This window comes from Rhodoplanes sp. (genome assembly GCF_013377085.1).
Taxonomy (GTDB): domain Bacteria; phylum Pseudomonadota; class Alphaproteobacteria; order Rhizobiales; family Xanthobacteraceae; genus Rhodoplanes.
This window is the reverse complement of sequence record NZ_JACAAX010000002.1, coordinates 228,209-279,246: the sequence shown is the minus strand read 5'-3', so window position 1 is coordinate 279,246 and position 51,038 is coordinate 228,209. Positions and strand designations below refer to the sequence as shown.

Annotated in this window: 46 protein-coding genes and 1 CRISPR repeat array; of the genes, 22 read left to right on the top strand and 24 right to left on the bottom strand. The window is 68.3% G+C overall.

What is annotated here, in order from left to right; all coding sequences use genetic code 11:
- Nucleotides 1–360 precede the first annotated feature (360 nt).
- From lptB to HXX10_RS03175, 3 genes are all read left to right on the top strand, one after another.
- Nucleotides 361–1,170 (top strand): LPS export ABC transporter ATP-binding protein, encoded by an 810-nt coding sequence (lptB, locus tag HXX10_RS03185; RefSeq protein WP_296520053.1) that lies wholly within the window; start codon nt 361–363, stop codon nt 1,168–1,170.
- A 333-nt stretch (nt 1,171–1,503) separates the two neighbouring features.
- On the top strand, nt 1,504–3,051 hold the full coding sequence (rpoN, locus tag HXX10_RS03180) for an RNA polymerase factor sigma-54 (protein ID WP_296520052.1): 1,548 nt from the start codon (nt 1,504–1,506) through the stop codon (nt 3,049–3,051).
- Between the two features lie 56 nt (nt 3,052–3,107).
- On the top strand, nt 3,108–3,836 hold the full coding sequence (locus tag HXX10_RS03175) for a bifunctional 2-polyprenyl-6-hydroxyphenol methylase/3-demethylubiquinol 3-O-methyltransferase UbiG (RefSeq protein WP_296520051.1): 729 nt from the start codon (nt 3,108–3,110) through the stop codon (nt 3,834–3,836).
- A gap of 35 nt (nt 3,837–3,871) precedes the next feature.
- Here the strand turns inward: HXX10_RS03175 and HXX10_RS03170 are convergent, their stop codons facing one another.
- The gene (locus HXX10_RS03170) at nt 3,872–4,171 is read right to left on the bottom strand and encodes a DUF1330 domain-containing protein (protein ID WP_296520049.1); all 300 of its coding nucleotides are present in this window, start codon (nt 4,169–4,171) and stop codon (nt 3,872–3,874) included.
- Nucleotides 4,172–4,265: 94 nt separating this feature from the next.
- On the opposite strand from HXX10_RS03170, the gene HXX10_RS03165 reads away from it, so the two are divergent.
- Complete coding sequence (locus HXX10_RS03165) at nt 4,266–4,658, top strand: VOC family protein (RefSeq protein WP_296520048.1); 393 nt, start codon at nt 4,266–4,268, stop codon at nt 4,656–4,658.
- 153 nt (nt 4,659–4,811) lie between these two features.
- Nucleotides 4,812–5,672 (top strand): hypothetical protein, encoded by an 861-nt coding sequence (locus HXX10_RS03160; protein WP_296520047.1) that lies wholly within the window; start codon nt 4,812–4,814, stop codon nt 5,670–5,672.
- Between the two features lie 156 nt (nt 5,673–5,828).
- On the opposite strand, the gene HXX10_RS03155 is transcribed toward HXX10_RS03160, so the two are convergent.
- Nucleotides 5,829–6,926, bottom strand: coding sequence for a glycosyltransferase family 4 protein (locus HXX10_RS03155; RefSeq protein WP_296520046.1), 1,098 nt, complete (start codon nt 6,924–6,926; stop codon nt 5,829–5,831).
- A 123-nt stretch (nt 6,927–7,049) separates the two neighbouring features.
- On the opposite strand from HXX10_RS03155, the gene HXX10_RS03150 reads away from it, so the two are divergent.
- Complete coding sequence (locus tag HXX10_RS03150; RefSeq protein ID WP_296520045.1) at nt 7,050–8,006, top strand: NAD(P)-dependent oxidoreductase; 957 nt, start codon at nt 7,050–7,052, stop codon at nt 8,004–8,006.
- Between the two features lie 213 nt (nt 8,007–8,219).
- Nucleotides 8,220–9,314, top strand: a complete 1,095-nt coding sequence (gene dmeF / locus HXX10_RS03145) for a CDF family Co(II)/Ni(II) efflux transporter DmeF (protein ID WP_296520044.1) — start codon at nt 8,220–8,222, stop codon at nt 9,312–9,314.
- On the opposite strand, the gene HXX10_RS03140 is transcribed toward dmeF, so the two are convergent.
- The 3 genes from HXX10_RS03140 to HXX10_RS03130 all read right to left on the bottom strand — a co-directional run bounded on the left by HXX10_RS03140 (nt 9,298) and on the right by HXX10_RS03130 (nt 12,092).
- Nucleotides 9,298–9,831, bottom strand: a complete 534-nt coding sequence (locus HXX10_RS03140) for a Smr/MutS family protein (RefSeq protein ID WP_296520042.1) — start codon at nt 9,829–9,831, stop codon at nt 9,298–9,300. The genes dmeF and HXX10_RS03140 overlap by 17 nt on opposite strands.
- A gap of 119 nt (nt 9,832–9,950) precedes the next feature.
- Entirely contained in the window at nt 9,951–11,321 is a 1,371-nt protein-coding gene (locus HXX10_RS03135) for an MltA domain-containing protein (protein WP_296520040.1), read from the bottom strand.
- Between the two features lie 18 nt (nt 11,322–11,339).
- Entirely contained in the window at nt 11,340–12,092 is a 753-nt protein-coding gene (locus tag HXX10_RS03130) for a Tim44/TimA family putative adaptor protein (protein ID WP_296520039.1), read from the bottom strand.
- Nucleotides 12,093–12,346: 254 nt separating this feature from the next.
- Between HXX10_RS03130 and HXX10_RS03125 the strand changes: the two genes are divergently transcribed.
- On the top strand, nt 12,347–12,844 hold the full coding sequence (locus tag HXX10_RS03125; RefSeq protein ID WP_296520038.1) for an FxsA family protein: 498 nt from the start codon (nt 12,347–12,349) through the stop codon (nt 12,842–12,844).
- A gap of 138 nt (nt 12,845–12,982) precedes the next feature.
- Nucleotides 12,983–13,480, top strand: coding sequence for a protein-export chaperone SecB (gene secB / locus HXX10_RS03120; RefSeq protein ID WP_296520037.1), 498 nt, complete (start codon nt 12,983–12,985; stop codon nt 13,478–13,480).
- Nucleotides 13,481–13,676: 196 nt separating this feature from the next.
- On the opposite strand, the gene dnaQ is transcribed toward secB, so the two are convergent.
- The 4 genes from dnaQ to HXX10_RS03100 are packed head-to-tail and all read right to left on the bottom strand — an operon-like array spanning nt 13,677 to nt 16,535.
- The gene (dnaQ, locus tag HXX10_RS03115; RefSeq protein WP_296520035.1) at nt 13,677–14,411 is read right to left on the bottom strand and encodes a DNA polymerase III subunit epsilon; all 735 of its coding nucleotides are present in this window, start codon (nt 14,409–14,411) and stop codon (nt 13,677–13,679) included.
- Nucleotides 14,408–15,040 carry a dephospho-CoA kinase gene (gene coaE, locus HXX10_RS03110; protein WP_296520032.1) on the bottom strand — a complete coding sequence of 211 codons (633 nt, stop codon included), beginning with the start codon at nt 15,038–15,040 and terminating at the stop codon, nt 14,408–14,410. Before coaE ends, dnaQ begins: the two co-directional genes overlap by 4 nt.
- Before the next feature lie 36 nt (nt 15,041–15,076).
- Complete coding sequence (locus tag HXX10_RS03105) at nt 15,077–15,685, bottom strand: Maf family protein (protein ID WP_296520066.1); 609 nt, start codon at nt 15,683–15,685, stop codon at nt 15,077–15,079.
- A gap of 10 nt (nt 15,686–15,695) precedes the next feature.
- Entirely contained in the window at nt 15,696–16,535 is an 840-nt protein-coding gene (locus HXX10_RS03100; RefSeq protein WP_296520031.1) for a pyruvate, water dikinase regulatory protein, read from the bottom strand.
- 363 nt (nt 16,536–16,898) lie between these two features.
- Between HXX10_RS03100 and hemE the strand changes: the two genes are divergently transcribed.
- From hemE to HXX10_RS03080, 4 genes are all read left to right on the top strand, one after another.
- Nucleotides 16,899–17,951, top strand: coding sequence for a uroporphyrinogen decarboxylase (gene hemE / locus HXX10_RS03095; RefSeq protein WP_296520029.1), 1,053 nt, complete (start codon nt 16,899–16,901; stop codon nt 17,949–17,951).
- The gene (locus HXX10_RS03090; protein WP_296520028.1) at nt 17,951–18,508 is read left to right on the top strand and encodes a CopD family protein; all 558 of its coding nucleotides are present in this window, start codon (nt 17,951–17,953) and stop codon (nt 18,506–18,508) included. The genes hemE and HXX10_RS03090 overlap by 1 nt, the downstream gene beginning before the upstream one ends.
- A 228-nt stretch (nt 18,509–18,736) precedes the next feature.
- Nucleotides 18,737–20,002: a transcription termination factor Rho gene (gene rho / locus HXX10_RS03085; RefSeq protein WP_296520026.1), complete on the top strand. Its 1,266-nt coding sequence runs from the start codon at nt 18,737–18,739 to the stop codon at nt 20,000–20,002.
- A gap of 13 nt (nt 20,003–20,015) precedes the next feature.
- A complete protein-coding gene (locus HXX10_RS03080) occupies nt 20,016–20,549 on the top strand; it encodes a GNAT family N-acetyltransferase (RefSeq protein ID WP_296520024.1) in 534 nt (177 codons plus the stop codon).
- Nucleotides 20,550–20,728: 179 nt separating this feature from the next.
- Here HXX10_RS03080 and HXX10_RS03075 read toward each other — a convergent pair whose 3' ends face one another.
- The 3 genes from HXX10_RS03075 to HXX10_RS03065 form a co-directional block, all read right to left on the bottom strand.
- Nucleotides 20,729–22,837: a thioredoxin domain-containing protein gene (locus tag HXX10_RS03075; protein WP_296520023.1), complete on the bottom strand. Its 2,109-nt coding sequence runs from the start codon at nt 22,835–22,837 to the stop codon at nt 20,729–20,731.
- 89 nt (nt 22,838–22,926) lie between these two features.
- Nucleotides 22,927–23,256 carry a type II toxin-antitoxin system PemK/MazF family toxin gene (locus HXX10_RS03070; RefSeq protein WP_296520022.1) on the bottom strand — a complete coding sequence of 110 codons (330 nt, stop codon included), beginning with the start codon at nt 23,254–23,256 and terminating at the stop codon, nt 22,927–22,929.
- The gene (locus tag HXX10_RS03065; protein ID WP_296520021.1) at nt 23,253–23,621 is read right to left on the bottom strand and encodes an antitoxin MazE family protein; all 369 of its coding nucleotides are present in this window, start codon (nt 23,619–23,621) and stop codon (nt 23,253–23,255) included. Before HXX10_RS03065 ends, HXX10_RS03070 begins: the two co-directional genes overlap by 4 nt.
- A 73-nt stretch (nt 23,622–23,694) precedes the next feature.
- Here HXX10_RS03065 and mnmE point away from each other — a divergent pair, with 73 nt between their 5' ends.
- The 5 genes from mnmE to HXX10_RS03040 all read left to right on the top strand — a co-directional run bounded on the left by mnmE (nt 23,695) and on the right by HXX10_RS03040 (nt 29,980).
- Nucleotides 23,695–25,044, top strand: a complete 1,350-nt coding sequence (gene mnmE / locus HXX10_RS03060; RefSeq protein ID WP_296520020.1) for a tRNA uridine-5-carboxymethylaminomethyl(34) synthesis GTPase MnmE — start codon at nt 23,695–23,697, stop codon at nt 25,042–25,044.
- 223 nt (nt 25,045–25,267) lie between these two features.
- Entirely contained in the window at nt 25,268–27,145 is a 1,878-nt protein-coding gene (mnmG, locus tag HXX10_RS03055; protein ID WP_296520019.1) for a tRNA uridine-5-carboxymethylaminomethyl(34) synthesis enzyme MnmG, read from the top strand.
- Nucleotides 27,146–27,149: 4 nt separating this feature from the next.
- The gene (gene rsmG, locus HXX10_RS03050; RefSeq protein ID WP_296520018.1) at nt 27,150–27,833 is read left to right on the top strand and encodes a 16S rRNA (guanine(527)-N(7))-methyltransferase RsmG; all 684 of its coding nucleotides are present in this window, start codon (nt 27,150–27,152) and stop codon (nt 27,831–27,833) included.
- A gap of 78 nt (nt 27,834–27,911) precedes the next feature.
- Entirely contained in the window at nt 27,912–28,772 is an 861-nt protein-coding gene (locus tag HXX10_RS03045; protein ID WP_296520017.1) for a ParA family protein, read from the top strand.
- 281 nt (nt 28,773–29,053) lie between these two features.
- Complete coding sequence (locus HXX10_RS03040; protein WP_296520016.1) at nt 29,054–29,980, top strand: ParB/RepB/Spo0J family partition protein; 927 nt, start codon at nt 29,054–29,056, stop codon at nt 29,978–29,980.
- A gap of 150 nt (nt 29,981–30,130) precedes the next feature.
- Here HXX10_RS03040 and HXX10_RS03035 read toward each other — a convergent pair whose 3' ends face one another.
- Nucleotides 30,131–31,822 carry a methyl-accepting chemotaxis protein gene (locus HXX10_RS03035; RefSeq protein WP_296520015.1) on the bottom strand — a complete coding sequence of 564 codons (1,692 nt, stop codon included), beginning with the start codon at nt 31,820–31,822 and terminating at the stop codon, nt 30,131–30,133.
- A 345-nt stretch (nt 31,823–32,167) separates the two neighbouring features.
- Complete coding sequence (locus HXX10_RS03030) at nt 32,168–33,541, bottom strand: methyl-accepting chemotaxis protein (protein WP_296520014.1); 1,374 nt, start codon at nt 33,539–33,541, stop codon at nt 32,168–32,170.
- Nucleotides 33,542–33,843: 302 nt separating this feature from the next.
- Here HXX10_RS03030 and HXX10_RS03025 point away from each other — a divergent pair, with 302 nt between their 5' ends.
- A complete protein-coding gene (locus HXX10_RS03025; RefSeq protein WP_296520013.1) occupies nt 33,844–34,302 on the top strand; it encodes a chemotaxis protein in 459 nt (152 codons plus the stop codon).
- 162 nt (nt 34,303–34,464) lie between these two features.
- Here HXX10_RS03025 and holA read toward each other — a convergent pair whose 3' ends face one another.
- The 7 genes from holA to HXX10_RS02985 all read right to left on the bottom strand — a co-directional run bounded on the left by holA (nt 34,465) and on the right by HXX10_RS02985 (nt 46,273).
- Nucleotides 34,465–35,487, bottom strand: coding sequence for a DNA polymerase III subunit delta (gene holA / locus HXX10_RS03020; RefSeq protein WP_296520012.1), 1,023 nt, complete (start codon nt 35,485–35,487; stop codon nt 34,465–34,467).
- 176 nt (nt 35,488–35,663) lie between these two features.
- Complete coding sequence (gene lptE, locus HXX10_RS03015; protein ID WP_296520011.1) at nt 35,664–36,272, bottom strand: LPS assembly lipoprotein LptE; 609 nt, start codon at nt 36,270–36,272, stop codon at nt 35,664–35,666.
- Entirely contained in the window at nt 36,259–38,886 is a 2,628-nt protein-coding gene (gene leuS / locus HXX10_RS03010) for a leucine--tRNA ligase (protein WP_296520010.1), read from the bottom strand. Before leuS ends, lptE begins: the two co-directional genes overlap by 14 nt.
- 170 nt (nt 38,887–39,056) lie before the next feature.
- Nucleotides 39,057–41,005: direct repeats of the CRISPR family, unit length 36 nt; unit sequence GTTGCCGCTGGACCACGATCTCTGAGCGGCTATCCT.
- Nucleotides 41,006–41,076: 71 nt separating this feature from the next.
- On the bottom strand, nt 41,077–41,382 hold the full coding sequence (gene cas2, locus HXX10_RS03005; protein WP_296520009.1) for a CRISPR-associated endonuclease Cas2: 306 nt from the start codon (nt 41,380–41,382) through the stop codon (nt 41,077–41,079).
- A gap of 29 nt (nt 41,383–41,411) precedes the next feature.
- Nucleotides 41,412–42,335, bottom strand: a complete 924-nt coding sequence (gene cas1 / locus HXX10_RS03000; protein WP_296520008.1) for a type II CRISPR-associated endonuclease Cas1 — start codon at nt 42,333–42,335, stop codon at nt 41,412–41,414.
- A gap of 12 nt (nt 42,336–42,347) precedes the next feature.
- Nucleotides 42,348–45,617, bottom strand: a complete 3,270-nt coding sequence (gene cas9, locus HXX10_RS02995; RefSeq protein WP_367141921.1) for a type II CRISPR RNA-guided endonuclease Cas9 — start codon at nt 45,615–45,617, stop codon at nt 42,348–42,350.
- Between the two features lie 227 nt (nt 45,618–45,844).
- Nucleotides 45,845–46,273 carry a diguanylate cyclase gene (locus HXX10_RS02985; protein WP_296520004.1) on the bottom strand — a complete coding sequence of 143 codons (429 nt, stop codon included), beginning with the start codon at nt 46,271–46,273 and terminating at the stop codon, nt 45,845–45,847.
- Between the two features lie 174 nt (nt 46,274–46,447).
- Here HXX10_RS02985 and HXX10_RS02980 point away from each other — a divergent pair, with 174 nt between their 5' ends.
- Together HXX10_RS02980 and HXX10_RS02975 are read left to right on the top strand one after the other, a co-directional pair.
- On the top strand, nt 46,448–47,002 hold the full coding sequence (locus HXX10_RS02980) for a peroxiredoxin (RefSeq protein WP_296520003.1): 555 nt from the start codon (nt 46,448–46,450) through the stop codon (nt 47,000–47,002).
- A 140-nt stretch (nt 47,003–47,142) separates the two neighbouring features.
- Nucleotides 47,143–47,670, top strand: a complete 528-nt coding sequence (locus tag HXX10_RS02975; RefSeq protein WP_296520002.1) for a hypothetical protein — start codon at nt 47,143–47,145, stop codon at nt 47,668–47,670.
- Here HXX10_RS02975 and HXX10_RS02970 read toward each other — a convergent pair whose 3' ends face one another.
- Complete coding sequence (locus HXX10_RS02970; RefSeq protein ID WP_296520000.1) at nt 47,671–49,335, bottom strand: diguanylate cyclase; 1,665 nt, start codon at nt 49,333–49,335, stop codon at nt 47,671–47,673.
- Nucleotides 49,336–49,422: 87 nt separating this feature from the next.
- Between HXX10_RS02970 and HXX10_RS02965 the strand changes: the two genes are divergently transcribed.
- Nucleotides 49,423–50,181: a YggS family pyridoxal phosphate-dependent enzyme gene (locus HXX10_RS02965; protein WP_296519999.1), complete on the top strand. Its 759-nt coding sequence runs from the start codon at nt 49,423–49,425 to the stop codon at nt 50,179–50,181.
- Between the two features lie 12 nt (nt 50,182–50,193).
- Here HXX10_RS02965 and HXX10_RS02960 read toward each other — a convergent pair whose 3' ends face one another.
- Nucleotides 50,194–50,607, bottom strand: a complete 414-nt coding sequence (locus HXX10_RS02960) for a type II toxin-antitoxin system VapC family toxin (RefSeq protein ID WP_296519998.1) — start codon at nt 50,605–50,607, stop codon at nt 50,194–50,196.
- A gap of 27 nt (nt 50,608–50,634) precedes the next feature.
- A complete protein-coding gene (locus tag HXX10_RS02955) occupies nt 50,635–50,913 on the bottom strand; it encodes an AbrB/MazE/SpoVT family DNA-binding domain-containing protein (protein WP_296519997.1) in 279 nt (92 codons plus the stop codon).
- Nucleotides 50,914–51,038: the final 125 nt, after the last annotated feature.

The following is a 51,038-nucleotide window of genomic DNA, read 5'->3' as shown; positions in this document are numbered from 1 at the left end:
CGCCGGCGCCGGCGGCCGGCGGTGGCCGCGAGGCGCCGAAGCCGCGGCCGGCCGGGCCGAGCGGCGTCTACTGAGCAGGCGGCGAAAGCGGAATCTGGTGTTGCGTTCGAAACCATCGCCCTGGGGCAGCGACCGTGGCCAGCGGCCGCGTTTGCGCCGCGATCGCAAGGCGCTATGGTCCGGCCCGGAGCCGGCCCGGCATCGCGCCCCGGTGTTCGATCCGCCGGCTGGCTGGGAGGCGTCGAGGCACGCGTGGCCGGTTTTTTCGCCAGGTTCAAACCCCGCGCGCCGAAGCCGCGCCGGCGCGACATCGCGAGCGCCGGCTGGGCCGACGAGCCGATGCCCTCGGGGTCGGCGCCGATGAACCTCGAAGCCCGTCTGGCGGCCAAGTCCGCCGCCAAGGCCGCGCCGCGACAGACCGACGCCGAGGCCCGGCGCGCCGCCGCACACGGCTATCTCGCCATCCACGGGGTCGAGAAGACCTTCGTGGGCCGCAAGGTCGTCAAGGGCGTCAGCCTCTATGTCCGCCGCGGCGAGGCGGTCGGCCTCTTGGGGCCGAACGGCGCCGGCAAGACCACGGTGTTCTACATGATCACCGGGCTGATCAAGGCCGACCGCGGCCGCATCGAGCTCGACGGCTACGACGTCACGGCGCTGCCCATGTACCAACGTGCCCGCCTCGGCATCGGCTATCTGGCGCAGGAGCCGTCGATCTTTCGCGGCCTCAATGTCGAGGACAACATCCGGGCCGTGCTGGAGATCGTCGAGCCCAACAAGAAGCGCCGCGAGCAGGATCTCGACGCGCTTCTGGACGAGTTCAACATCGGGCGGCTGCGCAAGTCGCCGTCGATCGCGCTGTCGGGCGGCGAGCGCCGCCGCGTCGAGATCGCCCGCGCGCTGGCCAGCCGGCCGAGCTACATGCTGCTCGACGAGCCCTTCGCCGGCATCGACCCGATCGCGGTCGGCGACATCCAGGCGCTGGTGCGCCACCTCACCCAGCGCGGCATCGGCGTGCTGATCACCGACCACAATGTCCGCGAGACGCTCGGCCTCACCGACCGCGCCTACATCATCTACTCGGGCGAGGTGCTGACCGAAGGCCGCACCGACGACATCATCAACAATCCCGACGTACGCCGGCTGTATCTGGGCGAAAGCTTCAGGATGTAGGCGGGACGGGCAGGCCCGGGCGCTCGCTGCACGGGGTGCGCTTTGTCCGCCCTCGTCACGGCCATCCACGCCTTCCATCCACGCCTTGCTTGCCGCACCACCGTGAGAACGTAGATGGCCGGTACAACAAGGCCGGCCATGACAGTCGATTGCTCGGCGATTGATCACGAAAACGTGATCGCAGGCACGCTCCGCGCGCCGCGTCCGGCTCTCACCGGACTGCTCTGCGCCGGACGCAGGTTAGACCAAAGGATTCCAAAACCTCGCAAAGATTCGGATATACAGCCGAACTCAAAAAATATAAGCAAGAACCGGACCAAGTTCGGGGGTTCCATGGCGCTTTCGCAACGGCTGCAGCTCCGACAGACCCAGTCGCTGGTGATGACTCCCCAGCTTCTGCAGGCCATCAAGCTGCTGCAGCTCTCGCATCTCGACCTCGGCGCCTATGTCGAAGGCGAGCTCGAGCGCAATCCGCTGCTGGAGCGCGACGGCGGCGAGGAGGCGGGCGGACCCGAAGCCGCCGCCGGCGAGGCACCGCCCGAGCCGGAGCCGGTCGCGGCCCCGCGCGACGCCGGCGAGGAGTGGATCGCCGACGGCATGGACACCAGCCGGTCCTCCATCGAGAACCGGCTCGGCACCGATCTCGAGAACGTCTTTCCCGACGAGTCCGGCCCCGGCGCCTCACGGCTCGCCGAGGAGCGGCCGGGCGGCTACTCGGAATGGTCCGCGGTCGGGTCCGGCGGGCGCGACGACGCCGACTACAATCTCGAAGCCTTCGTGGCGGCCGAGCCGACGCTCGCCGACCACCTCGCCGAGCAGCTCGTGCTCGCCGTGACGGATCCGGCCGAGCGGCTGATCGGCCAGTACCTGCTCGATATGGTCAACGAGTCCGGCTACCTGGTCGGCGATCCGGCCGAGGTCTCCGACAAGCTCGGCTGTCCGCCCGACAAGGTCGAGGCCGTGCTGGCAAAGCTGCAGGCCTTCAATCCGTCCGGCGTGTGCGCCCGCAATCTCGCCGAGTGCCTGGCCATCCAGCTCCGCGAAAAGGATCGCTTCGATCCCGCCATGCAGGCGCTGGTCGCCCATCTCGACCTCCTGGCCAAGCGCGACATCGCCGGGCTGAAGCGCAAATGCGGCGTGTCGGACGAGGACATCGCCGACATGATCGGCGAGATCCGCCGGCTCGATCCGAAGCCGGGCCTGCGCTTCGGCACCACCACGGTGCAGCCGGTGGTGCCCGACGTGTTCGTGCGGCAAGCGCCGGACGGCACCTGGATCGTCGAGCTGAACTCCGACACGCTGCCCAAGGTGCTGGTCAACCAGACCTACTATGCGCGCGTCGCCGGCCGCACCAAGAAGGACACGGACAGGTCCTATCTCTCGGACTGCCTGCAGAGCGCCGCCTGGCTGGTGCGCGCCCTCGACCAGCGCGCCAAGACCATTCTCAAGGTGGCGAGCGAGATCGTGCGCCAGCAGGACGCCTTCCTGACCCACGGGGTCGAGCACCTGCGGCCGCTCAATCTGAAGACCGTCGCCGACGCCATCAGCATGCACGAGTCGACGGTGTCGCGTGTCACCGCCAACAAGTACATGGCGACGCCGCGCGGCACCTTCGAGCTGAAATACTTCTTCACCTCGTCGATCGCCGCCTCGGACGGCGGCGAGGCGCATTCGGCCGAGGCCGTGCGCCACCGCATCAAGCAGCTCATCGACGCCGAGACGCCGAGCGACGTGCTGTCCGACGACACCATCGTCGACAAGCTGCGCGAGGCCGGCATCGACATCGCGCGCCGCACCGTCGCCAAATACCGCGAGGCGATGCGCATCCCCTCCTCGGTCCAGCGCCGCCGCGACAAGCAGATGAAGGCCGCGACCGTTTAAGGGGCGACACCGGGGGCACCGGCTTCCCGATCCATCCTTCGAGCAGACACACGGCTGTGCCGAACCCGCAGAACATCTACGACGATCCGGTCTTCTTCGAGAGCTACGAGCGCCTGCGCCGCAACGGCACCGGCCTCAACGACGCTCTGGAGCAGCCGGCCCTGTGGTCGCTGCTGCCGCCCCTCGGCGGTCTGCGGGTGCTGGATCTCGGATGCGGATTCGGCGACTTCGCCCGCAAGGCCCGCGCGGCAGGCGCCCGGGCCGTCCTCGGCCTCGACGTCTCGGAAAAGATGCTGGCGCGGGCCCGCGCCCTCACCGACGATCCTTCTATCACGTATCGGCAGGGCAGCATCGAACGGCTCGATCTCGACGGCCGCTTCGACCTCGTGGTGTCGTCGCTCACCCTGCACTACGTCGCCGACTACGCCGCGGCCGTCGTCCGCATCACGCGCCTGCTCGATCCGGGCGGCGCCTTCGTGTTCTCGGTCGAGCACCCGATCTGCACGGCGCGAGCCGAGCAGAAATGGGTGCGCGACCAGGACGGCACGCCGCTGTACTGGCCCCTCGACGATTATGCGGCCGAAGGCCCGCGGTCGACCCGCTGGTTCGTCGACGGCGTGATCAAGCATCACCGCACCGTCGAAACCTACGTGACCGACCTTCTGAAGGCCGGCCTTGCGCTGCGGGCCTTGCGCGAGCCCGTGCCGGTCGCCGACGCCGTTCTCCCCGACGCGGACCTGCACGCGCGACGACCGCCCGTGCTCGTCCTGGCCGCCACGCGCTGACCAATGGCGATCCGCGACTGACGTGGTCGCTCCTCTCACGGATGCGCGCTGACCCCCTCGACGAGAATCAGATTGCGGTCGAGCGCGATGTCACGAACGGCAAGCGCATCGGCGTATTCGGGCGAGGCGTACCAGATGCGCGCACGGGCGGCGTCGGGGAACTCGACGACCACGATCATGTGCGGCGTCCAGGCGCCCTCCAACGCCTCGACGGCGCCGCCGCGCACCAGATAGCGGCCGCCATACTGGGCGATCGCGGCCGCCGCGCGGCTCTTGTAGGTCTCGAGAGCATCGGCATCGCGCGCCGTGACGTCGGAAATGACATAGGCGGACATTTTTGATGATCCTCGAAATACGGCTTCGGGCGGCCTAGGATAAGCATGCTGGTCGGCTCAATCATGGCGGACCGTGCAGCCGCGGGAGGATCTATTGCTCAGTCACGTCACGGTCGGCAGCGCCGACATCGAGCGCGCCGCACGCTTCTACGACCCCGTGCTGGCGACCCTGGGCATCGTCCGGGCGAAGACCTTTAAAATCGGCATCGGCTACGCGCCCGCGGGGTTTTCGGGGATCGAACCGCCATTCTGGGTTCTGCGGCCGCAGAACCGCCAGGCGCCGAGCCCGGGCAACGGCGCCATGGTGGCCTTCGAGGCGCAAAGCCGCGCGGCCGTCGATGCGTTTCACGCCGCCCTGCTGGCGAACAGCGGCACTGACGAGGGGGCGCCGGGCCTGCGCGCCCACTACCACCCGCACTTTTACGGCGCCTATGGCCGCGATCCCGAGGGCAACAAGCTCTGCTGCGTCTGCCATAAGCCGGAATAGGGGCCTGGACAGCGGCCGGCCGGCTGACATTTCGGCCACACCGACCAGAAAAACGCCGCGCCGCCCTGTCCGCGACACGCGCCTGGTCCAAAGATGCCGCATGTGGGGGCGTTCGGCCCGAACGCATCCGGCTCGGGGGGTTGAAGACGCATCGTGCGCATCGCGCTCGCCATCTCGGTCGTCGTCCATGCGCTGCTGTGGGGCCTCGCCGCCCTGCTGGCGCATGCGCCGACCGCGGGCCCGGCCATGACCTCGATGGAGATCGAGCTGGTGCGTCCCGAGGACGCACCGGAGACGCCCACGCCGGAGACGAAAGCGGCCGAGGCGCCGACACCCGAGACGCCGAAGGAGGCCGAGAAGGCCAAGGACGCCGATAAGCCGCCGGCGCAAACGGCGGACGCCCAGCCGCCGGCCCCGGCCGCCAAAGCTTCGCCGCCCGAGACCGCGCCACAGCCTTCGCCGCAGCCGGCGCAGAAGCCGTCGCAAGCCCAGGCCCGGGCACAGGATCAGCCTCCGCCCGCCGCTCAGGCGCAGGCGGAAGCACCGCCCGCCGATCCGCAGCCGACGCAGCAGGCTGCGCCGGCCGAGATCAAGACCGCCGACGCCCAGCCGCCCGACTCCGAGCCGTGGTCGAGCTGGATGGACTCGCCACTGATGAACGTGCCGGTGGGCTACGCGTCGACCGACCAAAAGGCCAAGCTCACCGATGCCGAGATCGCCGCCTTCAAGGCGCATCTGCACGCCTGCTGGCAGCCGCCCGCCGGGCTCTCCGACGGGGCCCGCCTCACCGTGGTGCTGCGCGTCGCGCTGCGGCCGAACGGTGCGCTCGCCGGCGAGCCGACCCTGATGGCGGCGAGCGCCTCGCCCAAGGGGGCGGCGCTGATGCAGACCGCCATGCAGGCGTTGCGTCAGTGCCAGCCGGTCGGCGTGCTGCCGGCGGCGAAATACAAGGAGTGGAGGCTCCTCGACCTCGCCTTCTCGCCCGCCGGCCTCACCGGCCTGCCGAAGCTGTAAGGGCGATTCAGCTCCGTCGTTCCGGGGCGGCGCGACAGCGCCGAGCCCGGAACCCATAACCCCTGTGTCTCGATGACAATCAGCACCGGGCGTATGGATTCCGGTAGCGCGGCCTGCGGCCGCGCCCCGGAATGACTCGGTCTGTCGGCCGGACCCTCACTCGGCCGCCGGCGGCGGCGGGACCTCGAGCACCGAGCGATAAATCGGAAAGCGGTCGGCGAGCAGCGCCGCCTCGAAGCGGCCGGCGTATTCGGACCACGAGATGCCCTGCTGGTGGCGCAGCGCCGCCTCGTGCTGGCGCCGCCACAGCGCATCGTCGGTGAGCAGCGCCACGGTGCGCTCGGCGAACAGCGCGGGGTCGGCCTCGTGGAAGCCGGTGATGCGGTCGAGCACCCGCTCCGGCACGGCGGCGACCGGCGCCACCACGGACGGCACGCCGAGCGCCTGCGCCTCGGCGACGGCGAGGCAGAACGCCTCGACCTTGTGGCCGAGATAGACGAGCACGCGCGAGCCCCGCATCGCCTCGATCAAGCCCTCGCGGGTCGTGGTCGGATGAATCCGCACCGAGGCGCGGACATGGTCCGGCTGGTTCGCCGGCAGCAGGGTGCCGGCCCAGGCGGCCCAGGCATCCTCATCGGGGCCCATCTGGTGGACGCCGTAGACGTCGAGCACTGCGTCGGGCACGCGCGGCAGCACGCGCTCGGCCCAGATCTCGACGAGCTGACGCAGATTGCGCTGCGGGTTGGAGGCGAAGATGGCGCGGCGCGGCGGCGGTGCGTCGAGCGGCGCGTGGCCGCGCACGTCGTCGGGCAGGCCGAGCGGGATCAGGATCTGCGGATCGCGCCGCGGCAGGACCGGCGACCAGATGTGGACCTGGTGCAGGCTCTGCAGCACCGGCACGGGCCGGTACCACCACACCCGGCCGATCTGCTTGTAGTGCTTGAGATGGTTCGGCTGCCACAGCACCCAGATGGCACGTCGCTTCGGCTTTTGGACGAAGCGCAGCAGCCGCGGATGCTGGCAGGCGACATAGAGGTCACAGCTCTCCGGCCGCGCGCCTTTGATCGGCCGCCAGGCGACGCCATGGTCGACCACCGGCCGCTCGCAATTGGTGTAGACCGTGACGGCGTGATTGCGCCTCGCCAGCTCGCGGGCGAGACGGATCACCGACGACTCGGTGCCGCCGAGCGGCTGCGTTTCCAGATGGGTGCCGTCGTATTGGCGCGTGGTGTCGGCGATGATGATCTCGGCCATGATGATCTTTGACGATGGGTCGTGACGTTGCCGCCTCGGGACGGCTGTGATACCGCAAGCGCCTCGTTTCCCCAAAATCCGCGTCGCCAAAGCACTCGCTGTCACATCGAGGAGAGCACAAGAATGGCCAAGAACGCGCTGAAGGTGGGCTGGATCGGCATGGGCCGCATGGGCTACGCGATGGCCGAGCGGCTGGTGAAGTCCGGCCACGACGTGTCGATCTGGAACCGGACGCGGTCCAAGGCCGAGCCGCTGGCCAAGCTCGGCGGCAAGGTGGTCGACAAGCCCTCCGATCTCGCCGGCGTCGACGTGCTGTTTTCCATTGTCTCGACCGGCAAGGATCTCAAGGAGGTCTATTTCGGCCCGAATGGTGCCGCCACCGGCAAAAAAGTGCCGGCCGTGCTGGTCGACTGCTCGACCATCTCGGTCGACGCCTCGGTCGAGATCCGCGCAAAACTGAAGCAGCACGGCAGCGATTTCGTCGCCTGTCCGGTGAGCGGCAACGCCAAGGTGATCAAGGCCGGCAAGCTGTCGGCGGTGGCATCGGGCCCGGAGGCGGCGTTCCGCAAGGTCGAGGACGTGATCAAGGTGATCGCGCCGCACGGCGTCTCTTACGTGGGCGACGGCGAGCTCGCCCGCGTCTGCAAGATCGCCCACAACGTGATGCTCGGCGTCGTCATCGAGAACCTGATCGAGATCACGCTGCTGGTGAACAAGCTCGGCGTGCCGCGCCACGCCTTCCTGGCCTTCCTCAACAACAGCGTGATGGGCTCGACCTTCACGACCTACAAGTCGCCGGCGCTGGTGAACCTCGACTGGACCACCACGTTCACGCCGGAGCTGATGCGCAAGGATCTCGACCTCGGGCTGGAGCTCGGCCGCGACAACGACGTACCGATGCCGGTGACGGCGGCCGCGCGAGAAATGCTGCAGACGCATTTCGGCGCCGCGATGCTGCAAAAGGATCCCGACGCGTATCTGCAGAAGGACTTTGCCGCGCTGATGGAGACCATGGCGCTCCTGTCGGGCATGAAACTCGAGCCCGAGAACGTCGCGGTCCCGACCGGGTTGGAGCACTGAGGGGCTCCCGGCCAGGGCAGTCATTCCGGGGCGCCGCGCAGCGGCGAGCCCGGAATCCATAACCCCTGTCTTCCGAAACCAATCAAATCCGTGAGTATGGATTCCGGGCTCGCGGGCCTTCGGCCCGCGCCCCGGAATGACAGGGGCCGCCTTGCGCTCCCGTCGCACAGCCCGCACATTGGGTCGATCGACCAAAACCCGGATCGACCCCCGATGCACACGCGAACGCTGAAGCCCTGGCAGCACGCCCACGTCTTCCTCGGCGACCGGCACGACGCCAACGAGCGTCGCACCTGGGCCGTGGTGGCGCTCACCACCACGATGATGCTGGTCGAGATCGTCGGCGGCGCTCTCTACGGCTCGATGGCCGTGGTGGCCGACGGCTGGCACATGGCGACCCATGCGGGCGCGCTCGCCATCGCGGCCATGGCCTACCGGCTCGCGCGCCGGCACGCACAAGACCCCGCCTTCTCGTTCGGCACCGGAAAGGTCGGCGAGCTCGCGGCCTTCGCCAGCGCCGTCGTGATGGCGATGGTGGCGCTGCTGGTCGCCTGGGAATCGGTGCAGCGGCTGGTATCGCCGGTCGACATCGCCTTCGGCCAGGCGATCGGCATCGCTGCAGTCGGCCTCGTCGTCAATATGGTCAGCGCGTGGCTGCTGTTCGATCACGATCACCACCATCACGGCCACGGCCTCACGGTGCACGATCATGATGATCACGATCATGATGATCACGACCATCATCACGACCATGAGCACCATGCCGATCATCATCACGACCATCACCACGGGCACGACCATCACCACGGCGAACAGCAAAAGCACGGACACGACAACAATCTGCGCGCCGCCTATTTCCATGTGCTGGCGGATGCGCTGACCTCGGTGCTGGCCGTGGTGGCGCTGCTCGCCGCCCGCACTCTCGGCTGGTCGTTCATGGATCCTCTGATGGGCTTGGTCGGCGCCGTGCTGATCACCCAGTGGTCGGTCGGCCTGCTGCGCTCGTCGGGCGCCGTGCTGGTCGACCGCGTGCCGGATGCGCATCTGGTCGAGGCAGTCCGCGAAAAACTGGAGGTCGGCACCGACCGGGTCAGCGACCTGCATGTGTGGCGGGTCGGTCCCGGCCATGCCGCGCTGATCGCCGCGGTCGTCAGCGACGACCCGCAGCCGCCGGCGCACTACAAGGCGCGGCTCGCCGGCCTCGCCTGGCTGTCGCACGTCACCATCGAGGTGAACCGCTGCGACGCGCATCACGACGATCACGACCACGGCGACAGAGACCAACGCCGCCTCAGCGCGGCCGCCTGATCCGCACATAGAGGGCGCCGGCGCCGCCGTGCCCGACGGCGGCGTCGAAGCCGGCCACGCAGGTGCGGAATTCCGGAAGCTGCAGCCACAGCGGCACCTGCCGGCGCAGCACGCCGCGGCCGAGCCCGTCACCGTCGCCGCCCTTGCCGGTGATCACCAGCACGTAGCGAGCACCCTGCATCTGGGCCCGCGACACGAAGCCGCGCAGCGCCGCATGCGCCTCGCTCTGGGTCATGCCGTGCAGATCGAGACGCGCGTCGATGTCGGTGTGGCCGCGCACCAGGCGGCGGGTGTCGCGGCGGCCGAGCGGGGCGAGCGCCGGCGCCGATGTATCGCTCGGACGAACGCTGCGTGAAGGAGTCGCCGGACGCGTCGCCGGGCGCGACTCGACCGTGGCCGGCGTCCCGGTGTCGGCCGGCAGCGGCGTCACGCTGGCGCGCGCCGGATGCAGCGGCCGCACCGAGCGCACCACGCCGGCCCACAGCCGGTGCTCGTCATCGCTGAGCTTGCGAACCATGGCGTCGTCTAGACCGGGATGACGTTTCTTCGAATCGTCATCCCGGTCCGGCCTTCAGCTTCGAGCATGATCCTCTCCGAAAACCGGTTCCCACTTTTCGGGATCAAGCTCTACGCCCCTCACCGCGACGAGCGCCAGCGGCGCCCGCGCGGCTCGTCGCGCGACCCTCGACGCTTGACGGCCGGCTTCTCCGGCAGCGGCGGCGGCCGCACCAGCGGCAGCGGCATTTTCTCGCCGACCGCCACCGGATCGATCTCGCGCGGCACCAGCATGACGAAGCGCCCGGCCTGGCGGATGCGGCCGGCGATCCGGCCGGCCTCGTCGCCGGCGCCGAAATAGAGGTCGGCGCGCGCCGGCCCGACGATCGCCGAGCCGGTGTCCTGGGCGATCATGGTGCGGCGGAACGGATCGGTGGTCCGTACGCCGGCGATCGGCAGGTCGGCCGAGATGTAGAACGGCGTCCCGTAGACATGCAGCACCCGGTCGACCGCGATCGAGCGCCCGGCCGTGAGCGGTAGGCCCTGCGCCCCGAACGGCTCTTTCTCGTCGTTCAGGCCGGTGATGCGGAAGAACACGAAGGACCGGTTCTGCCGGCGGACCTCGTTGGCCTCCTGCGGATTGGCGCGCATCCAGTCGCGGATGCGGGCCATCGACATCTCCTCGCGCGGGATGTGACCGCGGTCGATCAGGATGCGGCCGACCGCCGTGTAGGGGAAGCCGTTGTGGCCGTCGTAATTGACCCGCAGCAGGGTGCCGTCCTCGAGCCGCACCCGCGCCGAGCCCTGGATCTGGATGGTCAGCAGCTCGGCCGGATCCTTCAGCCAGGCGAGCTCGAGATGGCGGCCGCCGAGCGCGCCGTCCTCGATCTCGCCGCGGTCGTAATAGGGCACGCGCGAGCCGTCCGCCGTGATCCGCAGCGCCGGCCCGCGATTGGGAAACGGCTGTCCCGGTTTTGCGCCCGGCGCCACCAGGTCGGCCGGCCGGCGATAGAGCGGCACCTTGAAGACCTGGGTCGGAAAGCGCGAGCCCTCGACCACCGGCTCGTAATAGCCGGTTACGAAGCCGGCGCTCTCGCCGAGCTTGCTGATCCGCAGCGGGCGAAAGCTCTGCTCGAAGAAGCGCCGCGCCGTGTCGCCGGTGGCGTTGCGCAACGCCAGGGCGCGGCGGCAGGGCACGATCAGGGCCCGGCGCAGCGGACGCGGATCGGCCTCCTGGTCGGCGGCGACGATCGGCCGGCAACTGGCGCGGAAGGCGGCGAGCGCGGCGGCGTGGTCGTCCTCGGCCCAGCCCGGCATGTCGGCCCAGCCGACCGGCTCGAGCTGGGCGTCCTCGATCTGCAGGGGGGCTTGGGAGGTGAGGGCCGGGCGGGGGGGCGGCAGCGGCGGGTCTTGCGGCCGGCGCGCCTCGGCCGGAGCAAGCCCGGCGGCGCAGACGCCCAAAAGGCCGGCGAAAGCCGCGAGGGTGAGCCGGCGCGGCAATGCGGTGGGCATCGCTCGCCGGCCGGGCCGTCAGTGCCCGGCTTCGGTCGCGACCAGCTTCCAGTTGGGATCGCGGGACGAGACGTCGCGGGCGAAGGTCCACACGTCGGTGACCTCGGTCACCTTCTCGTCGCTGCCGTCGACCACGGCACCGGCGCGGTCGCGCGTGACCGAGATGAGCTGGGAGACGAAGCGCAGCGTGACCTGGGCGATGCGACCGCGCAGCTCCGCGCCGGAGATCTCGGCGGTGTCGATCGAGACGAAGCGCGTCTCGGCCGTCTCGCCGCGGCTCTCGCGGTCGGTGATCGCCGCATCGAAGCCGTCGAACACCTCCTTGGAGAGCAGGTTTTTCAACGAGCGTCGGTCGCCCTCGGCGAAGGCCGTGACGATCATCTCGTAGGCGGCGCGGGCGCCGGTGAGGAAATGCTGCGGGTCGAAACCCTTGTCGGCGGTGGCGATCGCCTGCAGGCTGGCCGCGATCGGCGAATCCGGCTTGGCGATGCCCTTCAGCTTGTCGAGCGAGGGAGCGGGGGCCGCCACCGGGGGCGTCTCGGCGCCGTCGATCGGACGCGGCGCTGCGTCCCCGCGCTGCGCAGCGTCGCCGCGCGGCGGCAGGGTCACGACCTTGTCGTTGGAATTGGCGCTGCCGCGCACGCCGTCGCGCGGCGTGAACGGGTCGAAGGGCGGCTTCTCGTGGCCGGTCCGCTGCCCGAGGACGCTGCGCAACCGCAGGAAAATGAACACCGCGAGCGCGAGAAATATGATGGTATAGATGTCAAACACGTCTCGCACGCTCTCGCAGACGTCGATTGGGATCGGAAAGGCGGCCCTGGGCTGACACGGGGTGGATCAAGCAGGTTCCGCCGCCCTGGTTGCCATGATCTAGGTACGCTCGCGTCGCCGTTCCAGGGGGCGGTGTCACAAGGCGTCCCGTTGCCGGAGATGGTCGGTCCGGGGCCGGCGTCCGCGCGCTGCCGTAATGTCTTGGACCCACGGGGATACGCGGGTATTTGTGACCGCTTCCGGATGCGAGATCAATGAAAATCGGCAAGTGGCTGCTGCCCTCCCTGCTGGTCCTCCCGCTCGCCGAGCTTCTCGCTTTCCTGGTGGTGGCGGCCGCGATCGGGCTCGGCGGCGCCGCCGTGCTGCTGATTGCCGGCTCCGGCGCCGGCGTGCTGATCCTGCATCGGAGCGGACCACAGTGGCTGCAGGATGTCCGCGACCTCCTGTCGGGGCGATTTGCCGCGCAGGGGAGCGAGCGCACCGTTCCGGCCGTTCCGGCGCTGGCCGCCGTGCTGCTGGCGCTGCCCGGGTTCCTCACCGACATCGCGGCGGCGCTGCTGCTGCTGCCGTCGGTGCGGGCGCGGCTCGACGCGCTGCTGGGGACGGCCGGCCCGCCCGGTGCCCCCGACGCCGCCTTCACGCGCCGCCGCCACCCGGGCGGAGGCCCGGTGGTCGACCTCGCGCCGGGCGAGTGGGAGGACGTGCCGGACCCGCCGCCGCGCCGCCGAAAGCGGCGCGACCCGGCCCGCTGAGCCGGACCCTCGGCCTCCGGGAAGGCCGCTTGTCGGTCCCGGCGGCCTGTGTTAGCCACAGCCGCGACGCCCCGGCACCCGCCGGCGGCGATTGATTTCGTTCAGCTTCGCGGCATCGTCTCGCGGCAAGGAGAGTTCATGGCCACGACCAGCAACGGGGGCGACGCGGCGGCCGCCCAGGCGCAGCCCACCGGGCCGTCGCTCAATGTGCTCGCGCAATACGTGAAGGACTTCTCGTTCGAGAACCCGAACGCGCCGCGCAGCCTGATGCAGGCGCCGCAGCAGCCGCAGATCAGCGTCCAGATCAACGTCAACACCACCTCGCTGTCGAACACCGACTACGAGGTCGAGCTCAAGCTCGAGGGCAAGGCGGAGATCACCGGCAACACGCTGTTCGGCTTCGACCTGCTCTATGCCGGCGTCTTCCGGTTGCAGAACATCCCGACCGACAACCTGCCGCCGCTCCTGATGATCGAGTGCCCGCGCCTGCTGTTCCCGTTCGCCCGCGAGATCGTCGCCAATGCGGTGATCCACGGCGGCTTCCCGCCTCTGCTGCTCGACCCGATCGATTTCGTCGCGCTGTTCCAGCAGAAGATGGCGAGCCTGCAGTCGCAGCAGCCGGCCGAGCAGGCCTGACCGCAGCGAATTTCTCGCGTCGCGAGACACAATGGCCGGGCTCGCCCGGCCATTTGCGTTTCGGACCTCGAACGACCTGCTCCGCTCGTCCCCGCGCAAGCGGGGCCCCAGGAGCGCCACGGCAAGACATCTGGATTCCCGCTTACGCGGGAATGAGCGGAGAATGTGGACCTGCCCTCCGTCTGCCAGGAGCCCGTCACCCGGCCGCGGGAGTGTCCGGGGCAGGCTCGGGCGGCGGCGGGTAGTCGCGCCAGATCGCCTGGTCGCCGAGCGTCGCGACGAAGTCGCGATGGGCGTTCTGCTCGGCGGCGGTGATCCGGGGGGCGAGCGGCACCGGCCGGGCGCGGACCAGGGGGGCCGAGGGGTCGACCACCACCGGGCCGGCATTGGCGCTGACCAGGCCGAGGCTCGCCTGACGGGCCTCGATCAGCTCCAGATAGACCTCGGCCAAGAGCTCGGCATCGAGCAGCGCGCCGTGCTTGACGCGGCGGGACGTGTCGACGCGGAAGCGGGCGCAGAGATCGTCGAGCCGGTTCTGGGCCCCCGGATACTTCCGGCGCGCCAGAAGCAGCGTGTCGACCAAGCGCGAGCGCGGGATCGCCGGCTGGGCCAGGCGCTCCAGCTCGGCATTGAGGAAGCCGAGATCGAAGCTCGCATTGTGGGCGATCAGCGGGGCGTCGCCCAGGAACGCGACGAGGTCGTCGACGATGTCGGCGAACAGCGGCTTGTCGGCCAGAAACTCGGCCGACAGTCCGTGCACCGCGAAGGCCTCGGCCGGCATGTCGCGCTGCGGATTGACCCAGCGGTGGAACGTCTGGCCCGACGGGATGCGGTTGAGGAGCTCGATACAGCCGATCTCCACCAACCGGTCGCCCTTGTACGGGTCGAGGCCGGTGGTCTCGGTGTCGAACACGATCTCGCGGGTGGTCATTGTCCTGAAGAGCGGCTGTCGTCGGGGGCGACCGCCCGCCGCGGCGGGCGACTCGCGGCCTCGCGCAGAATGGCACGGACCTGGGTGCGGGCGAAATCGAAGCCGCCCGAGCTGTCCACGATAAAATCGGCCCGCTTGCGCTTCTCGGCGTCGGGCATCTGCTTGGCGAGAATCGCGCGAAACTTGTCCTCGGTCATGCCGGGCCGCCGCAGCACGCGGACGCGCTGCACCTCGGACGGCGCCGAGACGACGACGACGAAGTCCACACGCTGGTCGGCGCCGGTCTCGAACAGGAGCGGGATGTCGAGCACGGCGAATTTCGCCCCGGCTGCCGCCGCGCGGGCCAGGAACCGCTCCTCGTCGCGGCGCACCAGCGGATGGACGATCGCTTCGAGCTTTTTCATCGCCTCCTTGTCGTCGACGACCAGCGGCCCGAGCCGGGCGCGGTCGATCCGCCCGTCGACCGCGACGCCCGGAAAGGCGGCCTCGACGGGCGCCACCGCCTCGCTGTCGTAGAGGCGATGCACGGTTGCGTCGGCGTCGTGCACCGGCACGCCCGCCTCGGCGAATATGCGGGCGGTCGCCGACTTGCCCATCCCCAGCGACCCGGTGAGACCGATGACCAGCATGTGCGTTCCGAACCCTGCCATTCCGGCCCGCCCGGCTCAGCCGGCCAGGCAGCCCTCGCGCCGAAAGAAGGCGAGGAGCGAAAACAGCGGCAATCCCAGGATGGTGAAGTGGTCGCCCTCGATACGCTCGAACAGATGCACGCCCAGCCGCTCGAGCTGATAGGCGCCGACCGTGGTGGTGACCGCGTCGCCGGCGGTATCGAGATACACGTCAATGAAGCGATCGGTGAGCCGGCGCATGGTGAGGCGCGCCGTCTCGATATGGCCGAAGATCACCCGCCCGTCCTTGGCGACCGCAACGGCCGAATGAAGCGCATGGGTGCGGCCGCTCAGCGCGCGGAGCTGCTCGCGCGCGCCGGCGCGGTCTTCGGGCTTGTTGAAGCGGATCTCGCCGAGTGCCAGCGTCTGGTCGGCGCCGACCACGTAGCGGCCGGGACAGCGCACCGCCACCACCCGGGCCTTCTCGCGCGCCAGCACCAGGGCGGCCTGGTCGGGCGGCACCGGCCCACTGCGGCTCTCCACGGCGCGCTCGTCGAGATCGGCCTCGGTCGCCTCGATCGGGAGGCCGCACGCCGCCAGCATCGCGCGGCGGGCGGCGCTCTTCGAGGCGACCACCAGGGGCTGCGGGGCGAGCCACAGCATCAGCCGCGTCCCATCATTCGTTCCCCGGCTGGCGCCGGCGCTCGGCGAGCAGCGCCATCACGGCCGCCGCGGTCTCCTCGATGGACCGCCGGGATACGTCGATGCTCGGCCAGCCGTTGCGGCCGCACAGGCGCCGCGAATAGGTGACCTCCTCGCTCACCGCCTCGCGGTCGATGTACTGGGCGTCCTCCTGGTGGGCCTTGAGGCCGAGCAGGCGATTCTGCCGGATCGCGACGATGCGGTCCGGTGTGGCGTAAAGGCCGACCACCAGGGGTTTTTGCAGGGTCTCGAGCCCGGGCGGCAGCGGCACGCCGGGCACCAGGGGAACGTTGGCGGTCTTGACGCCGCGGTTGGCGAGATAGATCGAGGTCGGCGTCTTGGACGTGCGGGAGACGCCGACCAGCACCACCTCGGCCCGCTCCAGGTCGTCGGCCATCTGCCCGTCGTCGTGCATCATCGAGTAGTTCAGCGCGTCGATCCGCTTGAAGTACTCGGCGTTGAGGACGTGCTGGGCGCCGACCTTCGGGGTCGATTCGGCCCCGAGATGCGACTCGAACAGCCGCAGCACCGGCCCGAGAATCGACAGACAGGGCAGCCCGACGTCGCGGCAGGTGCTCTCCAGCCGCTCGATCAGCGCCTCGTCGAGCAGCGTGTAGAGGATGACGCCGGGCTCCTGCTCGATCTCGGCCAGCACATGGTCGAGCTGCTTGTTGGTGCGCACCGCCGGATAGACGTGCTCGACGGCCGACACCTGGGCGTACTGGGCCGTGGCGGCCCGGGCCACCGTGATGAGGGTCTCGCCGGTCGAGTCGGAGACCAGATGCAGATGGAAAAAGCTTGTCGGTTTCGTCATCGCACCCCACGGACGGGCTGTGGACGGCTGGGGATAAAACCGCACGGACGCCACCGCCGCGGGGACGTGGACCGCGTCCTGTCCCGCCCCATTCACATATTCACAGGATGGGAGAACGCGTCGCGGATTTATACTCCTTCATTGTGAACAGCGGCAATGGTATCAGGTCGGGAGGCGACGACCCCGCCCAAGCCACGGGATTACAACGCATCCCGGGGACGGCCAGGAGACGAGCCCGAAGGACGAAACGGTGGATGATGGTGGGGATGACTCCGTTGCCCATGTGGACAACCGAGTCATGAGTCTTTTCCCGCCCCCAATAGACTCAACAATTAAGATTCACTTAATCTTTTGATAGAGCAGATGACCAGACCCGAAACTCATCCGAATCCCACCCGTCCGATCCTCGAAGTGCTCGCCGGAAAGCGGCAGGCGGTCCCCCCGGTCTGGATGATGCGCCAGGCCGGACGGTATCTGCCCGAGTACCGGGCCACCCGCGAGCAGGCCGGGAGCTTCCTGGACCTCTGCTACAACCCGAAGCTCGCCGCCGAGGTGACGTTCCAGCCGATCCGTCGGTTCGGCTTCGACGCGGCGATCCTGTTTTCCGATATCCTGGTGGTGCCGCATGCGCTCGGTCAGACCGTGAGCTTCACGGCGGGAGAAGGCCCGCGGCTGGAGCCGGTGGTGACCGCCGACAATGTCGGGCTGTATGCCGGCGCCTTCGACAAGGAGAAGCTCGCAGCCGTCTTCGAGGCGGTGCGGCTGATCCGGGCGGGGCTGCCGCCCGAGGTGACGTTCCTGGGCTTCTGCGGCGCGCCCTTCACGGTCGCGACCTACATGGTCGCAGGCGAGGGAACGCCGGACCAGGCGCCGGCGCGCCTGTTGGCCTATCGTGATCCGGCCACGTTCCAACGGCTGATCGCCGCGCTGGTCGACGCCTCGATCACCTATCTGGTCGAGCAGTTCCGCTGCGGCGTCGATGCCGTCCAACTGTTCGACACCTGGGGCGGGATCCTGCCGCCGGCCGAGTTCGACCGCTGGGTGATCGACCCGGCGAAGCGGATCGTCGACGGGGTTCGGGCCGAGGTGCCGGGCGCAAAGATCATCGCGTTCCCGCGCGGGGCCGGAACCCAGCTCGAACGGTTCGTCGACCGCGTGCCGGTCGATGCGGTCGGGCTCGACTGGACGATCGATTTGAAGTTCGCGCGCGAGCGGATCCAGAGCCGGGTGGCGGTCCAGGGCAATCTCGATCCGCTGCTGCTGCTCGCCGGCGGCGAGGCGCTCGATCGCGGCGTCGACGCGGTGCTGGAGGCGTTCCGCGACGGTCCCTTCATCTTCAATCTGGGCCACGGCATCACGCCCGACGCGCCGATCGCCAATGTCGAGCGGATGCTGGCGCGGGTACGCGGCCACTGATGGCGTCGGTCGGTCCGGATCGGGGCGAAAATGCCTCGCCGGGCCGGCGGGTTTTTCGCGCGGTCGTCGGGCTTCTGGTGCCGGCCGCAGTCGCGGCCGGCCTGATCCTGGTGGTTCCGGTCGAGGCCTATCTGTGGATGAAGGCCGTGCATCTGGTCACGGTCGGCGCCTGGGTCGCCGGCATGCTGGCGCTGCCGCCGCTGTTCGCCCTGCATGTGCGGCTCGGTGCCGGCGCCGGCACCGACGTGCTGGAGCGGATCGAGCACGCCGTGATCCGCCATCTCGTCAATCCCGCCATGGTGCTGACCTGGGGCTTCGGCGGATGGCTCGCCTGGACGGGCGGTTGGTGGACGAGCGGCTGGTTTCACGGCAAGCTGGCGCTCGTCGTCGTGCTGTCGGCCGTGCACGGGAGCGTCTCGGCCGAGACACGTCGGCTGGCTCGCTTCGGAGGCTCCGAAACGGCCCGCGCCCGGCGCGGATTCTATATGGTTCTCAACATCGTGGGCATAGTGTCGACGATCGGAACCGTGTTCCTGGTGATCGTCAAGCCGTTCTGAGCGGCAGGTTGCCCGCGCTTTGACCAGGGTTCGCTCTTGCGTGCTCCGCGGTCTTTACTTATGTTGGCGGCCATCTCCCCGAACGCAGGCAGATGCATTCGAACACGGCCCGAGCGGGCCAAAGCGCAGCATCAGGCCCCAGTGGCTTGAAGCCCGTTTGCACAAAGACCTGCGAATCTCCCTTCCAGCGTCGATCGGAGTCCTCCGTCGACACACAGGATAACCCGCATGCGGGAAATGAAGCTTCAAGATCTCAAATCCAAGACTCCAACCGAATTGCTGGCGTTTGCCGACGAGCACGAGGTCGAGAACGCCTCGACCATGCGCAAGCAAGAGCTGATGTTCGCCATCCTCAAGCAGCTCGCGCAAAAGGACGTCGAGATCATTGGTGAAGGCGTCGTCGAGGTGCTGCAGGACGGCTTCGGCTTTCTGCGCTCTCCGGAAGCGAATTATCTTCCGGGTCCGGACGACATCTACGTCTCTCCGTCGCAGATCAGGCGGTTCGGCCTGCGCACCGGCGACACCATCGAAGGCCAGATCCGCAGCCCCAAGGAGGGCGAGCGGTACTTCGCGCTCCTCAAGGTCAACACGATCAATTTCGAGGACCCGGAGAAGGCGCGCCACAAGATCAACTTCGACAACCTCACGCCGCTCTATCCGGACGTGCGGCTGAAGATGGAGATCGAGGATCCGACCCGGAAGGATCTCTCGGCCCGCGTCATCGACATCGTCGCGCCGATCGGCAAGGGCCAGCGCGCCCTGATCGTGTCGCCGCCGCGCACCGGCAAGACGGTGCTTCTGCAGAACATCGCCCACTCGATCACGGCGAACCATCCCGAGTGCTATCTGATTGTGCTGCTGATCGACGAGCGGCCCGAGGAAGTCACCGACATGCAGCGCTCGGTGAAGGGCGAGGTGATCTCCTCGACCTTCGACGAGCCGGCCTCGCGTCACGTGCAGGTCGCCGAGATGGTGATCGAGAAGGCCAAGCGCCTGGTCGAGCATCAGCGCGACGTGGTGATTCTGCTCGACTCGATCACCCGCCTCGGCCGCGCCTACAACACCGTGGTGCCGTCCTCCGGCAAGGTGTTGACCGGCGGCGTCGATGCGAACGCCCTGCAGCGCCCCAAGCGCTTCTTCGGCGCCGCGCGAAACATCGAGGAGGGCGGCTCGCTGACCATCATCGCCACCGCGCTGATCGAGACCGGCAGCCGCATGGACGAGGTGATCTTCGAAGAGTTCAAGGGCACGGGCAACTCGGAAATCATTCTCGACCGCAAGGTCGCCGACAAGCGCACCTTCCCGGCCATCGACATCACCCGCTCCGGCACCCGCAAGGAGGAGCTGCTCACCGACACCCAGCAGCTCAAGAAGATCTACGTCCTGCGCCGCATCCTCAATCCGATGGGCACCATGGACGCGATCGACTTCCTCCTCGACAAGTTCCGCAACACCAAGAACAACGGCGAGTTCTTCGATTCGATGAACACCTGAGGCCGTCGCGGCGATGCGCGAGGTCCCGCAACGGCTGGCCGTCGACGAGGCGCGCTGGCCCGAGGACCGGGCGCTGGTCGAAGGCCTGTTCCGGGACTACGTCGCCTGGGCCGGGGCCGGGCTCAGTCCGGCGGCGGTCGCCCGCGAGGCGGCGAGCCTGCCGGGCCGCTACGCGCCGCCGCACGGCTGCGTGTTGATCGCCCATGCGGGGCCGGACCCGGTCGGGGTGGCGGCCTATCGGCGACGGCGCGCGGGGGTGTGCGAGGTCACGCGCCTGTTCGTGCGGCCGGAGTTTCGCGGCTTGCGGATCGCCGAGGAATTGCTCGGCGGGCTGATCCATGTCGCCGGCGTGGCCGGGTACCGCGCGATGGTGCTCGAGGTCGGCGAGGGGTTGCCGGTCGCCCGCGAGCTTTACGACAAGGCGGGGTTTCGGCCCGCCCGCGGCCGCGCCCCGGTGCGGCCCGGCGTGGTGGCGCTGCGGCTCGACCTGCGGGTCGCGGTGCGACCCGCAGCGGCGATCGAATCGGCCCCTGAAAGTCCGGCGTAGCGGGGCGGACGAGGGCCTCGGGAGTGGCCGGTCACACCGTCCTTCACTGGCGTCCCCCCTCGCGTCATGGCCGGGCTTGACCCGGCCATCCATCAAGCTACGGAAAAGAAGGTCTTTTCACGAGATGGATACGCGGGTCGAGCCCGCGTATGACGAGTCGGAATATGTGACGGCTGGCATCACACCTCCGCCCGCACCATCGTCAGGACGGCGCGCAGGCCGTCGGCCGTCAACACCGGCAGGGAGCAGCGCGCGCCGACGCAGACGAAAGCGCCGCCGTCCGGCGCCGCGGCGAGGCGCGCGCGGGCCGGGTGGTTTTCGGTGAGCCGGTCCGCATCGGGCGCGCGCAGGACGATCCGCTCGGTGAAGGGAATATGCTGCGCTGCACCAATGAGCGCAGCATTGTGCGCCCCCTTGCCGACGAGGGTGATCTCTGCTGCGCGAAGACGGAGGTCGAGGGCGTTCAGCAGGCTCAAATGGCCGAACAGGTTTGCGGCGACGTGGGGCAGCAGCCCGTCGAAGAGAGCGTCGGCGCGCGCCCGAAAGCGGTCGTCGCCGGCCAGGACGGCCAGCCGGACGAGGTTCTGGGCGGCGAGGCCGTTGGGATTGGGGATGGCGTCGTCCTGGGTCGCGGCCGGGCGGATCACCAGGCCCTCGGCATCGTCGGCGGTGAGGAAATAGCCGCCGGTCGCCGGATCGGTATGCCGGGCGTCCAGGATGTTTTGCCAAGCTATTGCATTATCGAGGAAATCCGGTTCTCCGGTGGCCTCGAACAGGGCCAGGGCGGCGCGGGTCATGGCGGCGAGGTCGGAGGCGAGGCCAGGAAACAGCAGGCGGCCGTCGCGCCACGAATGGCCGAGCCGGTCGCCGCGGGTCATCTCCGTAGCGATGAAGGCGAAGGCGCGGCGCGCCCGGTCGATCCAGCCGGGCTCGCTCAGCAACATGCCGGCATGGGCGAGGGCGGCGATCATCAGGCCGTTCCAGTCGGCGAGAATCTTGTCGTCCAGTCCGGGCCTTGGGCGACTAGACCGAATCGTTAAGAGACGTTGACGCAGTGCAACAAGGTGGGTTTCCAGAGCGGGATCTTCGGGCCGCGGGATGTAGGGCTGGCCGGTCCGGGTCCGGGCGTGCTCGTCCAAGAGGCCGAGCCGGTTGAGGATGGTGTGGCCCTCGAAATTGCCGGCCGGGGTGACGTCGTAGAAGCGCGCGATGAGGTCGGCGTCCTCGGGACCGAGGGCGGCCTCGATCTCGTCCGGGGTCCAGACGTAGAACTTGCCCTCCTCGCCTTCGGAATCGGCGTCGAGCGAGGCCGCGAAGGCGCCGCCCGGCGTGGTCATCTCGCGGTCGAGCCAGGCGACCGTCTCGGCGGCCCGGCGGCCGAACAGGTCGTGGCCGGTGCGGGCCTGGGCGAGCGCCAGCAGCTCGAGGAGCTGGGCGTTGTCGTAGAGCATCTTTTCGAAATGCGGCACCAGCCAGCGCTCGTCGACCGAGTAGCGGGCGAAGCCGCCGCCGAGATGGTCGTAGATGCCGCCCTCGCACATCCGCTCCAGCGAGAGAGCGACAAGGTCAAAACAGATATTGGTGCGGTGCACACCAGGATGGGCTGCGTCGGCGCGCTGGCCGGCGCGCCACAGCAGCTCCAGCAGGGCCGGCTGGGGGAACTTCGGTGCACCGCGAAGACCGCCGTTGCCGAGATCGATAAGGCCGGCGGCCTGCTGGGCGACCCGGTCGAGCTCGGCGACGCCGATGGTCACGCTGCCTTCGGGCCGGGCGCGCTCGGCCAGCCGCCCCATCAGGACGGTGCGGTTGTGGGCGATGCGGTCCGGTTGCTCGCGAAACAGCCGGGCCATCTCGCGCAGGACGTCGGGAAATCCGGGCCGCCCAAAGCGCGAGCTGGGCGGAAAATAGGTGCCGCCCCACACCGGCTCGCCGTCGGCGGTCAAAAACATGGTCAGCGGCCAGCCGCCCTGCTCGCCTAGATGGTGCAGTGCACCCATGTAGATCTGGTCGATGTCGGGGCGTTCCTCGCGGTCGACCTTGATGTTGACGAACAGCTCGTTCATCAGCGCCGCGATCGCCGGGTTCTCGAAGCTCTCGTGCGCCATCACGTGGCACCAGTGGCAGGCCGCGTAGCCGACCGACAGCAGGATCGGCTTGCCGGCGCGCTTCGCCTCGGCCAGCGCCTCGGGCCCCCACGGCCACCAGTCGACCGGGTTGTGCCGGTGCTGCAGCAGATACGGGCTGGTCTCGTGGGCGAGGCGGTTTTCGCGGCCGACTGTGGTGTCCATCAAGGCTCCCGGGTGATCCGCCATTATCGGGGAGAACCCGCGGCAGCGACAGGGGGGCCGGAGCGGCGGGCCGAAACGCCGCAGGGCGGTCAGTCGGCCAAGCCGAGGAAGGTTGCGACCGCCTGGTTGAGACGTGGAACGTCGCGATCGTCGAGTCGGCCGATCCGGTAACCGAGCTTGGTCGTCTGGACCGTGACGATCTTGTCGACCATGGCGAAAGAGTCGACCAGGAGACCGTTCTTTTGCGTCGGGGCGATGAGGAAACGCACGAAGCTGAGCGGAGCGTCTGTCCGGGTCAGCGGACAGATGGTGACGGACGCAGTCAGATCGAACAGGTCGCTCTGGACGATGATGGCCGGGCGGGGCTTACCGGCGTAGCCGGCGCCTGCGGCGACGGTCCAGATCTCGCCGCGTTTCATTCACCGGCCTCGGGGATGCGCCACCATGGGCTTCCGCGGGCGGTTTCGGACATGGAGACGTCGTCATCAGAGGTCAGCCAGGACACGGCATCGACGAACGCCTGATCGTCGGCCTCGTTCGGATGGGATGCGAGGGCGGCGGATTCCTCGCGGGCCCGGGAGGCGAACGTGTCGGTTCGTGTATCCGGCAGCCACATCTGCACGAGCCGGTAGCCCTTGGCGCGCAGGCGTCGGCGGTGCGCACTGACCTTCTGGCGGGTCGATGCGCGGGCCGCAGGATCGGACTTGGCCGGAATGTCGGGTGGGTCGACGCGAACGGCCTTGCGACGGAGCGGGGTTCCAGGCTTGGGCTGATCGGTACTCATGGCCGGGTCTGGTCTTGCTGGGTCGGTTACATGTAACCTAGGATCGACTCGACCGGCGATCAAGAGACACGGAATGATATGTCCCGCGACCGACACCATCTTCGCCCTGTCGTCCGGCCGGCCGCCGGCGGCGATCGCGGTCGTGCGGGTATCCGGGCCGGCCGCCGGCGAGGCACTGCGCCGGCTGGCCGGGCGGTTGCCGGAGCCGCGGCGGGCGACGCTCGTCACCGTCCGGGAGCCGGCGACCGGCGAGGCGATCGACCAGGCGCTCGTGCTGTGGTTCCCGGGTCCACACAGCGAGACGGGCGAGGATACGGCCGAGCTCCAGGTCCACGGCGGACGGGCCGTGATCGCCGGCGTGCTGAAGACGCTGGCCGGCGTGCCGGGCTGCCGGCCGGCGGAGGCCGGCGAGTTCACCAAAAGGGCCTTCGACAACGGCAAGCTCGACCTCACCCGGGTCGAGGGCCTGGCCGACCTGATCGGCGCCGACACCGAGGCCCAGCGCCGCCAGGCGCTCCGGCATCTTCGGGGCTTGTTGGGGGATCGGGCCGAGACTTGGCGGCAGCGGCTGATCGAGGCCCAGGCCCTGGTCGAGGCCGGCATCGACTTTTCGGACGAAGGCGACGTGCCGGCCGAGCTGTTGGGGCCGGCGCTCGCCAGCATTGGCGGTTTGCGCGGCGACATCTCCGCGGCACTGGCGGACGGCCGCCGCGGTGAGCGGCTGCGTGACGGCCTGGTGGTGGCGATCGCCGGGCCACCCAATGCCGGCAAGTCGAGCCTTTTGAACCGCATCGTCCGGCGCGAGGCGGCGATCGTGTCGCCGGTTCCCGGCACGACCCGTGACGTGGTGGAGGTGCATCTCGATCTCGGCGGCCAGCCGGTGACGCTGCTCGATACCGCAGGATTGCGCGAAAGCGACGATCCGGTCGAGCAGGAGGGCGTGCGGCGGGCGCGCGACCGGGCCGCTGCGGCGGATCTTGTTCTTTGGGTCCAGGAGGCCGGCGCCCAGCCGACCGACAGTCGACCTGATGGCCTCGGGGAGGGGATCTGGACCGTCATCACCAAGGTGGACCTGCGGGGCGATCGGGGCGGGATCGGCACGGCGGCCGGACCCGGGGGGGTATTTGAAACCTCCGCCCGGACCGGCGAGGGCATCGCCGGCCTGATGGCGGCGCTGGAGGCCGAGGCGGTGGCGCGGGTCGGGGCCGGCGAGCCGGCGCTGGTGACGCGGGTGCGGCACCGGGCGATCCTCGAGGAGGCGGTCAGCGCACTCGACCGAGCGCTCGCCGAGCCGGAGGGCCGCGAGGAGTTTTTGGCCGAGGATCTGCGGCTGGCGGCCCGCGCGCTCGGCCGACTGGTCGGCCGGGTCGACGTCGAGGACATTCTTGACGTGATCTTCAGAGATTTCTGTATCGGCAAGTGAGCGCGGCCGGCCGGCGTTGTTTCACGTGAAACACGACGGTTGGAGGAGTCGGCCGAGTGCCCGTGTTGGACGGGCGCTTTACGGGCGAGGGCCGAACGACCCGGCGCGCTCATCTTTCGTGATTTCTGCATCGGCAAGTGATAGATGGCGGCCGACGGCGGCCGGGTGAACACGGCTCCCGGGTGTTTCACGTGAAACACTGCGCCGAACGCCCGGTTTTCGAATGGAAACGCGCTACGACGTCATCGTGATCGGGGGCGGGCATGCCGGCTGCGAGGCCGCGGCCGCCGCCGCCCGCACGGGGGCGCGCACCGCCCTGGTGACCCACCGGTTCGACACGATCGGGGCGATGTCGTGCAATCCGGCGATCGGCGGGCTCGGCAAGGGCCATCTGGTCCGCGAGATCGACGCGCTCGACGGCCTGATGGGCCGGGTCGCCGACCAGGGCGGCATCCAGTTTCGCGTCCTCAACCGCCGCAAGGGCCCGGCCGTGCGCGGCCCGCGCTGTCAGGCCGACCGAAAGCTCTATGCGGCCGCCATGCAGGCGGCGATCCGGGCGACCGAGAACCTGGCCGTGGTCGAGGGCGAAGCGGACGACCTGACGATCGCCGACGGGCGGGTCACCGGGGTCCGGCTCGCCGACGGCCGGCTGTTCGGGGCCGGCGCCGTGGTGCTGACGACCGGCACCTTCCTGCGTGGGCTCATCCATATCGGCGAGCGGCAGATCCCGGCCGGCCGGGTGGGAGAAGCACCGGCGCTCGGACTCTCGGCGACCCTGGAGCGGGCCGGCTTCACGCTCGGCCGCCTCAAGACCGGCACGCCGCCGCGGCTCGACGGCCGCACCATCGACTGGGCGGCGCTGGAGATGCAGCCCGGCGATGACCCGCCGGAGCCGTTCTCGGTGCTCACCGACCGCATCGAGACGGCGCAGATCGAATGCGGCATCACCCGCACGGTGGCGGCGACTCATGCGGTGGTCCGGGCCAATGTCCACCGCTCGCCGATGTATTCCGGGCAGATCGCCAGCCGCGGCCCGCGTTACTGCCCGTCGATCGAGGACAAGATCGTCCGCTTCGGAGAGCGCGACGGCCACCAGATCTTTCTGGAACCGGAAGGGCTTACGACCGAGGTCGTGTATCCGAACGGGATTTCGACCTCGCTGCCGGAGGATGTCCAGGAGGCGCTCGTCGCCACCATTCCGGGTTTGGAAAAGGCCGTGATCTCGCGGCCCGGCTACGCGATCGAGTACGACCATGTCGATCCGCGCGAGCTCGGGCCGACGCTCGAGGCGCGCCGCGTCGCCGGGCTGTTTCTCGCCGGCCAGATCAACGGGACCACGGGCTACGAGGAGGCGGCCGGGCAGGGACTGGTCGCCGGTCTCAACGCGGCGGTGCGGGCCGGCGGCGGTACGGGACTCGTGTTCGACCGCGCCGAATCCTATCTGGGCGTGATGATCGACGACCTGGTCACCCGCGGGGTGACGGAGCCCTACCGCATGTTCACGTCGAGGGCAGAGTACCGGCTGACGCTGCGGGCCGACAATGCCGACCAGCGCCTGACCGAACGCGGCATTCGTCTGGGCTGCGTCGGCACCCGGCGGGCAGGGCGGCACCGCGCCAAGACGGCGGCCCTCGACGCGGCCCGTGCGCTGTCTCGCTCGCTGTCGCTGACCCCGACCGAGGCGGAGCGTCACGGCCTGTCGCTGAAGAAAGACGGCCAGCGGCGCAGCGCCTTCGATCTGCTGGCCTATCCGGACATCGGTCTCGCCGAGGTGGCGCGGATATGGCCGCAACTCGGCGCGCTGGCGCCCGCGATTGCGGCCCAGCTCGAGATCGACGCTAAATACGCGGTCTATCTCGATCGCCAGGCGGCCGACATCGCCAGCTTCCGCCGCGACGAGGGCATCGGCTTGCCGGCGGACCTGGACTACGACGCCGTGTCGGGCCTGTCCAACGAGGCGCGCCACAAGCTTGACGCGGCCCGGCCCCGCACCCTCGGCCAAGCCGGCCGGATCGACGGGATCACGCCGGCCGCGTTGATGCTGCTGGCCGCGCACCTGCGCCGGCCCGGCCGCGGCCGCACCGGCACGGGGCAGGGGTGAGGCGATGCCGGCCCGGTCGATAAAACCCCCCCGCACCCTGCCCGCCGTCGATCCGGCCGACCGCGAGGCGGCGCTCGCCCTCACGCCTGTTTCACGTGAAACAGCGGATCGGCTCGACGCCTTCGTGCGGCTGCTGCTGGAGCGGCAGGCGGTGATGAACCTGATGGCTGCTTCGACCATCCCGACCCTGTGGACCCGCCACATCGCCGACTCGCTGCAGCTCCTGCCGCTGATCGGCGAGGAGGCCAAAACCATCGTCGATCTCGGCTCCGGTGGCGGCTTCCCCGGCCTGGTGCTCGCCTGCGCGCTCGCCGACAGGCCGGGCGCGGTCGTCCACCTGGTCGAGGCGACCCAGAAGAAGGCGGCCTTCCTGCGCGAGACTGCCGCGGCGCTCGGCCTGCCCGCGGTCGTCCATCCGGAGCGGGTCGAGGATTTCAATCGCCGCAAGACGGTCATCCCCGATATCATCACGGCGCGGGCGCTCGCGCCGCTTTCCGTTCTGCTCGGCTACGTTTATCCTTTGTTAAGGAAGCGGGGCCGGGCCCTGCTCGCCAAGGGTCAAGATGTTGAGGCCGAGTTGACCCAGGCGTCTATATCTTGGAAGATCACGGCCGATCTCGTTCCGAGCAGGACCAGCCCGGAGGGTCGGATCGTCGTCATCCGCGGCCTCGAGGCGCGCGCGCGATGATGTTTTTGTCCGACCTGCCCGGCGTCCGCCGCTCCGGCGCCTCCTGCCCGGCCCCGGTCCGAACCGAAAGCCACCCCGATGTCTGATCCGTCGTCCGCCGCGGTCGTGCCGTTCCCGGCGCCGGGCCGCCCGGCCCGGCCGCGTGTCCTCGCGGTCGCCAACCAGAAGGGCGGCGTCGGCAAGACCACCACGGCCATCAATCTCGGCACCGCGCTCGCCGCCACCGGCGAGGAGGTCTTGGTGATCGATCTCGACCCGCAGGGCAACGCCTCGACCGGCCTCGGCGTCGACCACAAGAGCCGCGAGGTCTCCACCTATGACGTGATGTGCCGGCAGGCCGGCTTGCGCGACACGCTGCGGCCGACCGCGGTGCCGCATCTTTCCATCGCGCCCTCGACCATGGATCTCGCCGGCCTCGAGCTGGAGATCGGCCAGGAGCGCGACCGCGCCTACCGGCTGCGCGACGCCGTCACGGCGCTCAATGCCGATCCGGCCGAGCCGCCCTTCACCTATGTGCTGGTCGACTGCCCGCCCTCGCTCAACCTGCTCACCGTCAACGCCATGGCGGCCGCGGACGCCATCCTGGTGCCGCTGCAATGCGAGTTCTTCGCCCTCGAAGGCCTGTCGCAACTGCTCAAGACCGTCGACCAGGTGAAGTCCACCCTCAATCCCGACCTCACCATCCACGGGGTGGTGCTGACCATGTACGACGCCCGCAACAACCTTTCGGGCCAGGTGGTGGCGGACGTGCGCGAGTTTTTGGGCGAGAAGGTCTACCAGACCGTCATTCCGCGCAATGTGCGGGTCTCCGAGGCGCCGTCCTACGGCAAGCCCGTGCTGGTCTATGATCTCAAATGCGCCGGCAGCGAAGCCTATCTGCGCCTCGCCACCGAGGTGATCCAGCGCGAGAAGGAGATCGCCGACCGCCTCGCCGGGTGAGCGGGGCCCGGCAACGTGACCCGACACGCGACCATGCGGTCCGGGCCGAGCCCCGGTCGTGAGGTGTGCCCGGCGCGAGTTCTCCCTCTCCCCGCTTGCGGGGAGAGGGTCGGGGAGAGGGGCAACGGCGTCGCGTGGATACGGAGGCGCCCCCTCACCCGCCGCGCTACACGCGTCGACCTCCGCCCGCGCGCGGGGAGAGGTGAAAGCCGCGCCGGCTCGCCGGCCGTGAGGGCGCGGTTCGTATGCTTTGTATGACGAGTAGACCCGGAGAACGACCGATGGCCGAAGATGCTCCGCGATCGCGGCTCGGACGCGGGCTCGCCGCCCTGATCGGCGACGTCGAGCCGACGCACGAGCCGGCGCCCTCCGGCGGGCGCGAGCGCAATCGTGGCCGCGAGCGCGACGCCGAGCCCGTCCGCGGCGGCCGCAAGGTGCCGATCGAGTTCCTGCGCCCCAACCCGCGCAATCCGCGCCGCAGCTTCGCCGAGACCGAGCTGGCCGAGCTCGCCGATTCGATCCGGGCCCGCGGCCTGATCCAGCCCATCGTGGTGCGGGTCGTGAAGGGCGCGACCGACGCCTTCGAGATCATCGCCGGCGAGCGGCGCTGGCGCGCCGCCCAGCGCGCCGGCCTGCACGAGGTGCCGGTGGTGGTGCTCGACGTCACCGACAGCCAGGCGCTCGAGCTCGCCATCATCGAGAACGTTCAGCGCGCCGACCTCGACGCGCTGGAGGAGGCGGCCGGCTACCAGGCGCTGCTCGACACCTTCGGCTACGCCCAGGACGACGTCGCCAAGACGGTCGGCAAGAGCCGCAGCCATGTCGCCAACACGCTGCGCCTGCTGAAGCTGCCGGACGGCGTCAAGAGCCTGATCACGGCCGGCAAGCTGACGGCCGGGCACGCCCGCATGCTGGTCGGCGAGCCGAACGCCGAGGCGCTCGCCCGCGACATCGTCGAGCGCGGCCTGAACGTCCGCCAGGTCGAGGCTTTGGTCCGCAAGGACACCGACGGCCCGCGCCCGGGCCCCAAGCCGAAGAGCGCGCCCGCCCCCAAGGACGCCGACACCAAGGCGCTGGAAAAGCGCGTCTCCGACGCGCTCGGCCTCACCGTGACGATCGACCACAAGGGCGAGTCCGGCACGCTGCACATCCACTACCGCGACCTCGACCAGCTCGACGACGTGTTGCGACGGCTGGAGGGCGGCTGAGCCGAAGAGTCGTCGGCTTCGTGTTTGTAGGGCGCAATGAGCGTAAGCGAATTGCGCCGCGATGATGCGAACGGGCGGCCCGCGCTCGTCACCGGCTGCCGTCGTCTGGTCGGCGCAATTCGCGTTCGCTCATTGCGCCCTACGGCGGCGCTACGCGGCCCGCACGGCGGTCAGGAACTTGCGGACCTCGGTCTTCAGGCGGGTGCTGTCGCCGGACAGCGACTGTGCCGCGGCGAGGACCTGTGACGACGCCGATCCGGTCTCGGTGGCGCCGACCTGCACGTCGCCGATGTTCGACGACACCGCCATGGTCCCCTGCGCGGCCTGCTGGACGTTGCGCGAGATCTCCTGCGTGGCGGCGCCCTGCTCTTCGACGGCCGCCGCGATGGTCGAGGCGATCTCGGACAACCGGCCGATGGTGTCGCCGATCTCCCGGATCGCCGCGACCGAGCCTTGCGTCGCGCCTTGGATCTCGGTGATCTGCTGGCTGATCACGCCGGTCGCCTTGGCGGTCTCCTGGGCCAAGGCCTTGACCTCGGAGGCCACCACGGCAAACCCCCTGCCGGCGTCGCCCGCCCGCGCCGCCTCGATGGTGGCGTTGAGCGCCAGCAGATTGGTCTGGCCCGCGATGGTGTTGATCAGCTCGATCACGTCACCGATGCGGTTGGCCGCCTTGGCCAGATCCTCGACCTGCCCGTTGGTCTTGCGCGCCTGGTCGACGGCGCCCATCGCGATCCTGGCCGACTCCTGCACCTGCCGGCTGATCTCGTGCACCGACGAGGCCATCTCCTCGGTCGCCGAGGCCACCGACTGCACGTTGGAGGAGGCGCTTTCGGCCACGCCCGCCACCTTGGTGGCGAGCTGCTGCGAATGCTCGGCCGTGGTGGTCAGCGAGTGGGCGGACGCCTCGAGCTCGGTCGAGGCCGACGACACGGTCTCGACGATCTCGCCGATCAACGTCTCGAACTCGCGCGTGACGGTGTCGACCCGCTGGCCGCGCAGGATCTTGGCGTCGGCCTCCACGGCGGCGGCCTCGTCGCTCGCCTTCTTCTCGATCAGGGCCTGCTTGAACACCTGGAGCGTCGTAGCGATGCGGCCGATCTCGGTCTTCTCGCCCTGATGCGGCACCACGGCGCTCAGATCGCCCTGCGCCAGCGCTTGCATCGGGACGACGACGGAGTCGATCCCGCGCGACACGTCGCGCACCAGATAGACGCCGAGCCCGATGCCGACCATGGCTGACACCGACAGAATGATCAGCAGCAGATTGAAGGCGCGGTCGTAGGTGCCGGCCGCGAGCCGGCCGGCCGCATCGGCGCCGGCATTGTTGATCTCGATGCCCTTGTTGAGCAGATCGTCGGCCGCCTTGCCGATCGGATAGACCTTGACCTCGTTGAACTCGGTGGCGTCGTGCGGGATTTTTCCGACGCTCGCCCGCGACATCTCGACGACCTTGCGGGCGCCGGCGTCGTACAGCGCCGACTGCTTCTTCCACTCCTCGAAGAGGCTGCGCTCCTCCGCCGATGTGATCAGCTTCTCGTAGGCGGCGATGAATTTGGCGTTGCGGTCGTAGTTCAACGCCAGGGTCTTCTCGACGGCGGCCTTGGCCTCCGGCGTCTCGGCCAGGAGGTGCAGTCGTACCACGCTGCGGATGATCGTCACGCCGGCGCGCAGATCGGCCAGCACGCGGATGCTCGGCAGCCAGTTGGTCTGAATCTCGACCGTCGAGGCGTTGATGGCCCGCATGCTGGTGATCGCGAGCAATCCCATGCCGGTCATGCCGACCAGCAGGAACGACACGACCATCGTGATCTTGGCGCGAATCGACAGGCGGGCGAGCATGCCACAAGTCCTTTAGGTAGGGCCGCCGTCCCGGGAACCGGGGCTGGTGGCCGACGGCCGGCCGTTGCCGGGAGTCGGAATGATCGAGAAAAACGCCCTCGGGCGGACCGGACACGGACTGCCGGGGCATAGCGGCGCACCTGTGAAACGAGATGTAACACTCAGAGTCCTATGGCCCCGTTAACCACCGTCGGGAAAGCCGCCGGCCACCGTCGCCGATGCCGTGATCATGTCGACGAGCTGATCACGACGACGTCGTGATCAGCTCCATGCCGTGATCCGAGGACTTTCGGTGGTAAGGAAACCGGTGCCGATCGTGCTGCCGGCCGGCGGGACCGCGCGCTGTCACCCCGTCCGTTCGGCCGTGTAGCCCATGCGAAAGCCGCCCCAGTGGCGGCCCCGCACCGTGATGGGGGCCGAGCAGTCCTTCATCAGCACGAACTGGCCGCCGCCCATGTCGCGCCGGTAGGTCTGCAGCAGGAACGTCTTGGTGTTGCGGCCGGCGGCCAGCCCGGTGCGGTCGGCGAAGATGCGGCGGTTGCGGCAGTTCGCGGTGTTCCACGCGGACTCGCCCGGCCGCTGCGGAGCTGAGAATTTCCTGTTGTGGGTCGGCAGGTAGCCGTTGCGGTCGACCGCCGCGCAAAAGGCGATGTGCGGGTTGCGCCCGAGCAGCGCCTCCTGCACGGGCGGCAGCAGCCGGTCGCACAGCGCCGTGAAGCGGGTCGTCACCTGGGCCGGATCGCTGCCCGGCACCGGCACGTACTTTTCGTCGAACAGATCCGTCATCGACGTCTCGCCCGCCGCCAGCGCGCGCTCGAGCATCGCCGCAATCTCGCCCGCGCCCTCGGTGACCAGGGCGACGAAGGGCGTGTCGTCGGTCTCGACCCCGGCCTGCGCGGTCAGCAGCGCCAGCTCCTCGCTGCGCGTCAGCAGGCCGTGGACGCGCTGGTCGGCGCAGCGCAGATCCGCGGACGAGCGCGCCACATGCCCGGTCATCGCCTCGAAGGCGGCCTGCAGGGCGTCACAGCGCGCCTGGATGTCGACGTTCGACTCGACGATCAGCCGCATGTCGCCGCGCATCCGCGTCATCGCCGGGCCGACATGGTCGATCACCTGGCGGATCGCCGTGGTGCCGGCCTGCACCGTGGCGGCGCGTCCGACCGTCTCGGCCGACTCGGCCATCAGGCCGCGCGTCTGGGTGTCGAGCAGCCCCAGGGTCGCGGCGATCTCGGCGGTCGCCTCGCTGGTCTGCTTGGCCAGCGCCTTCACCTCGCTCGCCACCACGGCGAAGCCCTTGCCGGCCTCGCCGGCGCGCGCCGCCTCGATGGTGGCGTTGAGCGCCAGGAGGTTGGTCTGCCGGGCGATGACGTCGATCCCGCCGGCCGCCTTGGCGACCCGGTCGAGGGCGCCGCGCAGGCCGTCGAGCTTGCTCTCGAAGCCGGCGGTCGCGCCGGCCAGCGCACTGATCTCGGCCAGCGAGGTCGCGACCGACTGGGAGGAGGCGTCCATCTCGCTGCAGGCGGCCTCGATGGTCCGGTCGGCGGCGGCCGCGGCCGTGCCGATGCGGCGATTCGAGCTGGTCAGCTCAGTCGCGGCGCCCGACAGGGTCCGGCACTCGGCCGTCAGGCTCTGGGCCTTCTGGTCGACGTCGGCGATGTTGCCGGCGATGTCGGCGAGCTCGACCGACAGCACGCCTGCCGTCCGTGCGATGGTCCGCACGACATCGTCCCCCGTCGCCGGCATTGCCGTCATGGCGGTCCCCCTGTCTGGATGGTCACCTGTTGCGTCTATGGGTTGTATACTGATGCTTACTGCCTACCGGTCGGTTAATCCGGGGATGGATTAGCCACATCAAGATACCGGCGTTCGCGACGGACAAACGGCCGCACCCGGGACACCGCAAGAAAGTTGCAACGCCACCTCGCCTACACCCATACTTCCGACGGGCGCATTTGGCCGGCCCGAGCCGGTCCGCTCGCGTCGCGATTGATCGTTGTCATCCATTGATCCGGGAGGAAATCATGAAAGAAGCGCTCGCTCTGACGGCGCTTGCTTTGGCCGCGGCCGTGGCCGTGCCGATGGCGGCCTCCGCTGCCGACTTCGGCACTGCAGCCGAGGCGAAGGCGCTGGTCGAGAAGGCGGCCGTCACGCTCAAGGCCGGCGAGGCCGATGCGCTCGCCAAGTTCAACGATGCGGCCGGCGGCTTCCGCGACCGCGACCTCTACGTGTTCTGCTTCGAGGCTGGGAGCGGGATGTGGACGGCGCACCCCAACAAGGCGCTGATGGGCACCGACGTGCGCGCCCTCAAGGAGAAGGACGGCTCGCCGCTCGGCGACAAGCTGTTCGCGGCCCCGAAGGACGGGGTCGTCACCTCGGTCGATTACAAGTTCCCGCGGCCGGGAGGTACCGAGCCGGTCGCCAAGGAGACCTTCCTGGTCAAGGTCGGCGGCCAGGCCTGCGGGGTCGGATACTACAAGTGAACGGGAATTCGGCCCCGCATCGGAACGCTTGATCCCGACTTCGTCATGCGCGGGCTCGACCCGCGCATCCATCCAATTCGCGAAAGACCTCTGTTGCTAAAAGATGGGTCGCCGGGTCAAGCCCGGCGACGACGCTGAAAGTGCTTGTTGTGCGTCATCCAGTCACCGCTTCTGCCGGGCCTTCAGGGAAAGGCTCAACAGCGCCCGGTGGGCGAGGGCATCGGCCAGATCGTTCTGCCGACGCACTGCGGTCGCCGTTTCGGCGAGGTCGGCCATCGCCTGGGCGAGGCGCGGCGTCGTCCAGGCGGTCAGGGCCGTCCGCACGGTCGGCTCGCGGCGGAAGAACAGCCCGCGAAATCCCTCCCGCACCGCGTCCTGCGCGCTGCGGCCGGACTCGATCGCCACCTTGGCGCGGTGAAGCTGGGCGGCATGGCGCAGCGCCGAGGTGATCACACGGTCCGGATGCGTGCCGGCGGCGCGCGCCCGCGCATATTCGCTGTCGAAAGCGGCCGGCTTGCCGGCGAATGCGGCGTCGATCACGTCGTCGAGGGCGAGCGCCGAGGCGTCGGCGATGACGGCGAGCACGTCGTCGGCCTCGATGCGGCCGCGGCCGTGGCCGTAGAGGGCGAGCTTTCGCAGTTCGCCGCGCGAGGCCTGGCGGTCGCCGCCGAGCAGCGACACCACGAGGGTCTTGGCGTCATCCGCGATGGTGAGGCCGGCGGCGCGCATCTCCTGGTCGACCAGCCGGCCGAGATCGGCGTCGCCGTCGACATAGCAGGGCAGAACGACGGCGTTGCGGGCCTTTTCGCAGGCGAGCCGCAGGGCCGAATCCTTGCGCAACTCGCCGGCCTCGACCACCACCCGGCAGTCGCGCGGCGGATCGGCGGCGAGCGCCTCGACAGCGGCGGCCAGATTGCTGCGCCCGGCCTTGATCCACACGGCGCGGCGGCCGCCGAACAGCGGCACCGTGTGCGCCTCCTCGGCGATCCGGCCCGGCTCGATCGCATCGCCGTCGAGCCGCACCAGCGCGAACGGGTCGGCCGGATCGTCGACCGAGGCCTTGACCAGCGCCTCGACACGCTCGCGCACCAGCCCGGCGTCGGGGCCGTAGACGAGGGCGATCGGCCGGCTGGCGTCCGGCCGGCTCACATAGGCGTCGATCTCCGGGCCCTTCAGGGCGGTCATGGCGAGGGCTTCCGAACGGGTGTTCACCGCGGGCCGATCACCTCCACTCCGTCATTCCGGGGCGCGGGCTGCAAGCCCGCGAGCCCGGAATCCATAACCCCGGTCTGTGTGTATGGATTCCGGGCTCGCCGCTGCGCGGCGCCCCGGAATGACGGCCGTGAGGCACCGACCCCGGCTCAGGTTCCGGCGACGAAATAGGAGGCGAGGCGGTTCCGGATCGTCTCGGCCATCACGCCGGCGGCGCGGTTCTCGGCGTCGCGCAGCGCGCGCTGGCGGGCGAAGCGCTGCTGCTGGCCGGGAATGTCGTAGGACACCTGCCCGAACGCCGTGTCGGTGACCACCGGCTTGCCGGTCTGCAGGTCGACCAGACTGAAGGAGGCGGTGAGGCGGTAGTTCTCGACATTGGCCAGCGCCGTCGTGGTGTCGACGATCACCGACGTGCGGGTGCTGGAGATGCGGATGTCGAGCCGGTGGGTGGGCGGAGCCGGATTGCCGCCCGACAGCCCGAACACGAGCTGGTTGCGCAGCTCGACCGCGATCCGCGCCTCCGGCGTGCTGTTGCCGGCCGGGATCTGGGCGACGTCGATCTGGCTGAGCGATGCATTGACGGCGGGACCGCCGTCGAGCGTCCGGCTGCCGTAGAGCGGCTGGAAGCAGCCGGCGAGCGGCGCCGCCAGCGCCAGGACGACGAGGCTCCGCGCGCCGCGCGCCAGCACGGCACGCCGGTGCGGCCCGGCCCGGTCGGGCGTCGGGCGAGAAAGTCCCGTACGGTCAAGCCACCACATTGACGATCCTGTGCGGGACGACGATGACCTTTTTAGGGGCTACTCCGCCCAACGCCCTTTGTACCGCGTCCAGGGCCAGAACGGCAGCCTCCACCTCCGCTTTTCCGGCGTTGCGTGGCACCGTTACATCACCTCGCTTCTTGCCGTTGATCTGGACCGGCAGCGTGACGGTGTCCTCGACCAGCAGATCCGGCTCGACCTCGGGCCAGGCCGCCTCGGCCACCAGGCCGCTCTGGCCCAGCGTGGCCCAGCATTCCTCGGCCAGATGCGGCATCATCGGGTGGAACAGCACCACCAGGACGCCGGCCGCCTCCCGCACGGCCCAGCGATAATCGGCCGGCGGATCCTTGCCGGCGGCGCCGAGCGACGTCTGGAACGCGTTGGCGAGCTCGTAGATGTGGGCGACGCAGCGGTTGAACCGCAGTTTTTCGATATCCTCCGACACCCGCGACAGCGCCAGATGGGCGGCCTTGCGCAGCGCGATGGCGGCCTCGCCGAACATCGCCGGGCGCGGCAGGTCGCCCTTGGCGGCCACCGCCTCGGCGTCGCCGACCAGCCGCCACAGCCGCTGGACGAAGCGGGCCGCCCCCTGGGCGCCCTCCTCGGTCCAGATCACGTCGCGCTCGGGCGGCGAATCCGACAGCATGAACCAGCGCGCCGTGTCGGCCCCGTAGGACCCGATGATCTCGTCCGGATCGACGGTGTTGCGCTTCGACTTCGACATTTTTTCAATGGGCCCGATCTCTACGGGCATGTCGGTGCCGGTGAGGACTGCGCGCCGCGCCTCGCCCATTCCTTCGATCGTCACCTCGGCCGGCGCGGCAAAGGTGCCGTCCGGCTTGCGGTAGGTCTCGTGCACCACCATGCCCTGCGTGAACAGGCCGGCGAACGGCTCGTCCATGCCGACATGCCCGGTCGCCTTCATGGCGCGGGTGAAGAAGCGCGAGTACAAGAGGTGCAGGATCGCGTGCTCGATGCCGCCGATATACTGGTCGACCGGCAGCCAGGAATCGACCGCGGCGCGGTCGGTCGGCGCCGTGGTGATCCACGGATCGGTGAAGCGGGCGAAGTACCACGACGAGTCGACGAAGGTGTCCATCGTGTCGGTTTCGCGCGTCGCCGCGGCTCCGCATTGCGGGCAGGCGACGTGCTTCCAGGTCGGGTGACGGTCGAGCGGGTTGCCGGGCCGGTCGAAGTCGACGTCGTCGGGCAGCCGCACCGGCAGGTCGGCGACCGGCACCGGCACGATGCCGCAGCTCTTGCAGTGGATCACCGGGATCGGGCAGCCCCAGTAGCGCTGGCGCGAGATGCCCCAGTCGCGCAGCCGGTACATCACCTCGCGGCGGCCGACCGGCGCGTTGCCGCGGATGTCGTTTTCCAGCCGCTTCGCCACCTCGGCCTGCGCCTGCGCAAACGTCATGCCGTCCAAGAAGCGCGAGTTGATCATCCGGCCGTCGCCCACATAGGCCTCGTCCGTGATCACGAAGGTCTTCGGGTCCTGGCCCTCCGGGCACACCACCGGGGTGTTGCCGAGCCCGTACTTGTTGACGAAGTCGAGGTCGCGCTGGTCGTGCGCCGGGCAGCCGAAGATGGCGCCGGTGCCGTAGTCCATCAGCACGAAGTTCGCCACATAGACGGGCAGCCGCCAGGTCGGGTCGAACGGATGGATGGCCCGGATCCCGGTGTCGAAGCCGAGCTTTTCGGCTTTGTCGATCGCCTCTTGGGCGGTGCCGATCTTCTTGCACTCCTGGATGAACGCCGCGAGCGCCGGGTTTTTGGCCGCTGCCGCCTGGGCGAGCGGATGGTCGGGCGACAGGCCCATGAACTTGGCGCCGAACAGCGTGTCGTGCCGGGTGGTGAAGATCTCCAGCTCGGTCTCGCCGGCCGGCGTCGTCGCCGGGTCGAGGGCGAAACGCACATGCAGACCTTCGGAGCGGCCGATCCAGTTCTTCTGCATCAGCCGGACCTTTTCCGGCCAGCGGTCGAGCGTATCGAGCGCGCTCAAGAGCTCCTCGGAGAACTTGGTGATCTTGAAGAACCACTGGGTCAGCTCGCGCTGCTCGACCAGTGCGCCCGAACGCCAGCCGCGTCCGTCGATCACCTGCTCGTTGGCCAGCACGGTGTGGTCGACCGGATCCCAGTTGACCTTGGACTGCTTGCGCTCGACCAGCCCGGCCGCGACGAAGTCCAGGAACATCCGCTGCTGGTGCTTGTAGTAGGACGGGTCGCAGGTGGCGACCTCGCGGCCCCAGTCGAGCGACAGGCCCATCGACTTGAGCTGCGCCTTCATCGAGGCGATGTTGGCGTAGGTCCATTCGCGCGGGTGGACCTTGTTGGCCATGGCGGCGTTCTCGGCCGGCATGCCGAAGGCGTCCCAGCCCATCGGATGCAGAACCTTGAAGCCCTTGGCCCGCTTGTAGCGGGCCACCACGTCGCCCATCGCGTAGTTGCGCACATGGCCCATGTGGATGCGCCCCGACGGGTAGGGGAACATCTCCAGCACGTAGTATTTCGGCCGGGGATCGTCGTTCTGGGCGGCGAAGATGTCGCGCTCGTCCCACACGGCCTGCCAGCGCGGCTCGGTGACGCGGGCATTATAGCGTTCTGCAGTCATGAGATTCGGCTCGCTCGCAGCGAATTGTCGGCGCCCGTTGGACATCATTGCGGCGCCCGGGTCAACGATTCCGCACGGGGGCGGGGGCCGGGGGTTCGGCCATTCGCTTTTGGGGGGAGGCCCCCGGATTCTCGGTGCAACTATGCGTTGGGGTCGGTGCCCGCGCCCCAGTTGCCGCTGGACCACGATCTCTGAGCGGCTATCCTCGCCATTGCTGAGATAGAGCCCCTCCATGAGTTGCCGCTGGACCACGATCTCTGAGCGGCTATCCTCTCGCGGTGGACGGCGAGCGCCGTCTCCCAGTTGCCGCTGGACCACGATCTCTGAGCGGCTATCCTGGGCCGGCAGATCGAGCGGCGCCGGCATCAGTTGCCGCTGGACCACGATCTCTGAGCGGCTATCCTCTGCGGCCCGACATACCGTTCCAGCATCGAGTTGCCGCTGGACCACGATCTCTGAGCGGCTATCCTCTCGTACGCCGCGGCGTCGTTCACGATCTCGTTGCCGCTGGACCACGATCTCTGAGCGGCTATCCTGCGCGCGGCCCCTTGGTGCTCGGTGACCAGGTTGCCGCTGGACCACGATCTCTGAGCGGCTATCCTCAGGCGTTCTGACAGGGGGGTGTCGGTGATGTTGCCGCTGGACCACGATCTCTGAGCGGCTATCCTCTCCCGGCGCACGTCCAGTGCTCAATCGCAGTTGCCGCTGGACCACGATCTCTGAGCGGCTATCCTGAAGTCTTCAACACCCTGACGGGCAAAGCCGTTGCCGCTGGACCACGATCTCTGAGCGGCTATCCTTTTCTCGTGCCTTCCGCGGTGATCTGTTCCGTTGCCGCTGGACCACGATCTCTGAGCGGCTATCCTCAGTCGAAACTTCTCTCCGGACCAGGCCCCGTTGCCGCTGGACCACGATCTCTGAGCGGCTATCCTCTCGACCCGCGTCACGTCCGGGTGCCCCTTGTTGCCGCTGGACCACGATCTCTGAGCGGCTATCCTGCCCGGCAAGGACGGTGCGCCGCTCGCTGCGTTGCCGCTGGACCACGATCTCTGAGCGGCTATCCTCGCCACGGCCGACACCATCCTGCACAAGCCGTTGCCGCTGGACCACGATCTCTGAGCGGCTATCCTACCGGCCGCGAAGACGACGATCGAGGTGCCGTTGCCGCTGGACCACGATCTCTGAGCGGCTATCCTCTTCGTCGAGATGGCGTCCCGCATCGGTTAGTTGCCGCTGGACCACGATCTCTGAGCGGCTATCCTCGCCGGCGATGACTCGGGTGCTCGACGCCAGTTGCCGCTGGACCACGATCTCTGAGCGGCTATCCTAACATCTCCCGACTCATCACGACACGGGACGTTGCCGCTGGACCACGATCTCTGAGCGGCTATCCTTATCGGCGAGGTGCCGATGTGGGGCCAGCGGTTGCCGCTGGACCACGATCTCTGAGCGGCTATCCTGCCGGTCCACTGCACCGCCTCGACCAATATGTTGCCGCTGGACCACGATCTCTGAGCGGCTATCCTAGCGACTGGCATCAGGCGGGGCGGAAGCGCGTTGCCGCTGGACCACGATCTCTGAGCGGCTATCCTCTGAAAAAGCATTTACGGCTTGTTCGTCTTGTTGCCGCTGGACCACGATCTCTGAGCGGCTATCCTCGACGATCCCGACACCGGCTTCGCCCGCAAGTTGCCGCTGGACCACGATCTCTGAGCGGCTATCCTGAAGTGATCGTCGTCGATGTCCTCGCGCTCGTTGCCGCTGGACCACGATCTCTGAGCGGCTATCCTGACGCTGCGCATCATCCAAATCAACACAGAGTTGCCGCTGGACCACGATCTCTGAGCGGCTATCCTGCTGGTGAAGGCGATCCGCTCGGGCTCGGTGTTGCCGCTGGACCACGATCTCTGAGCGGCTATCCTGCCCTGCGACGCCACGCCGAGCCGCCCATCGTTGCCGCTGGACCACGATCTCTGAGCGGCTATCCTGAGCTTCACGGGCTTGGCGCGCTTCGCCTTGTTGCCGCTGGACCACGATCTCTGAGCGGCTATCCTGGCCGCGCGCCGCCTGCCCAGCCGGCATCGTTGCCGCTGGACCACGATCTCTGAGCGGCTATCCTCCATGATCGGTTATCTCGTTGAAAAGAGCGGGATAATCGGTCATGTCTCCATCCAAAAAATCAGTCGTCGATCAGAACAAAGCGAGTTGATCAGGGTTTTTTTGTTGGTGTTTGCGACGCTGTCCAGAGAATCGGACAATATTTTCATACTGGCGGTCCGTAAAGCTCAAAACGTGAACGTCCCCGCGATTCGGAAGATTGGCTTCGATACGGCGCATATAGGTCTCGAACTGTTCTTTCCCGTTGCAGAAGCGGGCGTATACGGAGAATTGGCTTTTCTCGAACCCTTGGTCGAGAAGAAATTCCCTGAACTTGGTCGCAGCGCGCGACTGCTCCCGAGATCCGATGGGGAGATCGAACATGACGAATATCCACATGAGCCGGTATCCGCTGAGCTGAGTGGCCGTCATTGCAACAAGCCGTCCAACCCGGCGATTTCCAGCGCGGACGGAGGCACAGGAAGGATCAGATCGGCCGCGCGCCCGGTCTGGAAGCAAGCGGCCAGAGTTTGCGCCGAGCGTGTCGCGATCCCCGAGACAGTGGTCGTTCCGGTATCGCCTGGAAGGTCGAGCGCGACGAGTCCTGCGAAAGCACGCTTGCTCGCGGGCGTCAGGGAATCGACTCCTCTCGCCAGAAGCCGGACCACCAAGGCGTCCGTGAGGGGACGAAACGGCTCCATCAGATCGTCCGCGAGCGCGAGGGCGTTGCCTCGATTCGCGTGGTGAATGCCGATCGCCGGGTGAAGGCCTGCCGCGACAACGGCCCGAGCACACAACGAGCGCAGAACCGTATAGCCGTAATTCAGCATCGCGTTCGCGCCGCCCGCAGCCCTGTCCCGACGGAATCCGCTTCCCATCAGCAGCGGCCAATATCGTCGGGCTGCTTGAGCCTCGACATTCGCCGGATCTCCCGATCCGACTTTGCGGGCCAGAGTCTCGAACGCTGCCGCCGAGTGTCCCTGCGCCTCCAGCACGGCGGCCTGCCATCGGATCTTCGCCACGACGACACGCTTCCAGAGCTGCTTAGACAGCGGCTTGCCCGCTTCCCATTGGGCTCTGATACGGCCGTTCACCTCGTGATGACCGTCGATGGGGAGGCAAACGGCAACTGGCGCATGATTGGAGCCACACAAAAGGAGAGGAGCCCCGCGCTGCGCGAGCGCCACCGCGAGATTGGTCGTCCAGGTCACGCCGTGCGCATGGACGATCACCCCGGCGACGTCGTCGAGCGGCACCCGACCGACCTCCTGTCCATCCTCCGCAACGATCAGGAAACCCCGATACGCGGAAAGATGGCGTCCGTCAGTCGCGATATCGACGATACGGTCCATTGTCGCGCCGAGTCACCGCTCGGGAGCAGGGCTGAACGTGCCACGGCGCTTGCGGGCCGGGAATCCGGGATCGAAAACCCGGCCGACCTCGTCGATGCGAACCTGGCGTGTCCTCAACTTCTTCAGGCCTCCCGCCGTCGGAGCGATGTACTTGAACGGGTCTTCCTCCACCGGAACGGCGTCGCGTCGCTTCAAATCTCCGCTCTCGTGTGGTTCCGCCAGCGTGATCTGACCGTTCTGCCCGAATTTCACGACGCGCATCAGCTTGCGCTCCCCGCCCTCGGGCTCGATGGCGACGAGATCGCTCTGATGAAGGCTCAGCACCTTCCGCGCCGTGGGATTGGCGTCACGGATGCGCGACGACCATCCGGGTTGGTGAATATCGAACATCGAGACGACCTCGTGCTCCCATTTCCCGTCCTTCAATTCCCACACGTCGTAGCGATAGTTCGAGTCGCCCTTGTAGCCTTTGTACACACGGCCCTTCTCGTCCCGTATCGGAATCACCGTCAGCGGCTCCAGCACCCGTACCCTGCGGATTCCGCGAAAATGCAACGGACCGAGTTTCGGAAAGTCCTTCAAGGTCCGATCGAAATCCTTGCCGCGCGTGAAGTCGGCCAGCGCGGTGCGCAACGTATCGTCTGCGACGCGGCGTTTTCCGCCGGTCTCGACATCCGCGGGCTTGAGCGCGATCAGCGGGATCCGGTGAACCACGACGGTGTTGCCATTCTCGTCGATCGCTTCGGTGATGCCGTAGGCCGTGTCGTTGTGCAGTCGCCCGGCCGTGCTGTGGGGTGGCGGCATTTGCTTCAGAGCGGCTTTCGGCTTCAGCCCATGATCGGCGCGATGGGAGACGACGATATCGTTGACCGTGCGCCGCAGTTCGTCTCGGAAGCCGTCCCATGGGTTCGGTATCCGGATCCGCGCGGAACCCTCGGCACCCTCCTGTCCGGAGGCACGGGAAATCGCCTGAAGCATTCGGCGGTCCACGATCGCGACGACGGCCGCATCGATCGCGTGATGACGATGGTCGAGGCGGTTCTTCGAGTGCTCCGCTGCAGTCTTGACGTTGTGATCGGGCAAGAGGTCGTTGAGGCCCAGCTTGCGGCGAACCAGCTCGGTGAGCCGCCCGGGCGAGACCCACACGTGTCCGGAACCCTCGCCGCGCTCGGAATAGAGAGCCGACAAGTAGAGATGTGCGAGGCGTGAGAGATACTGCGTGTCGACCAGATGGCGGGCCAGGAATCCGCCCTCGAGATCGAATCTCCGCATCGCGTCCGGTTGGAATCTCCATCGCTTTCCATCCGGAAGGCGCGCAGCGCGGGCCGATATCGCATCCCAATCCGCGGTATGACCGAAGGCGTCGTGGGGCGACCGCTTTCCCTTCGCGCGATTCGCCTCCCGGAGGCAGAGGGTCTTGTTCGCGTTGCTGTCGTCCCATGTCTCTTCGAACGGCAGAATGTGATCGACCTCGGTCGTCCCGTTGAACAGCATGTCGACCGATATCTGGCGACCCGAATAGATGCATCGGCGGTCGAGACTGTTTTCCGCGTTCAACTCCTCCCACAACTTGAGGAGCTGCCGGTTGGCACCGGTGTCGCGCTGGCCGATCTCGCGGAGCTTCCGTGACCGGCTCTCTGCCGCGAGCCGATTGGCGCGATTCTCTCGTTCAAACCGCTTTCTGTCGTCATCGGTGGATTTGAGATCGCGTGCGATCTCGACGGCAATTTCCGCCGGCATGCCGTAGCGCCGGATCAGACGGTTGACGACCCGGCGGAGCTGATTGAGGGCGATGTGAACCGTCGGATTGGTGAGCCGGCCGATCCGCATTTCCTCCGGATCCGACGGCTCCGCCGTGCCGGGCAAGAGGTGGCGTTCGAGCGTGACGCCGTAATAAGGCAGCTTGAGAAACGACGCGCCGGTGCGCAGGTCGCTGTGGTGTCCGAGCCCCGCTGCTTCGACAGCTTGGCTGTAGACAACGACGTCGGCTTCGAGGGCCGCGATCAGCTTGATCGTCGCCGTGTGGCCGAACCGGCCATATCCTTGCGGCAACCTGGCTTTCGCCACGGCCTTGGCCTGATCGTCGGTCAATTCCCAACTATCCACGAGCCACTGGTGGAGCACAGAGTCCTGCTCCTCCTCCAGGAGGCGGGAGATGATCGCCCACTGCTCTTCGTGGGAAAGGTGAAACCATCTCTTGCCGAACCGAGCCTTTGCGCTCAGTTCGGCGGCCACCTCGTTTCCCTTGAGCTCCTTGCGGTTCAGTGTCTCCTTGTTGAAGCGAGCGTCTGGGTCGATTTTTAGAAGTTTTCGTAGACTTTCAAAGCTGACCTTGTTGCTGACCTTCAGTCTCAGAAGGAGAGCATTGCGTTGTTCCATCGTCAAACGGACGGGGGCCTCGCCTGGATGTACGATGGTCAGTGCATTTACCTCTTCGAGCAGCCGCCGATGTTGAAAGAGCGGATGCGCACGGGGCAACCGGCATTCGCCCGAAACGAGCGTGCAGCTTCCGACCTTTGGCCTTTTCAGCGGTCGTTGATGAAACACGATCTCGAACAGCCGATCATGAACCTCCGGCGTAAGTTGTTCGGGATGATGGCGTGCCTGTGCGCTCCAAATCGCTTCGAATTCCTCGGTGATTAGGTCTCGACCCGGATAGAAATCGTAACCATCGCCGGTTCTGGCGTCATCGGGTTCCGGACGCAATCGGGAGCGGACCGATGGAATAGAGTTGGGGTCGCTCGCACCGGCGCGTCGGAGATGGAGAAGTTCGCCGAATGTTCGTGCCCCGGTTTCTTCGATCTTCTCTCGCAGTCGATCGATTCCGATCGCGATCTTGCCGACGTCGTCGTCACGACCGCGATCCGTCTTGCGGTTCGACTTGAAACCGCGGCGCTGGTTGAGATGAAAAATGGCCCGGCCGATCTGATGGAGCGGCAGAGCTTCATCGAGGGCCCGTGCCCTCAATGCGAACGGATCGAGGCGCTCCACGGCGTTACGCTCGGTCGGGTCTTCTGGCAACAAGCCGTCAAGATTAAGGTACTTGAGCAATGCGGCCTGCCGCCGCTTGAAACGATCCCGCCGGCGACGCATGGCGCGTGCGGCGCGGCGTTCTACAGCGAGGGGTGTGCCTTGCAGATTTCCCCGGCTGGGCGCGCGGCCATCGCCGAAGATTCGCGATCCAGCGCCGAGGATTTGGACGGGCGCTCCGGATTGATCGAGAGCAAGAGCACACCATCCTAGCGACCCCGATCCGAGGTCCAGCCCAAGTCGCCACGGCATAGCAACGCCCTCGCGGATACCAGACAAAATAGAAAAGCCTTGACGCGTAAATATCAATAGTTATTCTTATGGCTTCAGAGATCGTGGTCTGGCGGTTAACAAGCAGCCAGTCTGCACCAGATAAGGGCGGCGCTCCGGCGCCGCCTTTTTTGCGTGCTGGCGTCTGTTGCCGATATGAAAGCCCGGTTCGCGTCGAGGCGCAGGAGAATTCACCGGCTGCGTCGCCCTCACCCGGCCTCGGCCACGGTGGTGTTGCGGCCGCGACGCTTGGCGGCGTAGAGGGCGCCGTCGGCGGCCTCGACCCGCCCGCGCGGCCTCGTGCCCTTCGCCGGCACATGGGCCGTGACGCCGACGCTGACGGTGATGAAGCCGGTCGGCGCGGCCTCGTTGCGGATGCGCAGCGCCATCGCGGCAAGCCGCAGCCGTTCGGCGATGTCGACGGCGCGGGTGAGGTCGGCGCCGGGCCGCAGCAGCACGAACGCCTCGCCGCCGTCGCGGGCGGCGACAACCGACGGGCCGTCGATCTCGCCGGTCAGCGCAAATCGACCGTCGCCGTAAATCGAAAAACTCGCCCGGAACGGCCACGCCACCGCGGCCCTCGGCGGTGCGCTCGACTGGGTCAGATTGCGAGTCCAGTCCTTGATGGACTTGTTCATATCGAATGACGGCTCTCGCGAGCTTGTGCGCCGCGATCGGGACCATCGGAATTTGGTCGACCACCGAGGGCCGAGGACGTGGAGTGGACCCGGGATGCATGGCGGCGCCGGGCGGTTGACACTCGGCGTGGACCCGGAGAGCATCACGGACCATGGTATGGACGAAAGGGTCACATGCTGCGCGTAGCCAAGCTCGTTCTCGCCGCTTCTCTGGTGCTGGCGGTCTCCCCGGCGCTGGCTCGACTACAGGTCGGCGCACGGGCGCCCACGTTCACGATCGAAGCCGCTCTCGCCGGTCGATCCTTTCAGTTTCCGCTCGCCGACGCCCTCGCGAAGGGACCGGTCGTTCTCTATTTTTATCCCAAGTCGTTCACCAGCGTGTGTACGGAGGAAGCGCATCTCTTTGCAGAAGCGATCGACGAGTTCGCCGCGAACGGCGCCAGCGTCATCGGGATTTCAGCCGACACCATCGAGACACAGCGAAAATTCTCCTCGCTCGAATGCCGTGACAAGTTCCCCGTGGGCGCTGATCCGGATCTGAAAGTGATCAAGGACTATGATGCGGCCTTCGGGTTGGGGGTCGTCAATCTGCCTTTGGCCGATCGTGTGTCGTATGTGATTGCGCCGGATGGGACGATCTTGTCGTCGGTCAAGGACTCCGGAGCGGCGGCCCACATTCAAAAATCGCTCGAAGCCGTCAAGGCATGGCGCGCGGGCGCGACGCGTTGAGGCCTTCACACGACGACGAGGGCGCAGGACGGGCGAAGCGCTCCCGAGCTGCGAAGAGACAGAGAATGGTTCCCATACACGGCGAACAGCGATCGCGGCGGTGATGGTGATCCGGCTCCGTCAGGCATTCGAGAGATCCGATGCACGACGAATCGACTGTTGCGAAACGCTCCCCTTTCGAACGCCTCGTCCGTGAGCTCCGCGAGTTCGGCATTCTGGCCGCCTACCTCTATGTCTGGTTCGCGGCCCTCGTCTATTACAAGGCTGCGATCCTCCAGGCGGAAGGGATCGCGTTCGCACCGTGGGCCTTCGCGGCCGTGAAGGCGCTCGTCACGGCGAAGTTCATGCTGGTCGGACGCGCCCTCCACATCGGCGACGGCTACGGAAAGCGTCCCCTCATTGTTCCGACGCTCTATCGCACCGTCATATTTCTCGTGCTCGTCGGCGTCCTGACGGTGATCGAGGAAGCGACACTTGCGCTGGTGCATGGCAAACCGCTGTGGGACGGTGTCGCCGAGATCGGCGGCGGCACGCTCCATCTGGTGATCGCCACGACGGCTCTCATGTTCCTGACGTTCTTTCCGTATTTCGCGTTCCGGGCTCTCGCCGACGTGATCGGCGAAGAGACGCTGAGACGGCTCTATTTCGAGGCGCGTCGCCGCGACTGATCACCCGGCCTCGGCCAGGGGGACGTCGCGGTCGATCACGGTGGTGTTGCGGCCGCGACGCTTGGCGGCGTAGAGGGCGCCGTCGGCCGCCTCGACCAGCGCGCGCGGCCGTGCGCCCTTCGCCGGCACATGGGCCGTGACGCCGACGCTCACGGTGATGAAGCCGGACGGCGCGGCCTCGTTGCGGATGCGCAGCGCCATCACGGCGAGGCGCAGCCGCTCGGCCAGCTCGACCGCGCGGGCGACGTCGGCGCCGGGCAGCAGCAGCACGAACTCCTCGCCGCCGTAGCGGGCCGCGAAGTCGGACGGGCCGTCGATCACGCCGGTCAGCACGCGGCCGATCTGGCGCAGGCAGGTGTCGCCCTGGACGTGCCCATAGCCGTCGTTGAACAGCTTGAAATGATCGACGTCGATCATCAGCAGCCCGATCGTGTGGCCGCTCGCCGCCGCCTGCTGCCATTCGGAGGCGAGCCGCGCATCGAAGCTGCGCCGGTTGGCGAGCCCGGACAGCGCGTCGATCGAGGCGAGCTCCTCGAGATGCTCGTTGGCGGAGCGCAGCTCGTGCTCGCGGGCGGCGAGCCGGCCGGCCATGTCGGCCAGCGCGGTGGCGAGCGGCACGAACTCCGGCGCCCAGCTCTCCGGCTCGGCCCGCACCTCGAGATCGCCCTGGCCGATGCGGGTCGCCGTGCGGGCCAGCGCCCGGATCGGCTCGACGATCAGGTGCTCGCCGACCAGCCAGGCCGCCATCATGGTCAACAGGCCGAAGAAGGCGACGTGCAGATAGGCGATGCCGGACTCGCGGTCGATCTTGCTCAGCACGTCGCGCTCCTCGAAGCCGACCACGATGCGGGCGTCGGTGCCGGGGAGCTGGGTGAAGCCGAAGATGCGGCGCACCCCGTCGAAGCCTTCGATCGTCGCGGTGCCGTTCGGCTGCGCCTGCACGGCCCGCACCAGCGGGTGGTCCCCGTAGCGCTTGCCGACCAGCCGCTGGCGACTCTGCAGCCCGGCCAGCACCGTGCCTTTGCCGTCGATCAGATAGGCGGCGGTGCCGGAGCGGCTTTCGACGCCTTCGCCGATGCGGGCGAGCCAGTGGAGGTCGACGGGCGCCAGCAGCACGGCCGTCTCGGTCGAGTCCGGGCGCTGAATCGGAAACGCCATCAGCACGGTCGACTTCTCGTAGGAGCGCTCGAGCAGATAATCGCTGAGCACGTAATGGTGGGTGCGCTGCACCTCCTTGATGTAGTCGCGATCGGACAGATCGAGCCCGATCGCCTGGCGGCGGGTCGAGCAGGCGATCCGCCCGTCGGCGCCGACCACCGACAGGCTGGTGATCCACGGCGCGTCGGAGACGAAGCCCCACAGGAAGGTGGCGCAGTCGCCGGTGGTGGCACTGGACGCGATATAGGCGCGCGCCACCACCTGCAGCAGCGCCCGCGTCGCATCGATCGTCTCGACCTGGGCGTCGCGGGCCCGGCGGGCGAGCGTCACCACCTCGGTATAGGCGATCTGCACCCGCTCGACGCGGCTGGTCTCGGTCAGGTGGACGCGGTCGACGACCAGCGGCACCACGGCGAGCAGCGCCAGCAGCATCAGGCGCGCACGGATGCTCAGCCTCGGCTTGATGCGCCGACGCGTGCTAAGACTCCGCTGCGGTTTGTCCGGCATGCGACGTGTCCCATTCCCCAGAACGATGGTAGCCGGGCGGGGTGAAAACGGCCTTCAGGCAATCGATAAAAATCGAGCGATTCCGACATGACGAATTTCGACCCGCATCCCGTTGTGCCTGCAGCAGAACGCGCCGGCGCGCCCGGCGCGCCCGGCGCGTCGGCGGCGGCGCGGCTGGCCGCGGTGCGCCGCGAGATCGACGCGGCCTGCCGCGAGGCCGCCCGCGACCCCGGCGCCGTGACGCTGGTGGCGGTCAGCAAGACCGTGCCGGCGGCCGGCATCGAGGCCGCGATCGCGGCCGGCCAGCGCGCCTTCGGCGAGAACCGGGTGCAGGAGGCCAAGGCCAAGTGGACGGCCCTGCGCGAAAAGCACCCCGGCGTCGCCCTGCACATGATCGGGCCGCTGCAGTCCAACAAGGCGCGCGAGGCGGTGGCGCTGTTCGACGCCATCCACTCGGTCGACCGGCCGAGCCTTGCGACGGCGCTCGCCAAGGAGGTGCAGCGCGCCGGCCGGCAACCGCTGCTGCTCGTTGAGGTCAACACCGGCGCCGAGCCCCAAAAGGCCGGCGTGCTGCCCGAGGAGGCCGACGCCTTCCTGGCCGCCTGCCGCGACCGCTGGGATCTGACCATCGGCGGCCTGATGTGCATCCCGCCGGCCGACGAGGCGCCGGCGCCGCATTTCGCCCTGGCGGCCAAGATCGCCCGGCGCAACGGCCTCGATCTCCTGTCGATGGGCATGAGCGACGACTTCGCCGTGGCGATCCGCTTCGGCGCCACCCATGTGCGCATCGGCACCGCGATTTTCGGGGAGCGGCCGCCCGTGGCGGCGGAGGACGAGGCGGGTTGAGGCCGGCCGGATTCACGCCGGCAGCGACCAGTCCTCGCTGCGCAGGCCGGGCACCCGGGCGAACTCGCGCGAATTGGCCGTGACCAGGAGGGCGTCGCGGCGGCGCGCCTGGGCGGCGATCAGGAGATCATAGGGGCCGATCGGCATGCCGGCCTTTTCCAAGGTCGCGCGGATGTCGCCCGCCTCGGCCGCGTCCTCGGCGTCGAACGGCAGCACGTCGAAGGGGCCGTCGAGGAAGTCGTCGAGCCGTCGGGAATTGTAGTCGCGGCGCGTGCTCTTAGCGATGCCGAAGCGCAATTCGAACAGGACGATGACCGAAATCAACACCGGCGACGCGGACGCGATGGCGGCATTGATGCGCAGCCGCGCCCGAGACGTCGGATCGTTCAGGGCGACGATGATCGTGTTGGTGTCGAGGCAAATCATGCGACCCGCCGTATGATCGCTCGGCGGCTACTTGTCCGCAGAGTCATCGTCGTCGTCGAAGTATTTGCGGTTGTCGACCGGCATCGGCGGCTGCTCGCGTCCTTCCGGCATGAACGGGATATCTCGATACTCGTCGAGCTTTGCCCACCACGCCTCGACGTCGAACTCCCCCTCCAGCGGCTCCAGCACCACGGTGCGGCCGACCTTGCGGACCCGCACCTCCTTGCCGGGCATGCGGAATTCCTTGGGCAGCCGCACCGCCTGGCTGCGCCCGTGCATGAACAGCTTCGCGCGCGCCTCGGCCATCGGCGCCTCCCTTGGTATCTACCAATGATAGATATCAACGGCCGGCAAAACCTGCAACCGGGCCGCCGGCAAGCAGGCCGCCGGAAAACGCGCCCGCGCCGGCGCGGCATGGCATAAGGGCGCCG

Excerpts from the sequence above, each read along its gene's own strand:
- cas9 (WP_367141921.1), bottom strand. The coding sequence starts at position 45,617 with ATGCCGTGGCGACTTGGGCTGGACCTCGGATCGGGGTCGCTAGGATGG.
- HXX10_RS02965 (WP_296519999.1), top strand. The coding sequence starts at position 49,423 with ATGACGAATTTCGACCCGCATCCCGTTGTGCCTGCAGCAGAACGCGCC.
- HXX10_RS02970 (WP_296520000.1), bottom strand. The coding sequence starts at position 49,335 with ATGCCGGACAAACCGCAGCGGAGTCTTAGCACGCGTCGGCGCATCAAG.
- HXX10_RS02985 (WP_296520004.1), bottom strand. The coding sequence starts at position 46,273 with ATGAACAAGTCCATCAAGGACTGGACTCGCAATCTGACCCAGTCGAGC.
- dmeF (WP_296520044.1), top strand. The coding sequence starts at position 8,220 with ATGCACACGCGAACGCTGAAGCCCTGGCAGCACGCCCACGTCTTCCTC.
- coaE (WP_296520032.1), bottom strand. The coding sequence starts at position 15,040 with ATGCTGGTCATCGGTCTCACCGGGTCGCTGGGGATGGGCAAGTCGGCG.
- leuS (WP_296520010.1), bottom strand. The coding sequence starts at position 38,886 with ATGACTGCAGAACGCTATAATGCCCGCGTCACCGAGCCGCGCTGGCAG.
- HXX10_RS03045 (WP_296520017.1), top strand. The coding sequence starts at position 27,912 with ATGTCTGATCCGTCGTCCGCCGCGGTCGTGCCGTTCCCGGCGCCGGGC.
- HXX10_RS03040 (WP_296520016.1), top strand. The coding sequence starts at position 29,054 with ATGGCCGAAGATGCTCCGCGATCGCGGCTCGGACGCGGGCTCGCCGCC.
- HXX10_RS03135 (WP_296520040.1), bottom strand. The coding sequence starts at position 11,321 with ATGCCCACCGCATTGCCGCGCCGGCTCACCCTCGCGGCTTTCGCCGGC.
- cas1 (WP_296520008.1), bottom strand. The coding sequence starts at position 42,335 with ATGGACCGTATCGTCGATATCGCGACTGACGGACGCCATCTTTCCGCG.
- secB (WP_296520037.1), top strand. The coding sequence starts at position 12,983 with ATGGCCACGACCAGCAACGGGGGCGACGCGGCGGCCGCCCAGGCGCAG.
- cas2 (WP_296520009.1), bottom strand. The coding sequence starts at position 41,382 with ATGTGGATATTCGTCATGTTCGATCTCCCCATCGGATCTCGGGAGCAG.
- HXX10_RS03125 (WP_296520038.1), top strand. The coding sequence starts at position 12,347 with ATGAAAATCGGCAAGTGGCTGCTGCCCTCCCTGCTGGTCCTCCCGCTC.
- HXX10_RS03080 (WP_296520024.1), top strand. The coding sequence starts at position 20,016 with ATGCGCGAGGTCCCGCAACGGCTGGCCGTCGACGAGGCGCGCTGGCCC.
- HXX10_RS02980 (WP_296520003.1), top strand. The coding sequence starts at position 46,448 with ATGCTGCGCGTAGCCAAGCTCGTTCTCGCCGCTTCTCTGGTGCTGGCG.
- HXX10_RS03140 (WP_296520042.1), bottom strand. The coding sequence starts at position 9,831 with ATGGTTCGCAAGCTCAGCGATGACGAGCACCGGCTGTGGGCCGGCGTG.
- dnaQ (WP_296520035.1), bottom strand. The coding sequence starts at position 14,411 with ATGACCACCCGCGAGATCGTGTTCGACACCGAGACCACCGGCCTCGAC.
- mnmG (WP_296520019.1), top strand. The coding sequence starts at position 25,268 with ATGGAAACGCGCTACGACGTCATCGTGATCGGGGGCGGGCATGCCGGC.
- lptB (WP_296520053.1), top strand. The coding sequence starts at position 361 with ATGAACCTCGAAGCCCGTCTGGCGGCCAAGTCCGCCGCCAAGGCCGCG.
- holA (WP_296520012.1), bottom strand. The coding sequence starts at position 35,487 with ATGACCGCCCTGAAGGGCCCGGAGATCGACGCCTATGTGAGCCGGCCG.
- HXX10_RS02975 (WP_296520002.1), top strand. The coding sequence starts at position 47,143 with ATGCACGACGAATCGACTGTTGCGAAACGCTCCCCTTTCGAACGCCTC.
- rho (WP_296520026.1), top strand. The coding sequence starts at position 18,737 with ATGCGGGAAATGAAGCTTCAAGATCTCAAATCCAAGACTCCAACCGAA.
- HXX10_RS03100 (WP_296520031.1), bottom strand. The coding sequence starts at position 16,535 with ATGACGAAACCGACAAGCTTTTTCCATCTGCATCTGGTCTCCGACTCG.
- HXX10_RS03035 (WP_296520015.1), bottom strand. The coding sequence starts at position 31,822 with ATGCTCGCCCGCCTGTCGATTCGCGCCAAGATCACGATGGTCGTGTCG.
- rpoN (WP_296520052.1), top strand. The coding sequence starts at position 1,504 with ATGGCGCTTTCGCAACGGCTGCAGCTCCGACAGACCCAGTCGCTGGTG.
- HXX10_RS03075 (WP_296520023.1), bottom strand. The coding sequence starts at position 22,837 with ATGGACACCACAGTCGGCCGCGAAAACCGCCTCGCCCACGAGACCAGC.
- HXX10_RS02955 (WP_296519997.1), bottom strand. The coding sequence starts at position 50,913 with ATGGCCGAGGCGCGCGCGAAGCTGTTCATGCACGGGCGCAGCCAGGCG.
- HXX10_RS02960 (WP_296519998.1), bottom strand. The coding sequence starts at position 50,607 with ATGATTTGCCTCGACACCAACACGATCATCGTCGCCCTGAACGATCCG.
- HXX10_RS03065 (WP_296520021.1), bottom strand. The coding sequence starts at position 23,621 with ATGAGTACCGATCAGCCCAAGCCTGGAACCCCGCTCCGTCGCAAGGCC.
- HXX10_RS03070 (WP_296520022.1), bottom strand. The coding sequence starts at position 23,256 with ATGAAACGCGGCGAGATCTGGACCGTCGCCGCAGGCGCCGGCTACGCC.
- hemE (WP_296520029.1), top strand. The coding sequence starts at position 16,899 with ATGACCAGACCCGAAACTCATCCGAATCCCACCCGTCCGATCCTCGAA.
- mnmE (WP_296520020.1), top strand. The coding sequence starts at position 23,695 with ATGATATGTCCCGCGACCGACACCATCTTCGCCCTGTCGTCCGGCCGG.
- HXX10_RS03025 (WP_296520013.1), top strand. The coding sequence starts at position 33,844 with ATGAAAGAAGCGCTCGCTCTGACGGCGCTTGCTTTGGCCGCGGCCGTG.
- HXX10_RS03150 (WP_296520045.1), top strand. The coding sequence starts at position 7,050 with ATGGCCAAGAACGCGCTGAAGGTGGGCTGGATCGGCATGGGCCGCATG.
- HXX10_RS03090 (WP_296520028.1), top strand. The coding sequence starts at position 17,951 with ATGGCGTCGGTCGGTCCGGATCGGGGCGAAAATGCCTCGCCGGGCCGG.
- HXX10_RS03155 (WP_296520046.1), bottom strand. The coding sequence starts at position 6,926 with ATGGCCGAGATCATCATCGCCGACACCACGCGCCAATACGACGGCACC.
- rsmG (WP_296520018.1), top strand. The coding sequence starts at position 27,150 with ATGCCGGCCCGGTCGATAAAACCCCCCCGCACCCTGCCCGCCGTCGAT.
- lptE (WP_296520011.1), bottom strand. The coding sequence starts at position 36,272 with ATGTGGTGGCTTGACCGTACGGGACTTTCTCGCCCGACGCCCGACCGG.
- HXX10_RS03170 (WP_296520049.1), bottom strand. The coding sequence starts at position 4,171 with ATGTCCGCCTATGTCATTTCCGACGTCACGGCGCGCGATGCCGATGCT.